This is a genomic window from Huintestinicola sp. (assembly GCF_051882455.1).
Lineage (GTDB): Bacteria > Bacillota > Clostridia > Oscillospirales > Ruminococcaceae > Huintestinicola.
The window spans coordinates 1-56,460 of sequence record NZ_JBJERV010000016.1 but is presented as its reverse complement, the minus strand read 5'-3'; the positions used below and the strand labels follow the sequence as shown (position 1 = coordinate 56,460).

At 47.7% G+C, this 56,460-nt stretch carries 46 protein-coding genes, 1 tRNA gene and 1 other annotated feature; of the genes, 22 read left to right on the top strand and 25 right to left on the bottom strand.

Features of this window, described 5'->3' with window-relative positions; translation table 11 throughout:
* Positions 1-138: 138 nt before the first annotated feature.
* The 3 genes from ACI4J0_RS02790 to ACI4J0_RS02780 form a co-directional block, all read right to left on the bottom strand.
* Positions 139-999: a carbohydrate ABC transporter permease gene (locus ACI4J0_RS02790; RefSeq protein ID WP_439764293.1), complete on the bottom strand. Its 861-nt coding sequence runs from the start codon at positions 997-999 to the stop codon at positions 139-141.
* Between the two features lies 1 nt (position 1,000).
* Positions 1,001-1,927 carry a carbohydrate ABC transporter permease gene (locus tag ACI4J0_RS02785; protein ID WP_439764292.1) on the bottom strand — a complete coding sequence of 309 codons (927 nt, stop codon included), beginning with the start codon at positions 1,925-1,927 and terminating at the stop codon, positions 1,001-1,003.
* Between the two features lie 157 nt (positions 1,928-2,084).
* On the bottom strand, positions 2,085-3,512 hold the full coding sequence (locus ACI4J0_RS02780) for an ABC transporter substrate-binding protein (RefSeq protein ID WP_439764291.1): 1,428 nt from the start codon (positions 3,510-3,512) through the stop codon (positions 2,085-2,087).
* Positions 3,513-4,025: 513 nt separating this feature from the next.
* On the opposite strand from ACI4J0_RS02780, the gene ACI4J0_RS02775 reads away from it, so the two are divergent.
* On the top strand, positions 4,026-5,036 hold the full coding sequence (locus tag ACI4J0_RS02775) for a LacI family DNA-binding transcriptional regulator (protein WP_439764290.1): 1,011 nt from the start codon (positions 4,026-4,028) through the stop codon (positions 5,034-5,036).
* Positions 5,037-5,092: 56 nt separating this feature from the next.
* Here the strand turns inward: ACI4J0_RS02775 and ACI4J0_RS02770 are convergent, their stop codons facing one another.
* The 12 genes from ACI4J0_RS02770 to ACI4J0_RS02715 form a co-directional block, all read right to left on the bottom strand.
* Positions 5,093-6,322, bottom strand: coding sequence for an NAD(P)/FAD-dependent oxidoreductase (locus ACI4J0_RS02770; protein ID WP_439764289.1), 1,230 nt, complete (start codon positions 6,320-6,322; stop codon positions 5,093-5,095).
* Positions 6,323-6,345: 23 nt separating this feature from the next.
* Positions 6,346-6,876: a hypothetical protein gene (locus ACI4J0_RS02765; protein ID WP_439764288.1), complete on the bottom strand. Its 531-nt coding sequence runs from the start codon at positions 6,874-6,876 to the stop codon at positions 6,346-6,348.
* Positions 6,877-6,891: 15 nt separating this feature from the next.
* On the bottom strand, positions 6,892-7,770 hold the full coding sequence (locus ACI4J0_RS02760) for a MurR/RpiR family transcriptional regulator (RefSeq protein ID WP_439764287.1): 879 nt from the start codon (positions 7,768-7,770) through the stop codon (positions 6,892-6,894).
* Positions 7,771-7,804: 34 nt separating this feature from the next.
* A complete protein-coding gene (locus tag ACI4J0_RS02755) occupies positions 7,805-8,011 on the bottom strand; it encodes a DUF3006 domain-containing protein (protein ID WP_439764286.1) in 207 nt (68 codons plus the stop codon).
* On the bottom strand, positions 8,011-9,009 hold the full coding sequence (locus tag ACI4J0_RS02750; protein ID WP_439764285.1) for a ComEC/Rec2 family competence protein: 999 nt from the start codon (positions 9,007-9,009) through the stop codon (positions 8,011-8,013). The genes ACI4J0_RS02755 and ACI4J0_RS02750 overlap by 1 nt, the downstream gene beginning before the upstream one ends.
* Complete coding sequence (locus ACI4J0_RS02745) at positions 8,976-10,886, bottom strand: YgiQ family radical SAM protein (RefSeq protein ID WP_439764284.1); 1,911 nt, start codon at positions 10,884-10,886, stop codon at positions 8,976-8,978. The genes ACI4J0_RS02750 and ACI4J0_RS02745 overlap by 34 nt, the downstream gene beginning before the upstream one ends.
* 18 nt (positions 10,887-10,904) lie before the next feature.
* Complete coding sequence (locus tag ACI4J0_RS02740) at positions 10,905-11,216, bottom strand: hypothetical protein (protein ID WP_439764283.1); 312 nt, start codon at positions 11,214-11,216, stop codon at positions 10,905-10,907.
* Positions 11,217-11,233: 17 nt separating this feature from the next.
* The gene (locus tag ACI4J0_RS02735; protein ID WP_439764282.1) at positions 11,234-12,106 is read right to left on the bottom strand and encodes a hypothetical protein; all 873 of its coding nucleotides are present in this window, start codon (positions 12,104-12,106) and stop codon (positions 11,234-11,236) included.
* A 30-nt stretch (positions 12,107-12,136) separates the two neighbouring features.
* Positions 12,137-12,892 (bottom strand): Fic family protein, encoded by a 756-nt coding sequence (locus ACI4J0_RS02730; protein WP_439764281.1) that lies wholly within the window; start codon positions 12,890-12,892, stop codon positions 12,137-12,139.
* Positions 12,893-12,900: 8 nt separating this feature from the next.
* Positions 12,901-15,696, bottom strand: a complete 2,796-nt coding sequence (locus ACI4J0_RS02725) for a DNA translocase FtsK 4TM domain-containing protein (protein WP_439764280.1) — start codon at positions 15,694-15,696, stop codon at positions 12,901-12,903.
* 124 nt (positions 15,697-15,820) lie between these two features.
* Positions 15,821-16,702 (bottom strand): undecaprenyl-diphosphate phosphatase, encoded by an 882-nt coding sequence (locus ACI4J0_RS02720; RefSeq protein WP_439764279.1) that lies wholly within the window; start codon positions 16,700-16,702, stop codon positions 15,821-15,823.
* 152 nt (positions 16,703-16,854) lie between these two features.
* Positions 16,855-17,535 (bottom strand): ClpP family protease, encoded by a 681-nt coding sequence (locus ACI4J0_RS02715; protein ID WP_439764295.1) that lies wholly within the window; start codon positions 17,533-17,535, stop codon positions 16,855-16,857.
* A gap of 735 nt (positions 17,536-18,270) precedes the next feature.
* Between ACI4J0_RS02715 and spo0A the strand changes: the two genes are divergently transcribed.
* From spo0A to ACI4J0_RS02690, 5 genes are all read left to right on the top strand, one after another.
* Entirely contained in the window at positions 18,271-19,047 is a 777-nt protein-coding gene (spo0A, locus tag ACI4J0_RS02710) for a sporulation transcription factor Spo0A (protein WP_439764278.1), read from the top strand.
* Positions 19,048-19,389: 342 nt separating this feature from the next.
* The gene (locus tag ACI4J0_RS02705; RefSeq protein ID WP_439764277.1) at positions 19,390-20,262 is read left to right on the top strand and encodes a LysR family transcriptional regulator; all 873 of its coding nucleotides are present in this window, start codon (positions 19,390-19,392) and stop codon (positions 20,260-20,262) included.
* 10 nt (positions 20,263-20,272) lie between these two features.
* Positions 20,273-22,237: an excinuclease ABC subunit UvrB gene (uvrB, locus tag ACI4J0_RS02700; RefSeq protein WP_439764276.1), complete on the top strand. Its 1,965-nt coding sequence runs from the start codon at positions 20,273-20,275 to the stop codon at positions 22,235-22,237.
* Between the two features lie 30 nt (positions 22,238-22,267).
* A complete protein-coding gene (gene cls / locus ACI4J0_RS02695; protein ID WP_439764275.1) occupies positions 22,268-23,827 on the top strand; it encodes a cardiolipin synthase in 1,560 nt (519 codons plus the stop codon).
* Positions 23,828-23,845: 18 nt separating this feature from the next.
* The gene (locus tag ACI4J0_RS02690; protein ID WP_439764274.1) at positions 23,846-25,126 is read left to right on the top strand and encodes an AI-2E family transporter; all 1,281 of its coding nucleotides are present in this window, start codon (positions 23,846-23,848) and stop codon (positions 25,124-25,126) included.
* 90 nt (positions 25,127-25,216) lie between these two features.
* Here ACI4J0_RS02690 and carB read toward each other — a convergent pair whose 3' ends face one another.
* Both carB and ACI4J0_RS02680 read right to left on the bottom strand, forming a co-directional pair.
* Positions 25,217-28,435, bottom strand: a complete 3,219-nt coding sequence (carB, locus tag ACI4J0_RS02685; protein ID WP_439764273.1) for a carbamoyl-phosphate synthase large subunit — start codon at positions 28,433-28,435, stop codon at positions 25,217-25,219.
* 136 nt (positions 28,436-28,571) lie between these two features.
* Positions 28,572-29,132, bottom strand: coding sequence for an ECF transporter S component (locus ACI4J0_RS02680; RefSeq protein ID WP_439764272.1), 561 nt, complete (start codon positions 29,130-29,132; stop codon positions 28,572-28,574).
* 193 nt (positions 29,133-29,325) lie between these two features.
* Here ACI4J0_RS02680 and ACI4J0_RS02675 point away from each other — a divergent pair, with 193 nt between their 5' ends.
* Entirely contained in the window at positions 29,326-29,979 is a 654-nt protein-coding gene (locus tag ACI4J0_RS02675) for a hypothetical protein (RefSeq protein WP_439764271.1), read from the top strand.
* A gap of 136 nt (positions 29,980-30,115) precedes the next feature.
* Complete coding sequence (locus ACI4J0_RS02670; protein ID WP_439764270.1) at positions 30,116-30,406, top strand: hypothetical protein; 291 nt, start codon at positions 30,116-30,118, stop codon at positions 30,404-30,406.
* A 113-nt stretch (positions 30,407-30,519) separates the two neighbouring features.
* Here the strand turns inward: ACI4J0_RS02670 and malQ are convergent, their stop codons facing one another.
* Positions 30,520-32,013: a 4-alpha-glucanotransferase gene (malQ, locus tag ACI4J0_RS02665; protein WP_439764269.1), complete on the bottom strand. Its 1,494-nt coding sequence runs from the start codon at positions 32,011-32,013 to the stop codon at positions 30,520-30,522.
* Between the two features lie 363 nt (positions 32,014-32,376).
* On the opposite strand from malQ, the gene ACI4J0_RS02660 reads away from it, so the two are divergent.
* The 4 genes from ACI4J0_RS02660 (at position 32,377) to ACI4J0_RS02645 (ending at position 36,491) form a co-directional block, all read left to right on the top strand.
* On the top strand, positions 32,377-33,894 hold the full coding sequence (locus tag ACI4J0_RS02660; protein ID WP_439764268.1) for an ABC transporter permease: 1,518 nt from the start codon (positions 32,377-32,379) through the stop codon (positions 33,892-33,894).
* 15 nt (positions 33,895-33,909) lie between these two features.
* A complete protein-coding gene (locus ACI4J0_RS02655; RefSeq protein WP_439764267.1) occupies positions 33,910-34,869 on the top strand; it encodes a carbohydrate ABC transporter permease in 960 nt (319 codons plus the stop codon).
* A gap of 138 nt (positions 34,870-35,007) precedes the next feature.
* Entirely contained in the window at positions 35,008-35,781 is a 774-nt protein-coding gene (locus ACI4J0_RS02650; protein WP_439764266.1) for a Fic family protein, read from the top strand.
* 56 nt (positions 35,782-35,837) lie between these two features.
* A complete protein-coding gene (locus ACI4J0_RS02645; RefSeq protein WP_439764265.1) occupies positions 35,838-36,491 on the top strand; it encodes a YesL family protein in 654 nt (217 codons plus the stop codon).
* 67 nt (positions 36,492-36,558) lie between these two features.
* Here ACI4J0_RS02645 and ACI4J0_RS02640 read toward each other — a convergent pair whose 3' ends face one another.
* Complete coding sequence (locus ACI4J0_RS02640) at positions 36,559-37,128, bottom strand: hypothetical protein (protein WP_439764264.1); 570 nt, start codon at positions 37,126-37,128, stop codon at positions 36,559-36,561.
* Positions 37,129-37,302: 174 nt separating this feature from the next.
* Complete coding sequence (locus tag ACI4J0_RS02635; protein WP_439764263.1) at positions 37,303-38,190, bottom strand: SPL family radical SAM protein; 888 nt, start codon at positions 38,188-38,190, stop codon at positions 37,303-37,305.
* 190 nt (positions 38,191-38,380) lie between these two features.
* On the opposite strand from ACI4J0_RS02635, the gene ACI4J0_RS02630 reads away from it, so the two are divergent.
* From ACI4J0_RS02630 to ACI4J0_RS02620, 3 genes are all read left to right on the top strand, one after another.
* The gene (locus ACI4J0_RS02630; protein ID WP_439764262.1) at positions 38,381-39,733 is read left to right on the top strand and encodes an MATE family efflux transporter; all 1,353 of its coding nucleotides are present in this window, start codon (positions 38,381-38,383) and stop codon (positions 39,731-39,733) included.
* A gap of 263 nt (positions 39,734-39,996) precedes the next feature.
* On the top strand, positions 39,997-40,842 hold the full coding sequence (locus tag ACI4J0_RS02625; protein ID WP_439764261.1) for a hypothetical protein: 846 nt from the start codon (positions 39,997-39,999) through the stop codon (positions 40,840-40,842).
* A gap of 26 nt (positions 40,843-40,868) precedes the next feature.
* On the top strand, positions 40,869-41,672 hold the full coding sequence (locus ACI4J0_RS02620; RefSeq protein ID WP_439764260.1) for a hypothetical protein: 804 nt from the start codon (positions 40,869-40,871) through the stop codon (positions 41,670-41,672).
* Positions 41,673-41,681: 9 nt separating this feature from the next.
* On the opposite strand, the gene ACI4J0_RS02615 is transcribed toward ACI4J0_RS02620, so the two are convergent.
* Positions 41,682-42,239 (bottom strand): manganese efflux pump MntP, encoded by a 558-nt coding sequence (locus ACI4J0_RS02615; RefSeq protein ID WP_439764259.1) that lies wholly within the window; start codon positions 42,237-42,239, stop codon positions 41,682-41,684.
* A gap of 300 nt (positions 42,240-42,539) precedes the next feature.
* Positions 42,540-42,752, top strand: a binding site (T-box leader).
* 57 nt (positions 42,753-42,809) lie between these two features.
* On the opposite strand from ACI4J0_RS02615, the gene ACI4J0_RS02610 reads away from it, so the two are divergent.
* The 3 genes from ACI4J0_RS02610 (at position 42,810) to tyrS (ending at position 46,156) form a co-directional block, all read left to right on the top strand.
* The gene (locus ACI4J0_RS02610) at positions 42,810-43,370 is read left to right on the top strand and encodes a hypothetical protein (RefSeq protein ID WP_439764258.1); all 561 of its coding nucleotides are present in this window, start codon (positions 42,810-42,812) and stop codon (positions 43,368-43,370) included.
* A 6-nt stretch (positions 43,371-43,376) separates the two neighbouring features.
* On the top strand, positions 43,377-44,168 hold the full coding sequence (locus tag ACI4J0_RS02605; protein WP_439764294.1) for a class I SAM-dependent methyltransferase: 792 nt from the start codon (positions 43,377-43,379) through the stop codon (positions 44,166-44,168).
* Positions 44,169-44,941: 773 nt separating this feature from the next.
* Positions 44,942-46,156, top strand: coding sequence for a tyrosine--tRNA ligase (gene tyrS, locus ACI4J0_RS02600; protein ID WP_439764257.1), 1,215 nt, complete (start codon positions 44,942-44,944; stop codon positions 46,154-46,156).
* A 506-nt stretch (positions 46,157-46,662) separates the two neighbouring features.
* Here the strand turns inward: tyrS and ACI4J0_RS02595 are convergent.
* Entirely contained in the window at positions 46,663-49,659 is a 2,997-nt protein-coding gene (locus ACI4J0_RS02595) for an ABC transporter ATP-binding protein/permease (protein ID WP_439764256.1), read from the bottom strand.
* A 305-nt stretch (positions 49,660-49,964) separates the two neighbouring features.
* Between ACI4J0_RS02595 and ACI4J0_RS02590 the strand changes: the two genes are divergently transcribed.
* The 3 genes from ACI4J0_RS02590 to ACI4J0_RS02580 all read left to right on the top strand — a co-directional run bounded on the left by ACI4J0_RS02590 (position 49,965) and on the right by ACI4J0_RS02580 (position 52,481).
* Positions 49,965-50,642 (top strand): response regulator transcription factor, encoded by a 678-nt coding sequence (locus tag ACI4J0_RS02590; protein ID WP_439764255.1) that lies wholly within the window; start codon positions 49,965-49,967, stop codon positions 50,640-50,642.
* Positions 50,635-51,669: a HAMP domain-containing sensor histidine kinase gene (locus ACI4J0_RS02585; RefSeq protein ID WP_439764254.1), complete on the top strand. Its 1,035-nt coding sequence runs from the start codon at positions 50,635-50,637 to the stop codon at positions 51,667-51,669. The genes ACI4J0_RS02590 and ACI4J0_RS02585 overlap by 8 nt, the downstream gene beginning before the upstream one ends.
* A 68-nt stretch (positions 51,670-51,737) precedes the next feature.
* Entirely contained in the window at positions 51,738-52,481 is a 744-nt protein-coding gene (locus ACI4J0_RS02580) for an EFR1 family ferrodoxin (protein WP_439764253.1), read from the top strand.
* 343 nt (positions 52,482-52,824) lie between these two features.
* Here the strand turns inward: ACI4J0_RS02580 and ACI4J0_RS02575 are convergent, their stop codons facing one another.
* From ACI4J0_RS02575 to ACI4J0_RS02565, 3 genes are read right to left on the bottom strand one after another with little or no spacing between them, the layout of a single operon-like run.
* Positions 52,825-54,138: an ATP-binding protein gene (locus ACI4J0_RS02575; protein ID WP_439764252.1), complete on the bottom strand. Its 1,314-nt coding sequence runs from the start codon at positions 54,136-54,138 to the stop codon at positions 52,825-52,827.
* Entirely contained in the window at positions 54,135-54,821 is a 687-nt protein-coding gene (locus tag ACI4J0_RS02570) for a response regulator transcription factor (protein WP_439764251.1), read from the bottom strand. Before ACI4J0_RS02570 ends, ACI4J0_RS02575 begins: the two co-directional genes overlap by 4 nt.
* A gap of 58 nt (positions 54,822-54,879) precedes the next feature.
* Entirely contained in the window at positions 54,880-56,019 is a 1,140-nt protein-coding gene (locus tag ACI4J0_RS02565) for a fibronectin type III domain-containing protein (protein WP_439764250.1), read from the bottom strand.
* Positions 56,020-56,326: 307 nt separating this feature from the next.
* Between ACI4J0_RS02565 and ACI4J0_RS02560 the strand changes: the two genes are divergently transcribed.
* A tRNA-Val gene (locus tag ACI4J0_RS02560) sits at positions 56,327-56,402 on the top strand.
* Positions 56,403-56,460 lie beyond the last annotated feature (58 nt).

The following is a 56,460-nucleotide window of genomic DNA, read 5'->3' as shown; positions in this document are numbered from 1 at the left end:
TTGTCGTATTCTATCCACCGTCTTTATCCATAGAACAATTGGTTATTAGTATAATCATGCTTCTGTATGAGATACAAATAATACAAAATTCCCGTCAGACCCATTTGAGCCTGACGGGATAGTTCTTTGTTATTGAAGTTATTCCTTTACAGAGCCGTTTACAAGACCTGCATATATCTGCTTCTGGAGTGTGAGGAAGATGATGAGCGCAGGAATGATACAGATAACGATACCTGCAAAGATTATCTCCCATTTAGCTCCGTAGGGACCCATGAAGCGGTAGAGCGATGTGGAGACCACCGACAGCTCTTCGCTGGGCATATAAAGCTGAGGAGTATAGAAGTCGTTGTAAATGCTGATGACCTTGATGATAAGAACTGTTGCGATCGCGGGACGAAGCAGGGGAAGGATTATCTTGAAAAATACCGTAAAGTAGTTTGCTCCGTCGATAATGGCGCTCTCGTCGAGAGAATAGGAGATGTTATCCAGAAACTGCATAAAGATGTAAATGGAAACAATATCCGTTCCTATGTAGAGGATAATGGGAGCAGCCATGGTGCCCACAAGGTGGAAGCTGTTCATAATGCGGTAAACCGTTACCTGCATTGAGATAGAGGGGAAAAGGGTGGCAAGCAGGAACGCTGCTTTGAGGACCTTTCCCAGAACGGTCTTGAAGCGCTGAAGAACATAGGCTGTCATTGTACCGATAATTATTGTTCCCGTACAGGAGATAACGATGATGATCGCTGTGTTTTTCAGACCTAAAAGGACCTTGCCGTCAATGAACGCGGTCTTGTAGTTTGACCATTCGAACTTTGTAGGAAGCGCAAAAACGTTGGAAGAAAGGAACTCCGTATTGTTTTTAAAAGAACCTAAGAACACTACTACAAGAGGAATGAAGACCACAAGGCAGGCAATGACGAGAATTGTGTATTTCAGGAAGGTAAAAAGCTTGGGTACAAAATTATTGCTGCCCGTTTTGATCGCTGCTTCAGCCATTTTACTTTTCCTCCTTGAGAACCAGTTTTTGTATCACCGTGACGATGACGATTATCAGGAACAGCACCACAGCCATCGCCGAGGCAAGCCCGACCTTCTGGAACTTGAACGCCGTTTCCGTTGTCTGGATAACGAATGTGCTTGAACCGAAGCGTCCGCCTGTGATGATAAAGGGAATTTCGTAAACACTGATGGCACCCTTGACTGCAAGTATCATCTGAAGAAGGATAATGGGTCTGATACCGGGAGCGATTATGTACCTGAATACCTGGAAGCGGTTTGCACCGTCAAGATCTGCGGCTTCGTAAATATCGGGGGAGATAGACTGTATCGCGCCTATGAACATTACGATATCAAAGCCGATATATCTCCATATGGAAACGAACACGAGGCAGATGTTGACAAGCCCCTCGGTGGAGAGGAATTTTACCGGGTCTCCTCCGAACAGAGCAATGATGGAATTGAGAGTTCCGTCGGTATTGGTTATGCCGTCGCCCTTTTGGAAAAATCTGCGGAATATAAGAGCGACCGCAACGGTATTGATCATATAAGGGAAGAAAACGACTCCCTTAAAGAAATTTGCAAATCTGATTTTGGAGCAGAGGATAGTGGCAATAAAAAGAGCGAGTGCAAGCTGGGTAAATGAACCTACAAGGTAGTAAATACTGTTTTTGAAAGCAGCGAAATACTCAGGCGTCGAAAAAACTGTCTTGTAATTCTCAAGACCCACAAACTTGACGTTTACACCGAACTGGTCTCTTTCCTCAAAGCTGAACTTTACCATTTCAGCAGCGGGAATATAGGTGAATACGACAAGCAGAAGTGTGGGAATAAGCAGGAAAAGACAAACTGTGACCATCTTTTCAACATAAGATTTGGAAAGCTTGGGTCTTGTCAGCTGCTCCATTTTCATGGTTTTATTAGTCAAAGCATATCCCTCGTTTTCGGGTTATTTTCGTGTTTAAGCGTACAGCATACCCTCGGGTATGAATATACCGTATCATTCTGCGGTGTGAAGATGCACCGCAGAAGAATACAGTATCGGAGAGAAAGAAAAATTTAAAGAAGGAAGCGTGGATTATAAATTAGCCGAGAATTTCATCTCTGGAAGCAGCCCAGGCAGCGTTAACGTCAGCAGCGATCTTGTCATATTCCTCTCTGCCCTTGCCGTCGAATGCAGCCTCAGCCATTCTGAACTTGTAGTTTGTGGAAGCGTCGCCCCAAGGATCAACCTCAGAAGCCTTAGCTATCTCGTCCCACTTGCCGATGAGGTCAGCGGGAGTGGGGTTCTCAACGAAGAGCTGTACGCCAAGCTCGTCGAAGGAGGAAAGGGTCTCAGGCATTGCAGCTCCCTTGAGACCGGAGATCTCGCCCTCGTTCTGAGCGAAGCCGGAATCTGTGCAGAACCATCTTGCGTAAGCCATAGCAGCGTCAAGGTTAGCGGAGTTCTTGTTAACGCTCATCATGTAGTCGTTGGAGGAAACGGAATAGATCTTGCCGTCAATGCTGTTGGGGAAAGGCATATATCCAACGTCAGCAGGATCTGCGCCTACCTGAACAGCAGCCTCCTGGAACTGGCTGATAGCCCAGGAACCGAGAACCATTGTAGCGATCTTGCCCTGTGCAAATGCGGGCTTGCAGCCTTCCCAGTCGGTTGTCATGGGATCTTCCTCGTGGAGTGTTGGATCTGCGTAGATGTCAAAGAGTGTGCCGTAAACAGCGTCATAGGGGCTGCCTGCGGAGAAGAGGTCTGTTCTGTCGGTAAGGAGCTTGGTGTTGTAATCGGGATCACCGGAAGCGCCTACTACGAGAGACTGCCACTGAGTGATGCACCAGCTTGCATTGTAGTTGGTGTAGTAGGGGATAGCGTCGGTGTTCTGCTCGATCTGCTTGAGGCAGGTGAGGAATTCCTCAGTAGTTGTGGGAAGAGCTGTGATACCTGCGTCAGCCCATACCTTCTTGTTGTAGAGGATACCGGAAGCTGTACCGCCTGTAGGAAGCGCATAAACCTGTCCGTCAACGCTGTAGTTTTCCAGCCAGTAGTACTTCTGAGAAAGCTCGTCATAGGAACCGAAGGGAGCGAAGAAGTTAGGAAGATCAGCCTGCTTGAGAGCCTGAGGGGTCATAACAACGTCGCCGTAGTTGTCGGACTGCATCATTGTAGCGATATCGTCAGCATAGTTGGTGAAGGACTGATACTCTACCTTAACATTGGGATAAAGAGCGTTGAAGCCCTCGGTGAGCTTAGCCATTGTGCCGTCCTGGTCTCTGTCGGTACGGTGGTGAAGAACCTTGATGGTGCCGCTCAGCTCGGAAGAAGACTCGCCTGCGGGAGCAGCTTCGCCGTTATCGGCAGCAGCTGTATCTCCTGCTGCAGCAGCGGTTGTCTCGCCTGCAGGAGCGTCGGTGGATGCAGAGCCGCCCTCGGAAGAACCTCCGCAAGCGGTAAGAACTGTACCTGCCATTACAAGTGCGGCGCACATAGCCGCAGTTCTCTTAAACTTTGTGTTCATTTTAATGACCTCCATTAAAAATTTAGCATTGTGTGTTATTCATTGCCTGTGGTTTTCTGCGATAGTTTCATTATAGTTGTTTTCGCTCATAAGTCAAGCAAAAAACTAAATAGCGGCATTTCACACAGTAGGATTTTGTTAGCTTTGTAAATTTTTCACAAATTTCAGAATACTATCACAAATCTTTGTTGACGTTGACAAATTTGATACGTATCATTTGTTCGTTATGCTCAAATTGATTAACATATTTTTGCAAAACGCAAATTTCTGACATAATAAGAAAACGATTGCACGTGATAAATATATATTTACGAAATACAATGCTCATATAATATTAAGAAATGCAAACTAAATTAGCTTTGATAATAAGCTAACAAGACATAAAATACAGCACTTTTTAGCCTGAAATGCGTTTACTAAATTAAGCTAAAAATATAGCTTGAAAAGTTCGGGGAAATGTGCTAAAATTAGTCTGTAAATTTACTTTCAGACAGCGCACGGGAGGTGAAAAACTTGGCAAAAAGCGTTACTATGCGTGATATAGCGGCAAAGCTCGGGATAAGCGTCGTATCGGTATCGAAGGCGTTTTCGGGACAAAGCGGCGTAAGCGGCGAGCTGAGGCAGAAAATACTCAGGACCGCCGAGATAATGGGCTATAAATACGGCACTGAAGCAAAGAAGAAAAAGACCCTCAGCGGAAATATCGGTATCATCGTAGCCGAGCGGTATATGTCGGAAAACTCCTTTTACTTCAAATTTATGCGGGGCATTTCCACCGCTCTCCAGCAGAAGAAGCATTACGCATTTTTCCACACTCTCACCTCGGGCAATGAGGAAAAAGCGCTGCTCCCCGATATTTTCTTCCATCAGAGGGTGGACGGGATCATTATCCTGGGACAGATATCCGACAAATATATAAACGCCGTTATGAACACCAAGATACCGGTAGTTTTCCTTGATTTCTACAATCAGCTCACCGCCGAGAGCTGCGTGGTGGGGGACAGCTTCTATGCGGCATACGAGCTGACCAATTACCTTATCGACAACGGCCACCGCGAGATAGCCTTTGTGGGCAATATCCACGCCACCAGCAGTATCCAGGACAGATATTTAGGCTATGCCAAATCCCTTATCGAGCATAATATCCGCCTTTCGGACTACTATCTCATAAGCGACAGAAATACCGAAACAGGCGAATTTATCCCCCTTGAGCTGCCTATCGTAATGCCCACCGCCTTTGTCTGCAACTGCGACGAGACTGCAAGCAGACTGATGTCCCTGCTATCGGAAAAGGGATATCGTGTCCCCGATGATATTTCCGTAACGGGCTTTGACAATTCCGTGTACAGCAGCATCACCGTTCCGAACATCACCACCTTCGAGGTAAATACGGAAAAGATGTCCGCCATTGCCGTAGACGCCCTGCTTTCAAAGATAAAGACCCCCTCCGAGCAGATAGGAATGATACAGGTCAAGGGAAAGATAATCTTCAAGGACTCCGTAGCGTCACTGAATTTCAAATAAATAAAACTCCGCCGAAATACAGCCTTTGAAGCCGTATTTCGGCGGAGTTTTTTGATTTACATATTTATTCCTGCTGCATAGCCCGTAGAGAAGGCTATCTGTAAATTAAATCCACCCGTATAAGCGTCAACATCAATGACCTCACCCGCAAAATAAAGCCCCGGGATCAGCTTTGACTCCATAGTTTTTGGATTTATCTCGCTGACATTCACACCGCCCCCCGTAACGATAGCCTCGTCAATGGAGCGAAAGTCCTTTATAGTCACCGTCAGATTTTTCAGCAGATGAAGAAGCTCCGTCCGCTCTTTTTTTGATATCTGATTTACCTTTTTTTCTGAAGGAATTCCCGAAAGCTTTACAATAACGGGAATGAGCTTTGCGGGAAGAAGCTTTCCCAGACTGTTTATAAAATCCCTGTTTGCATTTTCGGAAAAATCCCTCTGAAGCCTGCTGTCAAGCGTTTTCTCGTCCAGAGCAGGCTTTAAGTCGATGATAAGCCTGTACCTGCCCCGCTCCATTTTCCGAATATGCCCCGAAGCGGATAATACCAGGGGACCCGACACGCCGAAATGGGTAAACAGCATTTCCCCCATTTCCGAGAAAAGCTTTTTTCCGTCAGAGCCGTCAACGAGAGTGAGAGTAACATTTTTAAGGGAAAGCCCCATAGCCTCCCTGCACCACTCCTCCTCGCTCACCATAGGAACAAGGGAAGGACGAAGGGGAATGACCTTGTGCCCCAGCTCCTTTGCAAATCTGTAACCGTCCCCGTCCGAGCCTGTTTTCGGATAGGAGCGTCCTCCCGAAGCGATAAGCACCGAAGGCGCATGATAAGCTGCACCATCGGCTGCAACTCCCGTAACAGCGCCGTTTTCCGTAAGTATCCTCGTCACCTTTGCATTTTTGACAGTTATCCTGTCCGAGCGTTCCTTTATGGCTCTCTCAAAAGCGATAACTATGTCCTCCGCCCTGTCGCTTACGGGAAATACCCTGTTTCCCCGTTCGGTTTTAAGAGGAACTCCCAGATCTTCAAAAAAGCTCATAGTGTCCGAGCAGTCAAAAGCAGCATAGGAGGAATAAAGGAAACGCCCGTTGCAGGGGATATTAGCAAAAAAATCCTCTTTAATGCAGTTGTTTGTAACGTTGCAGCGACCCTTTCCCGTAATAAGCAGCTTTTTGCCCACACGGGGATTTTTCTCAAAAAGTATAACGGATTTTCCGAAGTCCGCTGCCGTCACCGCCGCCATGAGCCCCGCAGCGCCGCCGCCGATAATAATGCAGTCTGCCATAAATAATACTGCCTTTCAAGTTTTTATTTTGCAGCTTCCGATCTTTCCGTCAGAGGAGCCCTGCAGTAGCTGCATCTTTTTCCCTCAGCGCTGCCCGATATCCTGTTAGAGCCTCCGCAGCTTTGACAGGTCACGAACCGATATCCGTTAATGAGCTTCAGTCCGCCCTTTTCCTCGGATAATATCTTTACCCTGCCCTCGGCTCTGTCGATGTAGATGTTGTTGAGATAATCCTTGTCAATAAGCTCCTCAAGCTCTCTTACAGCCTGCTCAAGGGGAATGTTCATAGTCCTTGCTATTTCGGAAAGCTCTGATTCGGGCTTGTCCGCCAGGCACATAGCATATACCTCCGCGCGGTTTCTGAGCCTTCTCTTGTGCTTAGCCCAAAGTATCATAGCAATGCCTATACCCAGACAGGCAAAGACGAAGGGAATATTATCCCTGTGTTCCTCATTTGCGGCGCTGGCAAATATTCCAAGCACGCAGAAAGCCGACCACAGCACACCAACCGTGAAAAGAGCCTTTTCAAAAAATAACCCGATAAGCTTTTTCATCTCACCACTCCCGTCTTATAAGCTGAAATCCTTGTCGTCGGTCTTTTCGTAAACCTCATATTTCTCCCAAATCTCCTCAAGGCGCTCGAAGTTCTTGGAAACATACTCCTGCTTTCTCATTCCCACCGCCGAGATAAGGGCATTTATAAGGCTCATGGGAGCAACTAAAGAATCCGCAAAGGAAGCCATATCGCTGTGAGCCAGCAGCAGATGATCCGCATACTGAGCCAGAGGAGAAGCCTTGCTGTCGGTAATGGCAATGACCCTTGCGCCGTTCTCGTGAGCGTATCTGAACGCCTTGACAGTGTGCTTTGAGTATCTGGGGAAGCTAACGCCTATCATAATGTCCCCCTCGCCGATACCGAGGATCTGCTCGAACATTTCGCTTGTACTTGTGGTGTGGATTATCTTAACGTTGTCAAACATAATGTTGAAGTAGAAAACGATAAAACGAGCCAGCACCGAAGCCGACCGCGCACCGATAACGTAAATGTTCTTGGCTGCAACAAGAGCGTCAACAGTGGTGTAAAAGCTATCCTTGTCAATTTCCTCAAGGGTCTTTCTTATCTGCTCAATGTCGAAATTCAGAACTCTGTTCAGAACGTCCTCGCCTGCCAGCTGGTCGTTCATCACATTCATACGCTGAACGGTAGTGAGCTTGTTGCTGGTAAATTCCTTCAAAGCCTTCTGCATTTCGGGATAACCCTCAAAGCCCAGCTCCGTAGCGAAGCGGACAACGGTGGACTCGCTGACGCCGACGATATTTCCCAGCTTTGAAGCGGTCATAAATGCCGCCTTGTCGTAGTGACCGAGAATGTATTCGGCAATTTTCTTGTGACCCTTAGATAATTTCGGAAGTCTTTCCGTAAGCATAGCAGGCAGATTGTTCTGCATATTAAGCCCCTCTTTCAAAAAATTTGATCATCTATCATTCATCCCAAAGGGAATTTTGAAGCGAAATAATATCCTTGCGCCGTTTTTCTGTAGCAATGGTATCCGTGATATAAGCGTCACCCGAGAGAATAATAACATCACCCTCCCTGCAGCCCCTGACCATATGAGCGGAAACGGAAAATTCCCCGCTGTCGCCCGAAATGACCGCCGTATCGCCCCGAAGCCTTTCAAGAATAAGCATTATGAGCCGCCTCCCTGTTTTGAAACATAAAGCTTTTCGCCGTCGGAATAAACGGAAACTGTACCGCAAAGGTCTGTTCGGTAAATGCTGCCCGTGTACTTTTCCAGCCTGCCCACAGCCTCCTTATGAGGGTGCCCGTAGGAATTTCCCTCGCCGCAGGAGATAACGCAAAGTCTCGGCGTGACCTTCTCAAGAAGCTCCTCCGAAGATGAAGAAGAGCTGCCGTGATGCCCCACCTTGTACGCCGTAACATCAATATCCTGTCCGCTTTTAATAAGCGCCCTTTCACCCTCCTCGGAGAGGTCACCCGTAAAAAGCCAGGAAATGCGGTTGAAGTCGATTCTCACGCAGACCGACCGGTCATTCAGGTCGTCAAACTCTGCCCCCTCACCGGGCGCAAGTACGGTCATAGTCACAGGCAGACCGTCAATTTCCCCGATATCGTAAACCTTTCCTGCCTTGGCAGCCGTAAGCTTCATACCGCCGTCCTTCACCGATTTCAGAAATTTCTCATAGACCTTAGTGGTGGGGACCATATCATCGGGGAGCTTCGGCACGATTATCTTCTCAGCCCCGATCTCCGAGACCACCTCCGCCATACCGCCTATGTGATCTGAGTGAGGGTGAGTCGCTATCAGATAATCAAGCTTCGTAATGCCCTTATCTTTGAGGAATGAAACGACTTTTCCGCCGTATTCCTTTTCACCCGCGTCAATAAGAACGCTTTTTCCGCCTGCCATAATGAGGATACTGTCACCCTGCCCCACATCAATGACGTGAACCGCAAAATCCCTCGCCGCTTCGGGAACATTTCCCCCCTCGGGCATATCGGGAACAGTAAATCCGATCGCCTGCTGAACATCACCCAGCGATACCCACCCTGTCTCAATGAGAACGCCGAGACAAATGCCCACGCACATCACCATAATGAGCAGAGCGGTGGGAAGTATTTTAAGAAGTCTGCTTACCGACCCCGTCTGCCTTTTTCCTTTTGCCATCTGTCATTCCTGCCTTTTGAACGGGTATTGTTTCTGCCCGAAGGTTTTGCCTTCGCAGCCTTTTCTCTGAGATAAGCATTGTACTGCTCGTCGGGACGAACAAGACATTCCTTTCCGTTTCCGATAAGATCGGTGCGGTGAGCCTTGATAAGCGCCTCAATGCATTTCCTCTGATTTTGTGGACGAAAATACTGCAAGAGTGCCCTCTGCATACCCTTTTCCTCCGCCGTTCTCGGCACATACACCTTTTTCATGGTGTAAGGGTCAAGCCCCGTGTAAAACATACAGGTGGAAATAGTTCCGGGAGTGGGATAAAAATCCTGCACCTGCTCGGGGCGCATTTTAAGGCTCTTGAGGAAAAGCGCCAGCTCCACCGCCTCGTTCAGCGTGCTGCCGGGGTGAGAGGACATAAGGTAGGGCACAAGATACTGCTCCTTGCCGATTTTTCCCGTCATTTTGTAAAACTTGTCCTGAAATTTCTTGTACGCCTCAATGTGGGGCTTGCCCATCATATCAAGCACCGCCGCCGAACAATGCTCGGGAGCCACTTTAAGCTGACCGCTCACGTGATGCAGGATAAGCTCCCGCATAAATTCCTCGTTCCTGTCCTCGATAAGATAATCATATCGGATACCGCTTCTGATAAAAACCTTTTTAACGCCCTTTATCTTCCGAATTTCTCTCAGGATATCCAGATACTCGGTGTGATCTACCTCAAGATTTTTACAAGGCTCCGGGGCAAGGCATTTCCTGCCCTTGCAAAGCCCGTGAGTCAGCTGATGAGTGCAGGAGGGAGCACGAAAATTCGCAGTAGGACCTCCCACATCGTGTATATACCCCTTGAAATTAGGCAGCTTTGTCAAAAGCTCTGCTTCTCTCAGAATACTCTCCTTGCTCCGAACGGAAATTCTCCGCCCCTGGTGGAGCGCAATGGAGCAGAAATTGCAGTTTCCGAAGCACCCTCTGTTGTGGGTAATGGAAAACTCCACCTCCTGTATCCCGGGAACGCCGCCTTCCTTCTCGTAGATCGGGTGATAGGTCCGCATATAAGGCAGCTCGTAAACGTGGTCAAGCTCGGGGGTGGTAAGAGAATAAGCAGGGGGCAGCTGAACCAGCATTTTGCTTGTCTGCCTTTGAATAATGGTCTTGCCGTATATCTCGTCCTGCCAGTCATACTGAATTTTGCACGCCTTTGCATACTCTTCCTTGTGCTCCCTGACCTGCATAAGGGAAGGACATTCCGCCGCCCCGTAAGGCGTTTCCCTCGGGTCACAGAGATACGCCGTGCCTCTTATATCCCGAAGCTCGGAAATTTTCTCGCCCTTAGCAAGCCTCGTGCAGATCTCCACTATCTGATGCTCGCTCATACCGTACATAAGCAGGTCAGCGCCGCTGTCCTCGAGAATAGACGGCCGCACAGCGTCGTCCCAGTAATCATAGTGAGCAAACCGCCGAAGAGATGCTTCCAAGCCGCCTATAGCAACAGGCATATCCTTGCCGAAAATACGCTTTACCGCCTGAGAATAAACGATAGTCGCCCTGTCGGGACGCTTTCCCGCCTTGCCGCCCGCAGTGTAGGCGTCGTCGGAGCGCTTTTTCTTTGCACTGGTGTAATGCGCCACCATAGAGTCAATATTTCCCCCCGTAATGAGGAAAGCGAATTTGGGCGCACCCAGCTTTTTAAGATCCCTGTCGCTTTTGGGGTCGGGCTGAGCGATAATTCCCACGGTAAAGCCCGAGTCTTCTATCATTCGTGAAATTATTGCAATGCCGAAGGAGGGGTGGTCCACATAGCTGTCACCCGTAATGCAGATAAAGTCAAGCTGCTCTATCCCTCTTTCCTTCATATCCTCTTTTGAAATTGGTAAAAATGGCATATTATCACCCGAAAAAATTTATTTTAAAAATACAAACAGTACATAGCTTATAAGCCATACCGCAGCAGTTACTATCCAGAACACCATAAATCCCTTGCCTCTAAGCCTTTGCGGTAATGCATTGTCCATATCCTCTTTTTTTACATAAAGATTTGTGATGATGTTCACGCTGTTTATAAGCATAGCTGCGGCAAAGCACAGATAAGGGATATCCTCATTTGCAGAAATTCCGCATAAAAACAGCACCGTCAGCACCGCCGACAATAAAAATAAAAAGGGGAGTGCAATAAGCGAGATAACTCTCAGCTTAATAAGAACATTGCGGTTCATATTATTGACCGTTCCTTTCAGTTATACTTTGTCAGCAGCTTGTAAATACGCGGAATAACCCTGCTGCTGTCTTTAGGCACATCTATGGCGTGGTCATACATTATCGTGCTGTCCGAACTGCCGTCCTTGTACTCAAGCAAATATTTCCTGTAACCGCCCCGTGAGATGCCGTAATACTGAACCTGAAAGCTCTGCGCCTCGTCAAGACCTTCATAAATTTCCCTCTCGGGCATATAAACGTCGTTCCACTCGGTGATAAGCACCTCGTCGCAGAACTCTGTAAATTCAGCCGCCTTTTCCTCGGAAAAAACATTGCTTATCGTCTCGGATACAACATATTCTCCGCCTTCGCCCTGCTTGTACTTGTATGAATATGTCTCCTTTGCCGCCGTCCTGTTTTCCATATCCACCGTGTAAACGTAATAGTGCGAAGCATTGCTGCCTGTGCAAGCCACAACGCTCAATTTTGAGATATCCGCCGCCGAATAGCTTCCGGACAGCTTTGTCCCCGAGGGCTCCTCGGGTATTGCCTGAGGCATGGAAAACGCCATTGCCGCAGTAAGCATGACCACCGCCTCAAAAACGGTTATCACCACAGAAACAAACCGTTCAGCGAAAGCATATCTGCCCTCTTCCCCTGCACGGAATTTGCAGAATTGCCCCACCGCAAACGGAGCAAGAAGAATAAATGCAGCGGCACGGGGCAGCCCTGTGTTTTCACTTCCCGCAAGAAAAATATACAGAATGAGATACAGCAGATATCCCCAGTCTATCGCCGTCTGAACTATCCTCCCCACGGGGAAAGAAGCCTTTTGGGACACTTGAATTTCCAAGGGTCTGTTATCAACAGCAATGATACCCGCAGACGGCTTAAGGACCTTGTGTTTCATATACTTGCTCGCCCCCTTATGGTTTTATTCCTATAATTTTTGTCTTTCCAAAGTCATTTGCCAGGTCTTTTCCGTCTCATATTTCAGAAACTCATACAAAGGCATAAGCTCCTCTTCCACGTCATATTTTTCGAGAGCCTCGTAATAGAGCCGCTTGTCCTCGTCATAAATAATAACAGGCGGGTGACCGTTTATCATCAGAAAGTAGTTGAGAACAGTCCGCCCCACACGACCGTTTCCGTCCGCAAAGGGGTGAATGTACTCAAATCTTGCGTGAAGATACGCCCCAAGCTTTAAAATATCCTTTCCCTCATTTTCGGAAAGCTCGGAAATAAGCTCGGAAAGCTCCGTTTCCACGTCTTCGGGAGCGGCACCTACTTCATTTCTGCCGGTAACTTGATCGTGCTTTTTAAACTCGCCTGCCCGCTCTCCGTTTTTCAGAAAGCGTCCCTCGTCATAAGTACCGGAAACGAGAATAAGGTGTATTTCCTTTATAAGCGGTATCGAAAGCGGCTCTCTCGAGATAATTTTCTCCTTGAGAAATTCATAGCAAAGCTTCTGATTTTGCTGCTCGAAAATAGCACGTACATCTCCCGTATAACCCGAAACTCTTCCGTTTTCAAATATCTCTCTCGTGTCATGATATGAGATATCCTCATTTTCGATACGCCCCGAGTTGTACGCAAATAAAATGCGAAAGCTGTCAAGACAGCGGTCAATATCAGAGGGCGTTTTTATATCGAATGAACGCCATAATGAAAGAACTTTATCATAAATGCTTTCCATCTTACATATCACTCCTCAAAAGGCACATCTTCCTCCGAAACCTCCGCAGGAGCAGCAGCCCCGCCGTTACCGCTGAGCTTCCTCTGCAAGAACATCTCCCTCGTCATAAGCACCTGTCTGGGCTTAGCTCCCTCAAAGGGACCAACGACTCCCAGTTCCTCAAGCTCGTCCATGATACGTGCAGCCCTGGCATAACCAAGCTTTAATTTTCTCTGAAAATAGGAAACGGAAACGCCCGCGCCGCCGGCGTCCACCGCACATTCAATAGCCCTGTCAATAACGTCCTCGTCCGAGCCTTCATAGCTCTTGCCGTTGTCCGCAGGCTTTTCCTTTTCACCCTTAGGCTGGGGAATGTTCTGCTCAATTTCCTTCATAATGTCGTCGCTGTAGGTAACATCACCCGCACCGTTCTTGATGAAGTTCACCACTGCCGTTACTTCCTTGTCGGAAGTGAAGCAGTTCTGAACTCTCACAGGCTTTGCATAGCCCGTAGGGAAATATAAAAGGTCGCCGTTTCCAAGCAGCTTCTCCGCGCCGATCTCATTGATGATGGAGCGTGAATCAATACCCGAAGCCACCTTGAGGGCAATACGCGAAGGAATGTTTGCCTTGATAAGACCCGTGATAACATCGACCGTAGGTCTCTGCGTAGCAATGATAAGGTGCATACCCGCCGCACGTGCCATCTGCGCAAGGCGGCAAATGCTGTCCTCGACTTCTCCCGCCGCCGCCATCATCAGGTCGGCAAGCTCGTCAATAACAATAACGATACGTGGCAGGGGCTCCACACCCTCGGTCTCCGCCGCCATCTCGTTGTAACCCTTCAGGTCACGAACGTTGTTGTCCGCAAAAAGCTTGTATCTCTTGAGCATTTCCTGCACCGCCCACGCCAGCGCACCCGCCGCCTTTCGTGGGTCGGTAACAACGGGAATGAGCAGATGAGGAATGCCGTCATATATCTTAAACTCAACAACCTTCGGGTCAATAAGCACCAGCCTTACCTCGTCGGGAGTGGCGTTGTAAAGAATGCTCATAATAATTCCGTTTGTGCATACGGATTTACCCGAACCCGTAGTACCTGCAATAATAACGTGAGGGAGCTTTGCAATATCGCCCAGAATTATCTCGCCGTCAATATTCTTTCCCACCGCAAAGGTAAGCTTGCTCTCAGCGTTTCTGAATTCCTCGGTGTCAAGCACATCACGTAGAGTAACGATGTCCTTTATCTTGTTTGGCACCTCAATGCCCACCGCCGCCTTGCCGGGAATGGGAGCCTGTATACGAACGCCCGCCGCCGCAAGATTAAGGGCAATGTCGTCAGCCAGACCCGTAATTTTGGATATCTTAACGCCCGCATTTGGCTGCAGCTCGTAACGTGTTACCGTAGGACCTCTGTGAATGTCAACGATCCTCGTCATAACGCCGAAGCTCTTGAGAGTCTCCACAAGAGTGTCAGCATTCTGCTTCATCTCAGCCTCAGCCTCCTCGGCATTAAGCTCGTTGGAGGACTTTTTCAGAAGCTCCATGGGGGGAATGACATATTCCGCAGGAGCAGTAACATTCTCGGCAATTTCGTTCTGAATGTCCTGCGCCGTAGTCTCGGGCATATCAAGGTCCTCGTCATCGCCTATCTTGTTTGAAGCAAGAGTGGAGCCCTTCACCTTGTCATTCTTCTTAAACAGAGGAATGCCGCCCGAAGCTTTGGCAGGCTCATTCGCACCGCTTGAAACAGAAGCATCGCCGCCGTTTGCAGCAGGCTTATTGACCGCCTTTCTGATAATGGAAGCCAGATCGTCCTGCTTTTCTGACTTGCCTTCACTTTCATTTGCAGAAGACCTTGCCTCAGCCGCAGCAGCCTTGGCAGCCTGTCTCTGAGCATTGTTCTCCTCAATGGAACGAGCAATGGCATCTGCCTCCAGCTCCACAGCGCTCTTTGGCTTTTCAGGCTCGGGAGCAGTCTCGACAGGCTTTTCTTCCGCCGTTGCCGCCTCCGTCACAGCCTTTTTCTTACCGAAGGGCAGAGGAATGTCAATGTTGAAATCCTTCCGCTTTTCCTCGGCAGCCGCTTCGGGAACGTCCGCATTGGGAACGCTCTTCGGCGTCGGCTGAGTATTTGCGGGAACAGCCTTCTTAGGCTGTTTCTTAGCCCCCGGAGGAGGAACGAACTCCTCGACCTCTTCATACTCGGGACGGGCAGCGTCCGCCGCCGCAAAAATATTTTTTACAGCCCTGAAAACGTCCACAATAGTCTTGTTTGCAAGGAGCATGGCGAAAACAAAAGCAAGGATAATAACGATAATAGCCGCACCCGTCTTGCCGAAAAGCTTCAGCAATGGAAGAGCAATGACCGCGCTGAAAAGACCGCCGCCGTGCATAGCCTTTCCGTCCTCGAAAAGGTCAGTAAGGAGCTTGCCCAGGGTAATGTCGGGGTCAATAGGCTCCGAGAAGAAGATCTGAATCACCGCACAGCAAAGCAGCACCAGCAGCAAGCCCTGAGCCGCCTTTCCCGAAACGGTCTCACGCTCGGTGTCCTTTGATATCATAACCGAAGCATAAATGAGAATGGGGGGCACCAGCACCGCACCCACGCCGAAAAGACCTAATATTATGTTATGTATGGCAAGCCACGCCGACTCGCCCTCGAAGAGCAGAAACGCCAGAATGAGAATGCCTGCGGCGAAAATGACCGTAGACCACAGCACCCTGTCATTGGCGCGCTTTGCCTCCTGCTGTGCCTTGGTTGTCCTGCCCTTGGAGGCGGGAGCCTTTTTACCCGATGATGAAGCTTTTTTGGGAGCAGCCACTTTTCTAACTTCCTTTCTTAATTTTCCGTCCGAGAATATATAAACATTATAGCACAATCGTTCCTAAAAGTCAATTGACATTTCATACGAATTTATCCCGAAAAATCAGGAACATTCGTACTTATCAGCCGAGGATAATAGGGCTGCCCGTAACCAGCTCGAAAATTCCCGCGCCGATGACCAGAATGCCGAGAATGAAGGTGTACACCGCAAAAATGCCGAATTTGTCCGACTTCATCAGCCACTTGATGAGCCTGATGGCAAAGTAGCCCGACACCGCCGCCACAGCCATACCGATAAGCAGGGGAACAGGCTCAAAGCTCATATCGCCGCCGCCCATATCCATAAGCTCGGACAAAGCGCCCGCCAGAATTACGGGAATGCCTAAAATGAAGCTGTACTCCACAGCGTCCTCCCTTTTAAGCCCCGACATCAGCCCCGCGGAAATGGTGGAACCCGACCTTGACACACCGGGAAGCAGCGCCACGCCCTGGAAAAATCCGATAACAAGAGCGTCTGTGACCGTAGTCTCGCCGCCTGTTTTGCCGTCGCCCTTTTGGGCTGTCTTGCGCGCAGCTCTGTCGCCCATAGTGAGGATAGCCGCCGTGTAAAGGAAGCAGATACCCTCCGCAATGATGTCGCTGTCCGAGGACACCGCCGTAAAGAAGTCCTTGAAGATGTAAAAAGCGAACAGAGGCAGTATGGACACGATTATCATAAGTATCATTCGCCTGTTTCCGTCCCCCACCCTGAAGGTGAACTTCCCCGTAAAAATATCCTTGAGCATAGAAAGGGCTTCAAGAATGAGCGCCCATATCTTCTCACGGAAGGCAATAAAAACAGCGATAAGCGTGCCGATGTGGAGGGCAATGGTGGTAAAGACCGCCTCATCTCCCGTGACCCCCGTGAAATGCTGGAAAAGGGAGAGATGACCCGAGCTTGAAACGGGCAGAAACTCCGTAGCTCCCTGGATAATTCCCTGAATGATAGCTTCGATAATTGTCATTATGTAAAATCCTTTCAAAAAATTTATGCTTTATTAACTATGAATTATTCTTTGCACATTAAAATAATGATAAGAGAAAAATGACCGCGATGCGGCTTGCATTTCTCCGTTCCGGAAAACGGAGAAATGCAAAAAATTATATAAACTGAAAATTACTTTTCTTTTTTCTCATCGGGATATCTGGGCTCACCCGTCTCAATAAGCTCATACAGCGCCTCGATGGCGTCCGAAAGACCGCCCGGTCTGTCGATAAGCCCCTCCTTGACCGCCGTTTCCCCGTCAATGACCGTGCCCATATCAAGCACCAGCTCACCCGTGTTCATCATCAGCTCAGAAAATCTCTCGGGAGAAATGCGGCTGTTGCGGCAGACGAAATCGGTTATCCGCTTCTGCATAGCCTCGAAATAGGAAAGGGTCTGAGGAACGCCCAGCACAAGCCCGTTCATGCGCACGGGGTGAATGGTCATAGTGGCGCTGGGAACGATAAACGAAAGCTTAGCCGATACCGCCAGGGGCACGCCGATGGAGTGACCTCCCCCCAGCACCACCGAAACGGTGGGTGTCTTCATGCCCGATATAAGCTCCGCAATGGCAAGCCCTGCCTCCACATCGCCCCCCACAGTATTGAGGATAATGAGCAGCCCCTCAATGGAGCGGTCCTGCTCGATAGCCACCAGCGCAGGCATTATATGCTCGTACTTTGTGGTCTTAGTCCCCGGGGGAGCGGCGTAATGCCCCTCTATCTGCCCGATTATGGTAAGGCAGTGGATAAGGTGCTTGGAATTTTCCGAGACCGCCTGTCCTGCCCGTTCGATAAGCTCCGCCTTGTCAATAAGCTCCGAAGCGGCTGAGTTTTCATCGTCCTCATTGCTCCGGCTGAATTTTTTATCCGACACCGAAAAAACCTCCCGCAAAAAAGTCTGTTTAGGAATTATTTTATTTCACCCAAAGGTAAAAGTTTCGTCCACCTTTTCAAAGGTGGCGGGTTTCCAAAGGGCGGCGCCCTTTGGTCGCCCTCCGCAGAGGGCGAAATCCCCTTATCCTTGCAAGAGCTCCGCAAAGGGGTTAACACAATGCGCCTGTGGCGCATTGCTGTGCGGTGTGCTTTATTGGGTGTTAAAACTTATTATATATTTTTAATGCGGAAATATTCCCGGGTCATACATTTAAATTATACATCACAATTCCGCCAATGTCAATGAATTTTTGCAGGATTGCAAGTTATACGCTGCAAAAAATTGCATTTTCGCCCAAAAAGCACTGCCATCTGACGGCAAACTGCGCAAAGCCGCAATAAAAAACGGCGGATGTCAGCCATAGCCACAGTCCGTCCGAAGTCGCCAAACCACGTAAAGAAGCCGTTAAGCCCATTTTGGCGAATGGTTTTCGGTTTGTGTCACGTAATGTGAAAAAAATTAAAATTTTATTTTATTATCCGAAAAACACGGGATTTGTTCTACCCCAAAATAACGCAAAAACTATTGCAAAATTTAAAAATACGTGATAATATTATGTCAACGGGTGAATAAATCACAAGTAAAAAACACAAAAAGAAAGGAAGAACAGCAATGAATGAAAAAATCAAGGTGATAATAGGAGACGAAAGCAAGGAGTTTGGCTGTATGCTTGCAAATTCCCTGAGAGGAAGAGGCTTTTTTGCGGTAACGAGGGACAGCGACGGACTTGCGCTCCTTGAAGCTATCCGCAGCGAGGAGCCCGATGTGGTCATAGTTGACAGCATAATCCCGGGAATAGACGCAGCTGAGCTTATCAAGCGCTGCAGCAGCTTTGTACATAAGCCCTTTTTCATTGTCACCTCCGCCTACAGGAATATGTTTGCCGAGCGGCAGATAATGTCAATGGAGAATGCATATTTTATGCTCAAGCCCTTTGACTGCGATATGCTGGTGAACGTTATCCGCAGCGCCGCACAGATGGAGCTGCCCCCCGACGACCCCAGACTCAAGGAGGATATGAAAATGGTGGTAACGGAAATAATCCACCAGATAGGCATACCCGCCCACATCAAGGGCTATCATTACCTGAGAGAAGCGATCCTTCTGAGCCTTGAGGACGAGGAAATGCTTGAGAGCGTAACAAAGCTTCTTTATCCCACAGTGGCAAAGCGCTTCAACACCACCGCCTCACGTGTGGAAAGAGCTATCCGCCACGCCATCGAGACCGCCTGGGACAGGGGAGACCTTGACACCATTCAGAATCTTTTCGGCTACACCGTCAGCGTAGGCAAGGGCAAGCCCACAAACAGCGAGTTCATCGCCCTCATAACCGACAATCTCAGGCTCAAGTACAAAAAGAACGAAAAATCCCGTATTGCCGTAAAGTAAAATGAAATATATAGCAAGACACAGAAATAGACTGACAAAAGGAGGCGAGTGCAAAGCTTGAAGAGTTAGGAACGAACCCGCAGGCAGGCTTGCCGCCTGTCAAGGGTGAGTGACGACACTATTCAAGCTTTGAACCGCCGAACTTGGCAGGATATTTTTGTGGATCGCTATAGATCTCTCCTCCTATGGTATACTATCATAGGAGGGATTTTTTTGTCATAGGATATCCCGTCACGCAGAAAAATAAAACCTTTGTGAAAAATATAGACAAATCCATATAAAGGTAGTATAATATAATATATACTTTTTTATATGGCGCTATGGGGGAAGTGAATAACCAAATTGAATTTACAGCATCTTAAATATATGACCGAGGTGGAGCGCACAGGCTCTGTGACAAAGGCGGCGGCGAACCTTTTTATGGGACAGCCCAACCTAAGCAAGGCGATAAAGGAAGTGGAAAACGAGATAGGCATAACCGTTTTCCGCCGAAGCGCAAAGGGGGTCTATCCCACACCCGAGGGAGAGCGTTTCCTTGCCCGTGCAAAGGCGGTGCTTGAGGAGATGGGAAAGCTTGAAGCACTGTACAAGCAGGATAATTCTCCCGGGCTTTTCACCTTCTGCGTGCCCGCAGCAGGATATGTGCCCGAGCTTCTTGCACAGCTTGCCCGTACACTTTCCGTAAATACCGAATGTATCACCGCCCCCTTTTATCTGGCGGCGGAGAATGTGAGCGAGGGGATATGCAAAATTGCCGCAGTCCGCTGCGGCGATGAATGCAGGGACTTTTTCATCGCTCTCATAAACGAAAAAAATCTCCGCTCGGAGCAGATATTTTCGGGAAAATACAGGCTCACAGCGTCTCTTCAAAGCCCCATCCCGAAGATAAAAGACCCGACCCCCGAAGCCCTTTCGGGATATATATGCATCACCTCGGGAGAGGATAATAAAAGCAGAGAAGAAACCGAAAAAAGGATAGCCCTGCGAAACGGCTCCGACCCCTTGGAGCTGCTTTCAAATCTTCCCGAAGCTTATATGCTTGCCGAACCTATCCCTGAAGGCAGGCTCAGGAAATACGGGCTTGCCCAGCGGGAAATACAGTGGGGCGGCGGATTTACCGACTTTCTCATAACCCCCTCGGGATATAAGCCCGACGAATACTCCGCCGCATTTGCCCTTTGTCTGAAAAACGTGATAAACAAACAGGAAATATAAGGAGACCGCCATGGATAAATTTGAACTTGTTTCCCCCTACAAACCCTCGGGAGATCAGCCCCGGGCTATAGACAAGCTTGTGGAGGGACTTGAAAAGGGATATCGTGACCAGACCCTGCTTGGCGTAACAGGCTCGGGCAAGACCTTCACAATGGCGAATGTGATAGCCCGAATGAACCGTCCCACCATCGTACTCGCCCATAACAAGATACTTGCGGCGCAGCTCTGCTCCGAGTTCAGGGAGTTCTTTCCCCATAACGCCGTGGAATATTTCGTTTCCTACTATGATTACTACCAGCCCGAGGCGTATATCCCTTCCACCGACTCCTACATCGAGAAGGACAGCTCCATAAACGATGAGATAGACAAGCTCCGCCACAGCGCCACACTTGCCCTGGCAGAGCGCAGGGACGTTATCATCGTGGCGTCCGTTTCCTGCATATATTCTCTCGGCGCACCCGAGGAATACCGCAGCAACGTCATCTCCCTCCGAAAGGGAATGGAAATGTCCCGCGAGGAGCTTCTGAGGCGGCTTGTGGAGATACAGTACGAGCGAAACGACATAAATTTCGTCCGAAACAAATTCCGCGTCAGGGGAGACGTGGTGGAAATATTCCCCGCAGGCTCCACCGAAAATGCCATACGTGTGGAATTTTTCGGCGACGAGATAGACCGCATTTCAGAAATTCACGTGCTTACGGGAAATGTGATATCCACCCTCGCCCACACAGCCATATACCCCGCCTCCCACTATGTAGTCTCACGGGACCATATCCACGAAGCTGTTATGGAAATAGAAAGAGAGCTTGGAGAGCGTGTGGAGTGGTTTGAGAAGCAGGGGAAGCTTGTGGAGGCGCAGAGACTGAAGCAGCGCACCCTTTACGATATCGAAATGCTTGAGGAAATTGGCTTCTGCAAGGGCATCGAGAACTATTCCCGCATACTTGCGGGCAGAGAGCCCGGAAGCACACCCTACACCCTTCTTGACCACTTCCCGAAGGATTATCTTCTTTTCGTGGACGAGAGCCATGTGTCTCTCCCCCAGGTAAGGGGAATGAGCGCAGGAGACAGGGGCAGAAAGACCGTGCTTATCGACTACGGCTTCCGTCTCCCATCGGCATACGATAACCGTCCCCTTAATTTTGACGAGTTTGACTCGAAAATAAATCAGGCGATATACGTCTCCGCCACCCCCGGACCTATCGAAAGGGAGAAGTCCGCTCAGATAGTTGAGCAGGTGATCCGTCCCACAGGCCTTGTGGACCCGGAGATCATCGTAAAGCCCGTAGAGGGACAGATAGAGGACCTTCTCAGCCAGATAAATATCCGCGCGGAGAAGAACGAGCGAGTGCTTGTAACCACCCTTACAAAGAAAATGGCTGAGGACTTAACAGCGTTCCTCACAAATGCAGGAGTAAGAGTAAGATATCTTCATCACGATATCGACACCATCGAGCGTATGGAAATAATCCGCGACCTGAGACTGGGCGAATTTGACGTGCTTGTGGGAATAAATCTGCTCCGAGAGGGACTTGATATCCCCGAGGTGTCCCTTGTGGCAATTCTCGATGCCGACAAGGAGGGCTTCCTGCGCTCCGAGTCCTCACTTATCCAGACCATCGGACGAGCAGCCCGAAACAGCGACGGCAAGGTAATAATGTATGCAGACAGCGTAACAGGCTCAATGGAGCGTGCTATTGCCGAGACCAACCGCCGCAGGGAGCTGCAGCTGAAATTCAACGAGGAGCACGGTATCGTTCCGAAAACCATCATCAAGGACGTCCGCGACGTTATCGAAATATCCACCAAGGAAGAGGTAAACGGCAAAACTTCCGAAAAGAAGCTTTCCAAAAAGGAGCGTGACGAGCTTATCGCCAAGCTCACCGCCCAGATGAAGGAAGCCGCAAAGCTGCTTGAATTTGAGCACGCCGCCTATCTGAGAGACAAGATAAACGAACTGAAGGAACAAAAATAATGCCCCCACTCTCTGAAAGGATGATAAAAAATGAGCAGTTCAGAGCTGAAGATCAAATTCCGCAGGCTTATAGTTAACAGGATATTCATAACCGCAGTGTTTCTTATCCTGCAGATCGCATGGTTCGCGCTTTGCGTAGCCAAGCTTTCCGCCTTTTCGGGGTGGATAAGCGCAGCGCTGCAGGTACTGAGCCTGCTTATCGTGCTGTACATCATCTGCAAGGACGATAATCCCTCATACAAAATAGTCTGGATAATCCTGATAATGGTGCTGCCCATCTTCGGAGGACTGCTCTACCTTTTCGCAGGCAACAAAAAGCCCTCCAAGCATATGCACCGCAGGATACAGGCAACAAAGGAAAAATATCTTCCCATGCTTAAAAGCTTCGGTGAGAAGGGAAAGACCCTTGAGGACACCGACCCCAGAGCATATGCCGTCTGCCGCTATATAAACAGCCTCAGCGGCTATCCCGTCTATGCCAATACCCAGGCGAAATATTACCCCGTAGGCGAGCTGATGTTCAAGGATATGCTTGCCGAGATACGCAAAGCGGAGCATTTCATCTTCCTGGAATACTTCATAATCGGCATAGGAAAAATGTGGGACGAGATGCTTGAGGCGCTGGTGGACAGAGCGGAGCACGGCGTTGAGATACGGATAATTTACGATGATATGGGCTGTGTGGCACTGCTGCCGCCAAAATATTTCAAGGTGCTGGAAAAGATACACCCCAACATAAAATGCCTTGCCTTCAATCCCGTAGTGCCCGTTCTTTCCCTTGTGATGAACAACCGCGACCATAGGAAAATACTGGTAATAGACGGACATACAGGCTTCAACGGCGGCATAAACATCTCCGACGAATACATTAACGAGACCGCTCCCTTCGGTCATTGGAAGGACACAGGCGTAATGCTTCGGGGAGATGCGGTAATGAACCTTACTGAAATGTTCCTGGAGCTGTGGCACAGCTTCAAGGATACGGAGGTCAAGGCGGATATCGTGAAATACGCCCCCGAGGTCTACGGCGAGAAATACCTCTCGGACGGCTATATCCAGCCCTTTTATGACACCCCTCTGGACACCGAGCCCCTGAGCGAGAACGTCTATATCGAGATACTCAGCCGTGCGGAGAAATATGTATACATCTACACTCCCTACCTTATCCTTGACGACATAATGAAAAACGCCCTCTGCCTTGCGGCGAAAAGGGGAGTGGACGTCCGTCTCGTCACCCCGGGAATACCCGACAAGAAGATAATCTTCCGCATGACAAGGGCAAACTATACGCCGCTCCTTAAAGCAGGGGTGCGGATATTCGAGTACACCCCGGGCTTTATCCATGCAAAGAGCTTTGTGAGCGATGATAAGATAGGCGTTGTGGGCACCATCAACCTTGACTACCGAAGCCTGTTCCTGCATTTTGAGTGCGGCACGCTTATGTACGGAAACAAGGCTGTCTCCGACCTTAAAAAGGACTGCCTTGAGACCTTTGAAAAAAGCAGGGAGATAACCCTCCAAAATATAAAGCAGTATTACCGCGGAACGATGTTTGACGCGCTTCTCCGTCTTATCGCTCCACTGCTGTAAAGAAAGGACATATCAAAGATGAACAGTCGTGATAAAAACAGATTAAAGCGGTTCATACCGTTTCTGATACTCACAGCGGCGGCGGTGCTTGCGGTGATATATTTCGGCACAGTTGTCTCTGCGGTGAAAGCAGTGCTGGGCATATTCAGCCCCCTGCTCATCGGCTGTGTGCTGGCGTATATACTTAACATCATAATGAGGAAATTCGAGAAGATATATTTTCCCCGTTCCGGGAAGCAATGGGTGGCTGCAACACGCCGCCCCGTCTGCCTGATACTGTCCCTGCTGGCGGTAATTCTCGCCCTGACGCTCATAATGGTGATAATCGTTCCCGAGATAGGAAATATTTTCCGAGTGCTGGGCGACTCCTTCCCCGTTTACGTATCGACTGTTCAGCAGTGGCTTGCGGAAGCTCAGAAGAATTTTCCTGCGGCAGCTGAACTTGTAATGGAAAATATCGATCTCAAGAGCTTTGACTGGAAAACAATATCTGCGGCAGTCATTGATTTTGCAAAGAACGGCATGGGCGGAGCGCTGACATCGGCTCTCACCGTCATCTCCTCATTTTTCGGAGGAATAGTAAATTTCGCTGTGGGAATTATCTTTGCAGTATATATCCTGCTCAGCAAGGAGAAGCTTGCGGAGCAGACGGGCAGGCTTATGAAAAGCTATATGAAGCCCGAAAACGAGAGACGGTTCCGCTATTTCTGCGCTACAGCGGATAAATGCTTCTCAAGCTTTATTGTGGGACAGTGCACCGAAGCGGTCATCTTAGGACTGCTCTGCGCTCTGGGAATGACTATTCTCCGCATACCATACGCCTCCACCATCGGCACCCTTATCGGCGCCACCGCCCTTATCCCCATTGTGGGAGCATATCTGGGAGCGGCAATAGGCGCGCTGATGATAGTGGTCGTTGACCCCATAAAAGCCCTTTGGTTCCTTATTTTCCTGGTGATACTCCAGCAGGTGGAGGGAAATATCATATACCCGAAGGTTGTAGGCTCCTCTATCGGACTCCCGGGAATGTGGGTGCTGGCGGCTGTCACCGTAGGCGGCGGACTGGGCGGCATCGGCGGAATGCTTCTGGGCGTGCCCATGGCGGCAACGGTCTACAAGCTGCTGGAAAATGACGTTCACCGCAGGCTTGACGGGGAAAATGCTCCCGAAGCGACGGGAGAAACGCCGTCTGAGGATAATGCCCCTCCGACCTCTCCCGATTCTCCCGATAATGATACTTCCGTTCAGACCGAAGCAGCTGAAGATCCCGAAGAGAGCGGCGGCTCGGATAATAGCTGATAATTTTAAGGGATAATGAATAAGCTGTAAATTATAATAAACGCAAAGCCACCCCCGACAAATCGGAGGTGGCTTTAAAAATTGCCTGTATTACTTTATCTCAGCGTGATAGGACTGAAGGGACTTCACACCGATGTGGGTGTTGTTCTTCACAGCCCTGATGCCGTCGGCGCTTGCCTTGGCAGCCGCCATAGTGGTGATGTAGGGAACACGGTGTCTGATAGCTTCCTTGCGGATATAGCTGTCATCGTATGCGCTGGTCTTGCCTGCGGGGGTGTTGATGATAAGCTGTATCTCGCCGTTTGCTATCTCGTCCGCAATGTTGGGACGACCCTCGTAGATCTTAAATATACGCTTTGCGGGGATCCCTGCGTCGATTATCATCTCGTAGCTCTTGCCCGTTGCAAGTATCTTGAAGCCCAGCTCATAGAAATCCCTTGCGATCTGAACAAGCTCGGGCTTGTCTCTGTCGCAGACGCTGAGAAGAACGGTGCCCTCCTCGGGAAGTCTTGTCTGAGTAGCCTCCTCAGCCTTGTAATATGCCTCGCCGAAGGAGGAGGAAAGTCCGAGAACTTCTCCTGTGGAGCGCATTTCGGGACCGAGAACGGGGTCTACCTCCTGGAACATATTGAAGGGGAACACAGCTTCCTTAACGCCGTAGTGTGTTATCTCCCTGTCACGCAGCTCGGGAACGGGTGACTTTTTGCCCGTAAGCGACGCGGTCATTATCTCGGTAGCGATTTTCACCATATTTATGCTGCAGACCTTTGAAACCAGGGGAACTGTACGTGAAGCTCTGGGGTTTGCCTCAAGAACGTAAACGGTGTCTCCCTCGATGGCGTACTGCATATTCATAAGACCGCATACATTCATCTCAACAGCGATCTTTTTAGTGTAATCCTTGATAGTCTCTATCTGCTTGTCGGTGAGATTTTTAGCGGGGAGAATGCAAGCGGAGTCGCCCGAATGAACGCCTGCCAGCTCGATATGCTCCATTACCGCGGGAACGAAGCAGTGCTCGCCGTCGGAAATAGCGTCCGCCTCGCACTCGGTAGCATGATTTAAGAACCTGTCAATAAGAATGGGTCTGTCGGGGGTAACGCCTACAGCCGCAGACATATACACCCTCATCATCTCATCATCGTGAACTATCTCCATGCCTCTGCCGCCCAGAACGTAGGAGGGACGAACCATAACGGGATAGCCTATCCTGTTTGCTATCTCAAGAGCCTCGTCCACATTCACAGCCATACCCGACTCGGGCATAGGTATGCCCAGACGCTCCATCATAGCGCGGAAGTGGTCTCTGTCCTCTGCCAGGTCGATGGTCTCGGGAGATGTTCCCAGAATGTTCACGCCGTTCTTTTTCAGGTCAGCCGCAAGATTAAGGGGTGTCTGACCGCCGAACTGCGCAATAACGCCCACAGGCTTTTCCTTTTCGTGAATGCTCAGCACGTCCTCAAGGGTAAGAGGCTCGAAATAAAGCTTGTCGGAGGTGTCATAGTCGGTGGAAACGGTCTCGGGGTTGCAGTTTACGATAATGGACTCAAAGCCCAGCTTTTTAAGGGCAAGTGCAGCGTGAACGCAGCAGTAGTCGAACTCGATGCCCTGACCTATTCTGTTGGGACCGCCGCCAAGTATCATGATTTTCTTCTTGTCGGAAGCGGGGCTCTTGTCCTCGGGAAGATGATAGGTGGAGTAGTAATATGCGGCGTCCTGAGTTCCGCTTACGTGAACGCCTTCCCATGCTTCGCGGATATTATACTTGTATCTTGCGTTCCTGATATCCTCCTCGGGAACGTCAAGTATCCGGCTGAGATATCTGTCGCTGAAGCCGTCCTGCTTTGCCTGACGAAGAGTTTTTTCATCGGGAACAGCACCCTTGTTCTTCATAAGCTCCTCTTCCTCATTTACAAGCTGAAGAGACTGCTCGATGAACCAGTGCTTTATCTTTGTAAGCTCGTATATCTCGTCAACGGTTGCGCCCTTGCGGAGAGCCTCGTAGATGATGAACTGTCTTTCGCTGGAGGGGTATCTGAGCTTTTCAAGAAGCTCTTCCTTGGAAAGCTTGTTGAAGTCCTTTGCAAAGCCAAGACCGTATCTGCCTGTCTCAAGGCTGCGGATAGCCTTCTGGAAAGCCTCCTTGTAGGTCTTGCCTATGCTCATTACCTCGCCTACCGCTCTCATCTGAGTGCCAAGCTTGTCCTCAGCGCCCTTGAACTTCTCAAATGCCCAGCGTGCGAATTTGATAACAACATAGTCTCCGTCGGGAACGTATTTGTCAAGGGTTCCATACTTTCCGCAGGGGATCTCTTTAAGTGTAAGACCGCAGGCAAGCATAGCCGAAACCAGGGCAATGGGGAAGCCCGTAGCCTTTGAAGCAAGCGCGGAGGAGCGTGATGTACGGGGATTTATCTCAATAACAACTATTCTGCCCGAAACGGGGTCATGAGCGAACTGACAGTTGCAGCCGCCGATAACGTCGATAGCCTCAACTATCTTGTAGGACTGCTCCTGCATCTTCTTCTGAACGTCCTCGGAAATGGTGAGCATGGGAGCGGAGCAGAAGGAATCGCCCGTATGAACGCCGATGGGGTCGATGTTCTCGATAAAGCAAACGGTGATGATGTTGTTCTCGGCGTCTCTGACGACCTCAAGCTCAAGCTCTTCCCAGCCGCTGATACATTCCTCAACAAGCACCTGACCCACAAGGCTCGCCTGCAGACCTCTCTCGCAGACAACTTTAAGCTCGTCCACATTATATACCATACCGCCGCCTGCGCCGCCCATGGTGTACGCGGGACGGAGCACAACGGGATATTTAAGCTCCTCGGCAATTTTTACAGCCTCGTCAACGGAATAAGCCACCTGGCTGCGCGCCATTTCTATGCCCAGCTTGTTCATGGTGTTCTTGAACTCGATACGGTCCTCGCCGCGCTGGATAGCGTCCACCTGAACGCCGATGACCTTAACGCCGTACTTTTCCAGCACACCTGCCTCGGAAAGCTCCGAGCAGAGGTTAAGACCGGACTGACCGCCCAGATTAGGCAGCAGCGCGTCGGGGCGCTCCTTTTCGATTATCTGAGTGAGCCTGTTCAGATTGAGGGGCTCAACATAGGTGATATCCGCAACATCGGGGTCTGTCATAATGGTCGCGGGGTTGGAGTTTACAAGCACTATCTCGTAGCCCAGGTTACGAAGCGCCTTGCACGCCTGTGTACCCGAATAGTCGAACTCGCACGCCTGACCGATGATAATAGGACCCGAGCCGATTATCATGATTTTGTTAATGTCCTGTCTTTTTGGCATAAATCAAATCTCCCTGTTCCGCAGTATCAGCGGATGTTTATTTGCCTTTAACGGCATTTCCCTATTATAATAATACCATAATTATAATATAATTGCAAGCAGATTATCAAAAAAAATAGTTTTTATGGGGTAAATCTCATTCTCTGTTTCCGTTCTCGGCTCTGAAAACCATAAGGGGGATAAGTACCCACTGAAGGGCAAGACCGAAAATTCCCGAAGCAATGCTTGTCCATATCACAGATATCTTTATGCTGTCATTTCCCAGAGCATAGACCGCAAAAAGGATAGCTGCGGCTCTTACGGCACGTCCGCTCACCTGAGCTATAAGCACCTTGCCGATAACGGGGAGCTTTATGTTCCTGAGCAGCCCCGAAGCAAGACCGTAAACGCAGAGCTCGATCATCATAAAGGGGAGCATTGCCGCCGAGGGCATACCCGAAAGGGCAAAGCTTATGAGCGGGCTTAAAAAGCCTGCTATGGCGCCTGCATAGGGACCTGCAAGAAGACCTGCGATGATAATGGGCAGGTGCATGGGGAGAAAGGTCTCTCCGAGCTTTGTGCCAAGTCCCGATACAGCTCCCATAAGGTGGAAAAGCTGGGGGAGAGCCACCGCTCCCACCACAGCGCCTATTGTCCAGAGGGTCTGCGCCTTTACGGAAAGACGGGGCTTATCAAGTGTTTTTACTGCTGACGACATATCCAAAAACTCCTTTGTAATTTTATATGTACATATCATACCATAATGCAATGGAAAAATCAATAAAATTTGGTTAAGGTTTTCTGCCCGAACATTTACGAGTCAAAATTTCTGTTGACAAACCCGTATTAAAATGCTATATTTATATTTGTCGGATAATATCCGCTTAAAAATAAAAAGGAATGATAGCAAAATGAAAAAAATAGTTGCCGCCCTGATGTGTGCGGCATTTCTTACAGCCTGCACGGGCGGTTCTCCCGAGGAAACGGAAGCCCCCACATTGGGAGACTCCTTCACCGGGACCTCTCCCGCAGCATCGGAGGAGACCACCACCGTCACGACCACCGAGACCACCACTGTTACGACCACCGAAACAACCACGGAGACCACCACAGAATTTACTCAAAGAGAGATACCCTTTGAGGACACCGTCCAGAACGCCTATGAACGCCTCCTCGCCTCCTTTGAAACGGAAAACGGCGTTGTATATCCCGATGATTACGGCGGAGTTTACAGCTATGCGGGCACCCTTTTTGTAAACATCACCGAGGACGTTCCCCCCGAAAGCTACACCGAGGTGTTGGGGGATTACACCTGCGTTCGCTATGAGAAGGTGAAGCGCTCCTTCAACAGGCTCACCGAGATATGCTATGAGGCAAAGGAGCTTCTTGACGAGCGGTTCGGGGTGGAGGATTTCTTTGTGGACGTTCCCGAAAATACCGCCGCCGTCACCATAAGAAACGAGGACCCCAAAAAGGCGCAGATATTCCTGAAATCCGTTGCGGACAAGAGCTTTTCCTTAGACGAGCTGTCTATAAGTATGGCAGAGCCTGCGGAGGAAAATTAAAACGGGATTAGATTTTAGTTTGAAAATGACAAAAAAACTCGTTTGGCTCTTGTAATTTAAAAACCTTTGTGGTATAATAAAATTACATTCAGGGAAGCATATTCTCTCGGAATTATAAAATTTAAGGAGTGACTTTATGAAAGGTTTAGGTATTGCAGTTCTCACAATGCTCGCTGCCGCTGCAGGCGCTGCTGCCGCAGTTTATGCCGTTAAGAAGCGCGAGGAGCTTGAGCAGTATGATTACAGCTTCGACGATGACGATGAGATCTATTTCGGCGACGATGACGAATGCTGCGATTGCTGCGGCTGCTCCGACAAGGACGAGTCCGCAAGCGATGTAGAGGAGCTTGAGGCTCTCGACGGCGCAGACGACGCTGACGTTGAGGCAGCTTCTTCCGATGACAAGGACGAGGAAGCGGATTTCTGATAATTTTCGGAATAATTTTCGGCGGAGGACCTGTGATGGGTCTTCCGTCGTTTTTTTGTTGATATAGTATAAAAAAAGTTTCTCCCCGCGCAGACGGAGAGAAACCGAAAAAATTATCTGTAATAGGTCTTAGCCAGCTTTTTGAGATTCTTTGCAAGCCCGGGAGTACATTCTCCGCCTTTCATTCGCCACGCCCAGTTTCCGCCGCCGATGGTTGAGGGAATGTTCATTCGTGCAGAGTTATCCAGGCATAAAAGGTCCTGCATCTGTATCACGCAGCCCTCGGAAACGCTTGAGTAAGCCGTTCTGATAAGCCCCCATACGATCTCACCGTCGGTGGAGTCCTTTTTAAGACCGAGATATTTCCTTACACGCTTCTTACCCGTTTTGTCAAGCCCCTTGTACCAGCCCAGAGCAGTCTCATTGTCGTGGGTGCCGATATAGACCACGCTGTTTTTAACGTAGTTATGGGGGAGATAGCCGCTGTCATCGCCGCCGAAGCCGAACTCCAGCACGTTCATGCCCGGGTAGCCTGCCTCTCTGAGCATTTCCTTAACGTCATCGGTAAGAAAGCCTAAGTCCTCGGCAACAAGGGGAACATTGCCAAGTGCTGCTTTTATTGCCCTGAAAAGCTTCATTGAGGGACCCTTCAGCCATTCCCCGTGCTCGGCGGTATCGTCGCCTGCGGGGATAGCATAGAAGCTCTCAAAGCCTCTGAAATGGTCTATTCTTGTAAGGTCAAAGAGCTTTGCGCTGTACTGTACACGGGATATCCACCATTTATAGCCGTCCTTGTCCATATAGTCCCAGTCATAGAGGGGATTTCCCCAGAGCTGACCTGTGGGAGAAAAATCATCGGGAGGACAGCCTGCCACCTTGACGGGTCTCCTGTCGCTGTCGAGCATGAACATCTCGGGGGAAGCCCAGATGTCGCTGCTGTCCATGGAAACGTAGATGGGCATATCGCCGTATATCTTTATTCCGCGCTTGTTTGCGTACTTTTTCAGAGCCCTGTACTGTCTGATGAATTTGTACTGCATGAATTTCCAGACCTCGATATCGTCCGAATGCTTTTCGGAATATTCCTCAAGGGTCTTTTTGTCTCTCAGGCGGTATTCATCGTCCCACAGGGTCCACATTTTCTGCTTGAAGAAGTATTTTAAGGACATAAACAGGGCATAATCGTCCAGCCACCATGCATTCTTGCGGCAGAAGCGGTTAAAATCAGCTGTCTGAGCGGGGTCTGCCTTTTCCTTGAATGCCGCGCACGCCTTTGCGAGAATGAGCCGCTTGAAGGAGAAAAGCTGACCGAAGTCCGCAAAGCTCTCCTTTCTGCGCAGAAGCTCCATATCCTTGTCATCGGGGGAGATGAGCCCCTCCTCCGCAAGCATATCAAGGTCTATGAGCAGGGGATTGCCCGCAAATGCGCTGTAGCTCTGATAGGGCGAGTCGCCGAAGCCTGTGGGGCCTACGGGAAGTATCTGCCAGTAGGTCTGTCCCGCTTTCTTTAAAAAATCCACGAACCTGTAAGCCTCTTTTCCCAGAGTGCCCGTTCCGCAGGGGGAGGGGAGGCTTGTAATGTGCATAAGCACGCCGCAGCTTCTCATATGTTCAAAGTTCCTTTCCGAGATGAATTTTCTTTATTATACATTATTTCCGCTCATATTTCAATATCCTGCAGGGGCAAAATATTTTTTATTGTAATTTTTCCCAAAAACGCACTGCATTTTTGTAAACGATTAACAAAAGATTTACTTGTTATCATAGACAAAATTTACGCTTAGTGTAAAAAAACTCTTGACATTTATCACAAAAACTGCTATAATGATTTTAAACAAATTCGGAGGGGGAGCTGTCGGTGAAGATCTGACCGGTTCCCTTTGAGTGCCGTATGAAAACGATTAAGTGCCGTATCTGTGCGGCAGAGCGCAAGTAAGCGGCAGGAAAAATTTATTCGGAGGTGCTGCAAGATGTCGGATAGTGTAACAACGGCATTGTCGGAAAGAAGTCCCGACGACATCGGAAGGTCAAGGAAAAGGGTCGTCCCGAAAACTCCTGCGGAAAAAACCGCGGATATCCTGCTGTGGGGCGTAAGGATCCTGCTCATAGCGGAGATAGTCCTGCTGTTCTTCCCTTCCTTCAACCCTGCAAGGATATGTGAAAAGATCAACAAGAATATGTCCCTTTTTACCTGCGGTATCGCTTATGATACGCTGGTATCAAATCTGGGACGAGCATTTACAAAGGGCTGGGTAGAGGAGTCTGCCTTCAAGCTTCTTTTCGGTTCGAGCATGCTTTCGATAGTTGCGGCTCTTTTCTATGCTGTAGGCGGCTGTATGTCCCTGGGCAGCAATAAGATGAAAAAGATCGCTGCTGCTGTGACAGGCGCAGGAACTCTCTTTATGATGGGCTGCCTTTTCGGAATTAAAAATGCTTTTGAGCAGGTGTCCCTGACCGAGCGCCCCGAGAAGATAGGCCCTGCGGCAAGCATTCCCTATTTCGGACTGTTCCTCGTTATTACGATAGCTCTTTTGGCGCTCTGTATCGCTGTATTCTTCCTCCTTCCCTCCTTCCGGAATGCGGGGGAGATGTATATGGAGGACAAGTACAAGCTTTTCCTTATGATGCTCCCCATTATCGTTCTCTCCTTCCTCTTTGCATATCTGCCCCTCTTCGGCTGGCGCTATGCGTTCTATGATTACAAGGCAGGAGATACCCTTTCTCCCGATAAATTCGTGGGCTTTAAATGGTTCACTCAGCTCTTCCAGAATGCGGCTACCAAGAAGGATATCCTCAGAGTTATCAAGAACACTCTTGCAATGAGCGGTCTCGGTATCCTTACAAGCTGGGTGCCTATGATTTTCGCCATCTTCCTTTCGGAGATAAAGAACAACACCTTCAGAAGATTTGTGCAGACCTTTACAACTATCCCCAATTTCATAAGCTGGGTCCTTGTATATGCCATCGCACTTGCTATCTTCTCCACCGACGGCTTTATCAACACTTTCCTCAAGAGCATCGGCAATCCCGTTACCACCAACTACCTTATGGACAGCTCCCATATGTGGCTGAAAATGCTTGCATGGGGAATGTGGAAGGGTCTCGGCTGGAGCGCCATCATCTACATAGCCTCAATTTCGGGTATCGACCAGTCCCTGTTTGAGGCGGCAACGGTGGACGGCGCAGGACGCTTCCAGAAGATGTGGTATGTCACCATTCCTTCTCTTATCCCCACCTATATGGTGCTCCTCCTTATGTCCGTCGCAAATATCCTTACCAACGGAATGGATCAGTACCTGGTATTCTCAAACGCAAAGAATGCGGCAAGCATCGAAGTTCTCGACCTGTATGTGTATAACCTGGGTATCGGCAGCGGACTTATCCCTCTGTCAACGGTTATCGGTATGGTCAAGTCCCTCATAAGCGTAATTCTTCTCTTCTCCGCAAACGGCATTTCCAAGGCTGTCCGCGGCGAGAGCATTGTATAAGAAAGGGGTGCAGTTATGTCTCTTGCAGAACTTAAAGAAAAAAGAGCGGAAGAAAAACGCTTCAAGGAGCATACCACTCACATAAAGCTCTCCTGGCAGGACGTTGTGTTCAATATCTTCAACTACCTGTTCTTCGGACTTTTCACCCTCAGCTGTATCTTCCCCTTTTACTACATATTCATCAACACTATTTCCGCGGGCGACCTTGTTGTAAAGGGTGCCATTACCTTCCTGCCCAAAAATATCACTCTTCAGAACTACATTGCCATGGGCAACGTTAACGACCTCTGGAACTCCTTTGCTGTTACCATTATCAGAACTGTTGTAGGAACTGCTCTTATGGTTTTCGCATCGGGTCTTGCAGGCTACCTTATGACAAAGCAGGAAATGTGGCACAGAAAATTCTGGTACCGCTTCCTCGTTGTCACAATGTACTTCAATGCAGGTCTTATCCCCGCGTACTTAAACCTCTCAATGCTGGGCTTGACCAATACATTCTGGGTATATATCATTCCCGGTATCGTATCGCCCTATAACATTATCCTCGTAAAGACCTACGTGGAGTCAATTCCCCACGAGATCGAGGAGAGCGCATTCATGGACGGCGCAGGCTACTGGACTATTTTCCAGAAGATCATCTGGCCGCTGAGCAAGCCTATCCTTGCGACCATCACCATATTCGGTGCAGTAGGACACTGGAACTCCTTCCAGGACTCCCTTATCTACAACGCAAACTCTCCCGAGCTGTACACTCTCCAGCACAGACTTTACGTTTATCTGAACTCATCCTCTAACCTGGGCGCTCTGATGAACGGCGGCTCCGCAGGAGACAGCGTTGCCGTTGCGGGAATGCTCAACACCAAGGTTATCCAGTACACCATCTCAATGGTGACCATCATACCCATTCTTCTCGTATATCCCTTTATGCAGAAATATTTTGAAAAGGGTATTATGCTGGGCGCAGTCAAGGGCTGATCTGTTAATGACAATATAATTACAGGGTACGGGGCGTTATTCCCGTACCCTGTTTTTTTAGGACGGCTTGATTTTTGCGGGCGGATGTGATATACTGAATATCGGATGTAAAAAATTTAAGGAGATAAAAACACGTCTATGACCGAAAACAGGATCCTTTCAGATACGCTGCTGTTTGAAAAGAAAAATAAAATAAGCGGCGGGATATATAATAAAATGCAGGTGGATTTTGCCTATAATTCAAATCATATTGAAGGCAGCCGACTTTCGCATGAGCAAACACGATACATCTTTGAGACCCACAGCATTGAGGGCGCTGCCTTTGTAAATGATGTGTTTGAAGCTGCCAATCATTTCAAGTGCTTCGACTTTGTGCTGGATACTGTTAGTGAGCCGATAACAGAGGAATATATAAAAAAGCTGCACTATACTTTGAAAAACGGGCTGATAACAGATAACGATCCCGAAGCTGTTATCGGCGATCATAAAAAATATGCAAATGCAGTCGGTGAGATAGAAACGGCGAAACCCAAAGATGTACATCAGTCAATTATGACGCTGCTGAAAAAATATCAGGCTCCAAAGCGTCTTGACCTTTACGATATTGCACAGTTTCATACGGAATTTGAAAAAATTCACCCTTTCTATGACGGCAATGGAAGAGTCGGGAGACTTATCATTTTGAAAATGTGTCTTGAAAATGATATTGTACCCTTTTATATCAACGCAGAAAATAAGCTGTTCTATTATAAGGGACTAAAAGAGTGGCAGCTTCACGATAAACCGAACAGACTTTTAGATGTGTTTTTATCAATGCAGGACGATATGAAGAGCGTACTCGATTACTTTGAGATCAAATATAATAATTCCGAAATAACATCTCGTGAACTTATTGCAAAGCATTGCAGATAGATTTTCAGACCTCGGGCAGGCAAGCCCGCCAGTCAACTAAAAAAGGAGAAACAAGTGTGAAATTTTTCAGTATCGACAGCCCCCTTTACAAATTTATGCAGCGCCTTACGGACGTGCTGATCTTAAATATCCTGTGGCTGCTGTTCAGCCTGCCCATAGTGACTATCGGCTGCAGCACTGCCGCCGCATTTTCGGTGGCGATGAAATTCGTGGACGAGTCCGAGGGACATATATGGAACGATTTTATAACCGGCTTCAAGGCTAACTGGAAGCAGGGGCTTCCTCTGGGGCTGATTTCCATTGTGGCTGTCATAGCGGTATACCTTGATTTTACCATTGCAGATCAGGTGGAGAACAGCCTGCCCTTTATGATAGTGGGCTTCCTTACGGCGTTTTTCCTGCTGTTTTGCCTGCTGTATGTGTTCCCACTTATCGTGCGGTATGAAAATACCATTCCCAAGAGCCTCAAAAACTCCTTCCGCCTGGGAATGAAGCATATCGGCAGGACCTTCCTGCTTTTGATAGTTGTGGCGCTTGAGCTCCTGCTCATATTCTGGAACGAGATAACTCTGTTTGTGGGACTGCTTATCGGTCCTGCCTGCATAATTTACACCATCAGCGGCACCGCTATGCACATTTTCAGAGAGACGGAAAAGGACCCCGGGGCGGTATCAAACCCCGAGAAGCTCCACGAGCATGACGGACAGTAAAAAATATTCGGAAACTATAAGACAAATAGAAATACCCTGATCATGACCACCATAATCAGGGTATTTCTTATTTATGCCTGTTCAAATCGGTTTTAAAGCATTTCTCGTTTCTTTCGTAATAATCACGAAGGACTTTTGCTTCATGCATTACATTTTCACCTGCAATATCTGAATTATCAAGAAAAAAATTATATCCGCAAAGGAAATAAATTGCTTCGATCACTGCTACACCTGCAAGGGTCTGCGTTTCGTGATCCATATCATCGCCAAGCATTGCGTCAATTATTTCAAGAAGCTGCCCGCGCTCGTTAATATCATCTGTTTCTATAATAACATCAGCAACAATGTCTTCCATAAATGCGTACGGCAGATCAATGTACCATTCTTTATCAGCCGAATATTCTTCATTAACTCTTTTGCTGCAGGAACAGCATTTCTGTAAAATATCCTTGTAAATCTCGGTTTCACAATATCTGCTGTCCTTTATAAATCTGTCACGTTCCTGTATTTCTATGTCATCGCCTTTAAGATAAAGGGTATATGCTCTCATTGCAGGGTCAGCTTCTTCTGAATTTTGACCTCTGAAATTGATGCCCACAATATCAAAATAAACCGGTCTTCCCTTTTTGTACAGCACAAGCCTTTCACCGACTTTCAGAGGTTTGAGCACGGTGCCGATAACCTGAGCAATATCACCGTTTCTTTTATACAGGCATTGCCTTTTGATAGCCATTTCTGCTCGGCAGCTTCGAAGGCTATATTACTGCCCAGCACAGTTTTTATCTGCGGCACATTCATCCCTCCCTTTTTATCAGAAAAAACTCAGTTGCTCCTGTTCGTAATCCCGCTTTGAAGCGGAAATTATGTCCTGCATTTTGTAAAGCAGACCCAGCCGCTCACATTCGGCGGTAAAGCATTTCCACAGCCTGTCCACATTGGGCGAGGTGCATTCATATGAATATCCGAAGGCTTCAAAGTACCTTTGCGACAGCCCCTCCCCGGGGAAAAGCTCGTCTGCTTTTCTGAGAAAATATTCACGCTGAATGCCCCTTAATGTCACCCCGAATGCGGGATAGATAAAATTCACTCCTGCCTCGGCACCCCGTCTGACGATTTTAAGGATATTGTCCTCGCTGTCCTCGATAAAGGGCAGAACGGGCATAAGGGTTATCCCTGTGAATATCCCTGCCTCGGACAGCTCCGCAAGGGCATTAAAGCGCTCCGAGGACGGGCTCACATTGGGCTCGATAATGCGGCTGAGACTGTCCTCGGCGGCGGTTATGGTAAGCTTGCACATCATGGGGGAGTGCTCCTTTATGGCAAGAAAAACGTCCTTGTCACGGGTCATAAGGCTGCTTTTTGAGAGGATAACGCAGCCGAAGCCATAGTCATTTATAAGCTCAAGAGCGTGACGGGTGAGGAGAGCTTTTTCCTCAAAGGGATTGTATGGGTCGCTCATGGAGCCTGTGCCGATAACTCCCGTATGGGATTTGTGCCTTAGCTCATACCTGAGCAGCTCAAGGGAATTTGCCTTGCACCGTACCTTGTCAAAATCCTCAATGCCGTAGCAGTCACTTCTGCTGTCGCAGTATATGCAGCCGTGACAGCAGCCGCGGTACAGGTTCATATTGTAGTCCGTGCCGAACCAGCCTGTTGATTTGTTTTTATGAAGTATAGCCCTTGCCCCAACGCTTTCCATGGTACGCCCCCTTTGGTCAGAAGGATATTTCTCTTTTTATTATATCAGCTTTTCAAAGCTTACGTCAACAGCCACGTGATTTTTACAGAAAAAATATTTAACAAAATTTCCTCTGTTTTTTTGTTGACAAATACTCCCGAATAGGATAATCTATCATAGTATAAATTTTTTTGAAATCGAGGAAATTAAAGTGCGAGAGCTTACTTCGGGAAATCCCGCTAAAATGATATTTGCCTTTGCCGTGCCCATTGCGCTGGGCAGCCTTTTTCAGCAGCTTTACAGTATGATAGATACGGTCATCGTGGGCAGGACCGTAGGCGTTGAAGCCATTGCCGCCCTGGGCTCCACAAGCTACATATCAAATCTAATGATCGGCTTTATGTCGGGTCTGACAAACGGCTTTGCCATCATCACCGCCCGCCATTTCGGGGCGGGGGACTATGTAAAAATGCGCCGCTCTGTGGCAGGCACCGTTATTCTGGGACTTGCGGTATCGGCGGTATTTACCGTTCTGAGCCTTGTTTTTCTCCGCCCGTTTCTCCGTATACTCAACACCCCCGAGGAGATATTCGAGACCGCATACAGCTACATTTCCGTTATCCTCCTCTTTATGACCGCAGCAATGCTTTACAATATGTCCGCAGGCGTGCTGAGAGCGGTGGGGGACAGCATTACGCCCCTTGTTTTTCTGATAATATCCTCATTTATAAACATCGGGCTTGATATAGTGTTTATCGCAAAGCTGGGCTTCGGCGTAAGGGGAGCTGCCTATGCCACTGTAATATCCCAGGGCTTTTCCTTTGTGATGTGCTGTGTCTACATATGCATAAGATTTCCTTATCTTATCCCCGGAAAGGACGAGCTCAAGGTCACGCTCAATGAGCTGTCCGAGCTTATGGCAATGGGACTGTCCCTTGCGCTGATGTTCTCCATAGTGGAGATAGGCTCGCTCATTCTCCAGAGGGCAATAAACAATTTCGGCACCGACACCATTGCCGCTCACACCGCCGCAAGAAAGATATCCAGTATCCTTATGCTTCCGTTCAGCGCATTCGGCTCGGCTTGTGCCACCTATTGCAGTCAGAATTTAGGCGCGGGCAGACCCGAGAGAGTGGGAAAGGGAATAAAGAGCGCCATACTTATGTGCTGGGTATGGTCGGGTGCGGCTGTGGCGGTAGGATATCTGTTCGCTCCTGCCATTATCGGCTGGATAGCCGGCACGGAAGAGGTATTTATCGTGGAGCTTGCTTCAAGGTATATGAGAGTTAACACGCCCTTTTACTTTATCCTTGCCGTCCTTGTGGTAATGCGAAGCTCACTTCAGGGTCTGGGAAGAAAGACAGTACCCGTTGCCAGCAGCGTTATCGAGATGATAGGCAAGGCGGTGGTGGCATTTGCCGCGGCGCCTGTGCTGGGCTATTTCGGGGTAATGATATCCGAGCCTATCGTTTGGTTTTTTATGACCGTTCTCCTTGTGTGGGGATACGCAAGGGACAGGGAGCTTGTGAAGGCGACCTTTGTTAAGGAAAAAAAGGTATCATAGATACATATTGCCGCAGTAATGTCAATTGGCAGGACTGCGGTGCTTTTTTGCCTGCGTTCAGCTGTCAGCTGTAGAAATTTTTTGTCTGATACTGTAAAATAAAATTATAGGGTTAAAAATATATTTTTGGGTGTTGTAACGAAATATCTCTGATCGGATTGACAATTATCTGATAAGATGCTAAACTGATTGTGTATTTACACTTGATGGTGTAATGTTTTTCCTCAGAGCAGGAAGAAAATTTTTCTAAAAGGGGAATATTTATGAATATTGCAAAAAAATTAACAATGTGTATCTGCTTATCTATGATCTTCTGCGGCTGTGACAGCCTGATGTCGGATTCGTACAGCAGCGGAAATAACAGCAGCACCAAGAGTGAGGAGAATGAGATAGTATCAAGTATTGCAAATGATATTGTATCGGGTATAGGAAACAAGATCGATGAGATAGGCGAAAATGCATCGCTTACTTATTGGGGAAGCAGCGGGGCACTTAGGGTATACTCGGAAGCCCTTAAATCGGACGATATAAGCAGCGAAATGAAAAACAGCAGGTTTTTTAAGGTAATATCATCTATTATAAGGAATGATTGCATATGTATGGAAAGGGGCAGTTCCTTTGTGGATCAGGATGCTTCAATTATTTCATTTAATTATGTATCAACTTATTATAATATAAAATCGGAAACCCAGGAATATCATGATATCATTACTGCACATGATGAAGGTGCATATCACTTTCACATCAATCACCTTGATGACGACCTCAAAGAGTATTTTATTGAAGAAGTTAGCACAAACGATATTGAAAGAATGACCGGAATAAATGATATTCTTGAATTGTATAAGAGTTATGCAGAAGATGGTGAAATAACAGGTTCCGGAAAGGAAACGGTTTTTGGCAAGGAAATGGAATATGAAGATATCGACTTTAAGGGTGAAACGACAAGATTTTATTATGATGGTCAATATACTTTGTATACGATAGATGCCGAATCGGGGGCATATTATAAGCTGACAAATAATACCAATGCTAAGTTCAGAGTACCGCTTGGATATAAAGAGGTATCTCGTGATTTGTTTATTTATGATGTGAAGAATAAGGATTAAATCAACAGAAAAGGACTGAAACAAATATGAAAAAGGTTTTATCATCAATTATTCTGATAATGACTGCAATGCTGCTGTGCTGCGGCTGTGATTATTCGTCTTCGGGCAGCACATCCGTTACAACCCAGACAGAAGCGCCAAAAGAGGTTCTCTGTCAGATAACGGTGAATTATGATGAAAGTTTAGGTGAATATCTTTTCGGCAATTCGGAGGTGTTCTATATCTCGCTTGACGGAGAGGACATAGGCTCGGTTTCTTCCTCATCAAACTCAAAGCCGATAGTCAAGGAACTGTATCTGACCGAAGGATACCATACGGTCACAGCAAAAAGCTCAAAGGACAAGCTGTTTGATTTCAATACAGTTTCATTTAAGGTCAAGGCAACTGAGGGGCTTTACACAGCCGAATTTGAAATGGATAAGGGAAATCTTGAACTGGTTCAGACCCATATCTATGAGGAACCGAAAAACAATATGCCGCAGGAAGGCGAGGAAACAGTTTCCATAAATGAGGAGGATTATGTTTATCTAAATCTGTATGTGTGCTTCGGCTTATCTACGATACCCGATTTATTCACTGATGAATATCAGTCCTTTACCGTTTATCTTGACGGAGAAGAATTAAAGACCCTTGAGCGTGATGACTCGCTCATAGACCGGGATATGTATTTTGAAAAAGGCATTCATAAGTTATCTATCCGCAAAAATAATACAGATGATTTTGATTATGATTCATTGACGTTTACCGTAAAGGATACAACAACAAGACTGAGCTTTTTTATCTCACATAACCAACTGCTTGATACATATAAGCTTGAGGTAAGGGAATGATCCGGATTTTTACCCCATAAGATGCTCAATAAGAATTTTTATTCCCAGCAGCAGGAGAATAATTCCTCCCGCAAGCTCCGCTTTGGACTTGTACTTTGTCCCGAAAACCGAGCCTATCTTGACTCCTGCGGCGGATATCACAAAGGTGCATACCCCGATAAAAAGCACGGCGGCAATGATGTTCACTTCTAAGAATGCAAAGGTCACGCCCACCGCCAGAGCGTCAATTGCGGTGGCTATGGCAAGCACAAGCATTGTTTTCGGAGCAAAGGAGGGGTCTGGGTTCTCCTCATCGGCGGACAGCGCCTCCTTTACCATATTAAAGCCGATTATCGCCAGAAGAATGAATGCTATCCAGTGGTCAAAGGCGGTGATATAGCCCTTGAAATTCACCCCGAGCAGATAACCTATTGCGGGCATAAGCGCCTGAAAGCCCCCGAACCATGCCCCGCAGATAAGGGAATATCTGAATTTGTAGGAGGGGGTGGCAAGTCCCTTGCAGACGGAGACCGCAAATGCGTCCATCGAAAGCCCCACGGCGATGAGAAATAAGGTGAGCATATCCATAGCTTGAAAGTCCTTTCACGTTTATTTGGTTTATATATGTTTATGTCCGCAGAAAAATAAAAAGACTCGCATACAGACAAAGCCGACAGCTCGGCTGTATCTGTATGTGAGTCTTATCAATTAAGGCAAACCGGACCTTTCGGTCGGTATGTCGATTTGCCGCTTTATGCTGTGCATAAAGCAGATTACTCCCCCACGGAAATATTGTAAGGATATTCTAACATATTTTTCCCTTTGTGTCAAGACCTTTTGGAAAAAATCCTTGACAACCGGCGTTTTTTATGTTATAATCACCTTAATGCAAATGCTATGACGGAAAAAAAGCAGGGCATAACCGCTTTCAGAGAGCCTTCACGTGGTGGGAGAGGGCAGCGGCGCTTTGAAGATACATTCCCGAGCAGATACGGTGAAATTTAAGTAGCCCTATCCGTACCGAGACACGTTACAGTCTCCCCAAGGTCATACGAATGTATGGCGAACTGAGGTGGTACCGCGGTTTTTATCGCCCTCTTGAAGTGTGCTTCTTTTGAAGCAATGCTTCGGGAGGGCGTTTTTGTTTGAGGTGACATTATGAAAAAGCTTTCACTTGCGCTTGTTCCCGTTATTCTTTCGCTCCTGCTTTGTTCCTGCAAGGCTGAGATCATTCCGCTTTCCGAAGCAGTAATGCTTGATAACGATAAGCTTTCACGAAAGCTTGAAGGGCGTTCTATCGGCGAAATTTGCGATGCCTGGGGAGAGTCTGCTGTAGGCTATGGTGGTATTTATTCCTATGGTGATGCGGCTGCAGTAGTGTTTTTTGACCCGAAAGAACGTGCGGAAAATGCCATCGTCTGCGGCTGGCTTGAGGGCAGATATCTTCGGGATAAAAACGGCGGAGATATGGTTTTTATTGAGCAGGACGGATATATTGCACCTACTTCCGTAAGAACATATGACGGGACTTCAGGATCAGGCTATGACTTTGCCGAATTTGAAAACGGGGACAGGATAAAAATTCTCGTTGAAATGATAGCAGAAACATATCCCGGACAAGCAACTGTTTATGCTATAGAACTCATTGAAAAAGGCAGCTATGACGACCTTGACGGCGATGTACTTAATCAGCTCAGAGAAATGGGCTGGGCAGAATGAGGTAAGATTATGATATCAAACGATAATATCGACAACGGAAAGCCCTTTGACTGGGGCAGAGCCTCCTCCGATTACGCAAAATACCGTGACATTTATCCCCGGGAATTTTACGAGAAGATCCACTCCCTGGGCATAGGCATTTCGGGGCAGAAGGTGCTTGATATCGGTACGGGAACTGGCGTTATCCCGCGGAATATGTATAGCTTCGGCGCACGCTTTACGGGTACGGACATCTCGGAAAATCAAATTGAGCAGGCAAAGCGCCTTGCGGAAAAAGAGGGTATGGACATAGGCTTTTTCTGCCGCTCCACCGAGGAGCTTGACTTCCCCGAGGAAAGCTTTGACGCCATAACCGCCTGCCAGTGCTTTTTCTACTTTGACCATGACATTGCCGCTCCCAAGCTGTCAGGGCTTCTCTGCAAAGGCGGAAAGCTGGCGGTACTCTATATGGGCTGGCTGCCCTATGAGGACAAGGTGGCAGGGTCGAGCGAGGAGCTTATACTCAGATATAATCCCAAATGGACGGGCAAGGGCGATATGCGGCACGAAATATTTATTCCCGAGGTTTACGGAAATTACTTTAAAAAGCTTCACAGCGAGATATTCGATGTCAAGGTGCATTTCACCCGCGAAAGCTGGAACGGGCGCATCAAAGCCTGTCGGGGAATAGGCGCTTCACTGACCGGTAATGAAATTGCTGCTTTCGAGAGGGAGCATATGGCACTCCTTGAGAAGATAGCTCCCCGGGAATTTGATGTGCTTCATTACTGCGCTGTGACGGTCCTTGAAAAGGTGTGAGAAGATGAAATGTGAGTTTTATTCCACGGGAAAATTATACTTGTGCGAAAAAATCACTTTTTTTCTGAACATTTTTCTTATATTTTTACTCGTATTTATTATAGGAGATAGGTTGATATACATTTATGCGCCGGTCGTGATTTTATTTACATCATTGGCTGAACTGATTGCTTTTTCTATATTTGAAAGCGGACAAATTCTTGCTTGTAAAGATCAGCTCATTATATATCATAAGGTTTTTAATAAAAAAGCTTTTGTATCACATATCGAATATAAAAACATCTCCTGTGCAGAATACTGCATCAGAAAAAGCTATGCCAGAGGAGGCTTCGCATGTCACCTTTTTGTCCTGACTGTTAAATGCAGCGATGGAAAAAAGCAGGTGTTTATTTCCGAAATGATAGATCCTCCCAAAGACCCCGACAGCTTCAAGGAATACATAAACAGTCAGCCGATGATGAAGCTTTGCGGATATATCAATGAAAAATCAAGATAAATATAAGAACCTGTCTTCACAAGCATATACGCACGTCTTTTCGGCAAATTCTGCCTAAGACTGCGTTAAAAATCCTTGCCGGGCGGCAAGCCCGCCTGCGGATTTTTGCCTTGTCTTAGACATAATTATGCTCGAAAATCCGCACACATTTCTTGTGAAGACAGGTTCTAACACTTGAAAGGCGGTGGTATCCGTGAGATCAGTTTCTGATTTCATCTCATATAAATAATATCCAAGTCAGTTTAAAATTTTTAATATAAAACGGAGGAATTTAAAAATGACTTTATACGAAGAGCTTACCAGACGAGGACTTATCGCTCAGGTCACTGATGAAAAAGAAATAAGCGAGATGATAAACAACGGCAAAGCCACCTTTTACATCGGCTTTGACCCCACTGCGGACAGTCTCCACGTTGGTCACTTTATGGCTCTCTGCCTTATGAAAAGACTTCAGATGGCAGGCAACAAGCCTATCGTCCTTATCGGCGGCGGAACAGCAATGATAGGCGACCCCTCGGGCAAGACCGATATGAGAAAGATGATGACAAAGGAGACCATTCAGCACAATGTTGACTGCTTCAAGAAGCAGATGAGCCGTTTCATCGACTTTTCCGATGACAAGGCGATACTTGTTAACAATGCGGACTGGCTTTTAAACCTCAACTATGTTGACGTTCTCAGAGAAGTGGGTGCCTGCTTCTCGGTAAACAAAATGCTCACCTTCGAGTGCTACAAGCAGAGAATGGAGAGGGGACTTACCTTCCTTGAGTTCAACTACATGATAATGCAGTCCTACGATTTCTATATGCTGTTCCGGAAGTACGGCTGCAATATGCAGTTCGGCGGCGACGACCAGTGGGCAAATATGCTGGGCGGCACCGAGCTTATCAGAAAGAAGCTTGCAAAGGATGCCCACGCAATGACCATCACCCTCCTTACCAATTCCGAGGGAAAGAAGATGGGCAAGACCGAAAAGGGCGCCGTATGGCTCGACCCCGAAAAGACCTCTCCCTACGACTTTTTCCAGTACTGGAGAAACGTGGGCGACGGCGATGTTATCAAGTGCTTAAAGCTCCTTACCTTCCTGCCCATTGAGCAGATAGAGGAAATGGAGCGCACCATGACAGGCGCAGAACTTAACAAGGCAAAGGAGATCCTTGCATATGAGCTTACCGCTCTTATCCACGGCAAGGAAGAGGCTGACAAGTGCCTTGAGGCTGCAAAGAAGCTTTTCGGCGGCTCGGGAAATGCCGAGGATATGCCTACTACCGAGATACCCGCAGCAGAGCTTGAGGGCGGCATCAACATTCTTGGCCTGCTTGTAAAAACTGCTCTCTGCCCCTCCAAGAGCGAGGCAAGGAGACTTGTGACTCAGGGCGGCGTAAGCGTTGACGATGTTAAGATAACAGACCCGAGTGGCGTTATCGAGATCGCAGACAGCGTTATCATCAAAAAGGGCAAGAAGGTTTACCACAAGGTTACAAGAGCATAAAAATAAGGTGCGATAAAGAAGCTGTCGCAATTACGTTAATTATATACAGCGGCTCAATTATCAAGCTGCCACAGGAAATCGCCCGAAGCGATACTGTGGCAGCTTTTTGTATAGCAGGCTATAATCTTCAATCAATCTATAGACAAATCCTCGGCTGAGATGATCCCATTCATCATCCGGTTGCCTTATAAGGCAACGCTCCCTTGCAAGGCGGCAAGCCTTGCTGCGGTCACTTTCCTTGACCGGAATTATTTCATCTGTCGGCTTTGTCTATAGAACGATTAAAGATTAGTATAAAGCGTACAAATGTCAATACCTTTTTTTTAAAAAATTATAAGAATGCCGCTGTTAACAAAATCGAAAATAACAAAGCCGACAGAATAAAAACAACAAGCTCTTTTTTAGGTATTTTCCGATATTTGCGCAGATATATGAAAATCAAGAGCGTTAGTATTACTGCAAAAATACCGCCCCACAGTATGATCTGTTTTGCTCCCATTGTATTCTCACTCGCTTCTGAGCGCGATAACGGGGTCCTTGTTTGCGGCAACTCTTGACGGGATAAGTCCTGCTATCAAGGTAAGTATCACGCTTATCACAACAAGGATAATGCCTGCATTAAACGGAAGGACAGCCAATCTGCCAATACCTGTCAGATTTTCGGCAATAATGCTTATGGGTATGTTAAGCAGGACTGTCATTCCTATCCCGATAAGACCGGCGGTAAATCCGACAATAGCAGTTTCCGCATTGAATACACGGGAAATATCTCTCTTGGAAGCGCCCATACTTCTCAGTATACCTATCTCCTTTGTCCGCTCCAGAACGGAAATATATGTGATTATGCCTATCATAATAGAAGAAACGATAAGTGATATTGAAACAAATCCGATAAGTCCGTATGAAACGGCGTCTATCATAGCCGTTACGCCCGACATAAGCAAAGCAACATAATCGGTGTAGGATATTTTATCATCTTCCGAAGCGGAATTATTGTACTCCTCTATCAGTTCGTCAATATATTCCTTATTTTCAAAGGACTCTGCGTAAATATTCACAGCAGAAGGAGTTTCAAGGTCTGCCGCACCGATAGCCGTCAAGGTTTCTTTCAGCGTCGAGCCTGATACGGTTGCGGGCATATATTGGTCGTAATACTTTGCAAGGACGCTTTCATCTGTTATCGCACCTGTCAATTTGTCAAATTCGGCTGCGACAGCTGCATATCCTGCCGTTCCGAAAAGGTCGTTGGGAGCAGAAACGGAAGCCATAAGCTGTGAGATCTGCATTTTTGCCTGTTCCGCATATTTTTCCCTCACAAGCTTTTCAAGCTGTGTCCTCAGCAGACCGTTCAGTTCTTCATCGGTATGATCTTCAAAATAAGCCTCAGCGGCAGACTTTTCAAAGCCGTAGGAATTTGCGGCAAATTCTATTATGGAATCCCTTGTGGGGAAATTCTGCATATACGTATTTACCGTACTGTCCAGATGATCTGCCGGCGGCTCGGACATAATGGAAGTGTATATCTCGGTTTTTCGTACAGGGGTAAGCGTTGCGAAATACTCGGTTATCTTTTCTGCCTTGTATGTGTCGTCGGGGTCAATTTCTTCCGTAATTGTAAACGGAAGTCCGGTTAAAACGTCATAGTTTTCATTTTCAGGAAGAAGCTGTTCCTTTACTATTTCGCTGTCGGAATTTTTCTGTATAACATACTCTGTCAGTGCCGAGGTATAACCTATCGTGCCGAACATAGAATTGACGTTTGAGGCAGAAGCAGCATCGGGGTTTGGACGAAGTATGCCCACAAGTTTCAGATCATATCCGCTCTCTATCAGAAGCTCTGTTGAAGCCTCGTCCTCACGCATATCCTGCCATTTGCCGTCCGTTCCTTTGGAATAAAAATCGGAATTTACAAGCAGCTTGAACTGCGTGCCGAGAATATCCTCATATGCAATTCTCCGGGAAGATGACTCTATTTCCTCCTGCTTTGCAACAGCTGTGAAAATGTCGCTTACTTCATCATCGGACATCATTCCAAGTGCATACACCGCCACATCGCTTACCTCGTTATTGCTGTCGAGGATAAGCACGACCTCATTTGCCGCCTCGGGCCATTTTCCGCTTACAAGCTCATACTGCTCATAAACCATATCCGAGATAAGTCCGCCCGAGGTATCGGGAATAAGCTCCGACCAAAGCTCCACCGTTTCAAGACGTGTGCTGAGCATTGATGTAAGCGTACTGCCGCCCGAGCTTCCGCCTATGGAGGGCAGGACCTCCATTATATCGGTGCTGTGATATTCGCCGTTTTCGCCGATTACATAGGTGTTGAGCTCCGCTGCGTATTGATACTGTATATCCGAAACGTAATTATACAGTCCCGTGGTGCTTGTATCGGGATCCATCTCACGGTCTGCCCACGCCTTGAAGGCAGTAAGGTTATTCTGAATATCCTCCCCCGTAAATGCAGCGTTGAACATATCATACATACGGTCATTTGAATATACTGCGTCAAGCTCGTGACGGCTGTCGTCGTTCATTATCTCCTTCCTGCTTGAAAGCAGCGTCGTAATGCCGGACTCCTTTTCCTGTATTGAGATAGGATATGATGACAATGTATCCCTCTGAATACTGTCCACATAGTTCTGAATACCTGTGGAAATTGAAAGTATGAGCGCAATGCCGATAATTCCTATTGACCCTGCAAATGAGGTAAGCAGCGTCCGTCCTTTTTTTGTGCGGAGATTGTTAAAGCTGAGAGAAAGCGCCGTTGTGAAGGACATTGATATTTTTTTGCTTTTTTGCGGACCGACAGGCTCCTCTGCGGCATCGTAGGGGTCGGTGTCGCCGATGATATTGCCGTCACGGAGCCTTACTATCCTTGTTGAATACTGCTCTGCAAGCTCGGGATTGTGCGTTACCATAATAACCAGCTTGTCCTTGGCGATCTCCTTTAAAAGCTCCATTATCTGAATACTCGTTTCCGAATCAAGCGCACCCGTAGGCTCGTCGGCAAGGAGAATATCGGGATCGTTTATCAGGGCACGGGCAATAGCAACACGCTGCATCTGTCCGCCCGACATCTGATTTGGCTTCTTGTGGATATGATCGCCCAGACCTACCTTTTTCAGCACCTCAACAGCTTTCCTGCGGCGTTCCTTTTTTGATACGCCCGCCAATGTCAGCGCAAGCTCAACATTGGAAAGCACGCTTTGGTGAGGGATAAGATTATAGCTCTGGAACACAAATCCGATGGAATTATTTCGGTAATGATCCCAGTCGGCGTCCTTGTATTTCTTGGTGGATACGCCGTTGATCATCAGATCGCCGTCGGTATAACGGTCAAGTCCTCCGATAATATTAAGCATAGTGGTCTTACCCGAGCCGCTTTGTCCGAGTATGGATACAAATTCGTTTTCACGAAAGCTTATGCTGATGCCCTTTAAAGCGTCCTGCTTCAGATCTCCCGTGACATAGGTTTTAACAATATTTTTTAATTGCAGCATTTTATGCGATGCCTCCTTTTCTTCGGCATTATAGCACATCAAAATAAACTTACGGACAACTCGGAATAAACCGAGGATAAATTTAATACTAATAACCAATTAACCTATGGACAAAATACGGCGGCTATAATACGCCAACTCTGCGTCAAACTCCCTTGCCGGGCGACAGCCCGCCTGCGGTCGTTTTCCTTGATTTGTCGTATTCTATCCACCGTCTTTATCCATAGAACAATTGGTTATTAGTATAAGTTTATCTTGACGTATATTTGTGTGATATACTATAATGTAAAAAAGGAGGCGTTTATATGTTTAACATTCTTGTTGCCGAAGATGATGAAGATATGCGTGAGCTGTTCTGTACCGTGCTTTCCGACAGCGGTTATAACACCATTCCCGCTGCCGACGGGGCGGAGGCTCTCGATATTATGGATAAGGAATATATTGACCTTATCGTTGCCGATATAATGATGCCGAATATGGACGGCTATGAGCTGACAAGGTCACTCCGTGATGCAAAATATGATCTGCCAATACTTATGGTCACGGCAAAGGATCAGTTTGACGATATGCAGAGGGGCTTTCGGATGGGCACCGATGATTATATGATAAAGCCCATCAACGTTAAAGAGCTTGTTCTGCGTGTTGAGGCACTTCTGCGCCGTGCAAAAATATCAAGCGAGAAGAAGATAACCGTGGGGAAAACCACTCTTGATTACGACGCACTGACGGTCACTATCCACGGAAAAGAAACCATACTGCCGCAAAAGGAATTTTATCTGCTGTACAAGCTGCTGTCCTACCCCAACAAAATATTCACACGTCAGCAGCTTATGGACGAAATATGGGGAATGTTCTCCGAAACGGACGAGCGCACCGTCAATACACATATAAACCGTCTGCGTGATAAATTTCAGGGCTGCGATGATTTTGAAATTGTGACGGTAAGAGGACTTGGCTACAAGGCGGTGAAAAAGGTTGAATAAAAAGCGGCATTCAAAGCTGTGGCTGTATTTTTCGGGCGTAGTTTTTATAACGGGATTTATTGTATTCACGATCACCGCATTGATATGGCTTTTGCTTTTTGAACTGGATATAATACAGATCGACCCCCATACAAAAAAGGTTCCCATAGTATTGTTTTTGTTTGGAAGTATGCTGCTGGGAACCACCATTGCATTATTTGTGGGAAAGCGCATCATTCGTCCGATACAAAATATATGCAATGCTTTTGACGAGCTTTCAAGAGGAAATTTTGAAGTCAAAGTACCGGAAAATGAGCCTATTGAAGAAATAAGGGAAATGGCACAGCATTTTAACTCCATGACCTATGACCTTTCCCATATCGAAACGCTGCGGACGGATTTTGTGGCAAATGTATCTCACGAATTTAAAACACCTATCGCATCTATCGAGGGATATGCCGCTCTTTTGCAGGACAGCAGACTCACACCCGAAAAGCACAGCCGTTATGTTGAAAAGATACTTGACAATTCACGCAGGCTGTCAAGCCTGTGCAGCAGTATTCTTATGCTCTCAAAGCTTGAAAATCAGGAGATGATACTTGATAAAAAAGAGTACCGCATTGACGAACAGATCAGAAAATCAATTTTAATGCTTGAAAGCAAATGGTCTGCAAAAAACATTGAATTTGAGCTTGACCTGCCAAAGCAGCTATATTTCGGCAGCGAGCAGCTTATCGGTCAGATATGGAGCAATATTATCGACAACGCCATAAAGCATTCGCCCGAAAACGGCGTTATTGAAATAAATATGCACACGGAAAATGATATGCTGAAAATATCCATAACCGACCACGGCGGCGGCATGACGGAGGAAGTACAGAAGCATATTTTCGAGAAATTCTATCAGGCGGATACCTCCAGAAGCTCCGAGGGCAGCGGACTCGGTCTTGCACTTGTGAAAAGGATACTTGACCTCTGCGGCGGCACCGTTGCGGTCAAAAGCACTCAGGGTGCGGGAGCGACCTTTGTTATTTTTCTTCCGCTGTAAAGTTTACCGTAAGTTTTAATTGGTATGTTATACTTGGTAATATCAAAATAATTTTCGGAGGTATTACTATGGTATTATTTTTCAGCGGAACGGGAAACAGCAGATATGCCGCAAAAAGAATTGCTGAAATATCGGGTGACGAGCTGATTTCCATAAATGATAAGATCAAAAATAAGGATTACAGCGATGTAAGATCGGATAAAGCGCTTGTTTTCGTCGGTCCCGTTTACGGCGGAAGATTTCCCCGTATTATGGACGACTACATAAAAAGGGTACGGTTTATCGGCTCAAAAAACGTTTATTTTATAGCTACCTGCGCTGCAACGCCCTGGCTTACTGTAAGCTATGCCAAAAAGCTTTGTGAAGAGAAAAAATTTTCACTTCGTGGATTTAACTCTGTTGTAATGCCTCAGGGATATATTGCAGGCGGAGGCACCCAGCCAAAAGAAGTGAATGACAAGGTCCTCGCCGAAGCCGATCCTAAGATAACGGCAATAGCCGACAAAATCCGGGATAACAAGTCACTTGCCGAGGAAAAGCCGGGCAGCGGATTTATGTCAAAGATCCTTAATCCTATTATGTACTCTGTGATGATAACTGCAAAGCCATTTGCTGTCACGGATAAATGTTCAGGCTGCGGAAAATGTGCAGAGCGCTGTCCGCTCAATAATATAAATATCTCAAACGGCAGACCTTTCTGGGGAAAGGACTGCACTCATTGTATGGCTTGTATCGCAGGCTGTCCTTGTGAAGCTATTGAGTACGGAAAGAAAACACAGGGCAAACCGAGATATTATCTTGGTGATGAGTGATTTGAATAAATCAACATAATTTTCCCAACGATCGTGGTTGTCCTTTACGGACAACCCGATTTTTCTATTGAACCTACGCTGATGAAATTTGATCTTACCGAATAAAAACAGATAATATTGTTTTTAACGATATGATCATATCCCGAAATTCATAATATTGCGAAAGCTCCTAATATCAGCATTGGATAAAGCTTTTTATTTCAAAGATTACAGCCAAATTCCGAACAGCAGGGATTTTGACAAAAAATAAGACAGCACAGTCGGCTTGACAGTGCTGTCTTATGAAATAAGGGGAATACTTCTTTATGCGGTGCTGCCTTTTCTGCGGAAGCCCGTTTTGCTTTTATGAAAGGAGGTTAAGCGTTACCGTAAAAGCAGTTCTGTCCTCGTCAGACTCAGCGGCAATGCTGCCGCCGTGCTTTTCGGCAATTGTCTTTGCAATGGCAAGTCCCAGCCCGAAGCCGCCTGTGGAGCCGCTCCGTGATGCGTCGGTGCGGTAATAGCGGTCGAATATCCTGTCAAGCTCCTCGGGTGGTATGGGTGTGCCCTTGTTTGACACCGTAAGCTTAACTTTATTTTTTCGGCTCTTTTTCAAGGATACGCTGATCTCGGAATGCTCCGAGGAATGGCTTACGGCGTTGTCGATAAGGATATTTATCATACGCAGAAGGGCTTCCTTGTCGCCCTTTACCGTAATGCCGCTGTCGATATCGGAGCTTATTTCCTTGCCCCGTTCAAAGGCAAGTGCTTCCATGGCGAGACACGCCCCCTCTGCCGCTTCGGACAGATCAAGCTCTGACATAACAGGGGGATTGTCCGTGCGCTCCTCTCTTGAAAGATAGAGCATCTCATTTATGAGGCGGGACATTTTCTCTGCCTCGCAGCGGATATATCCGAACCATTTTCCCTGACCCGCAACGGTGTCATCGGGGTTTGAGGTAATAACATCAAGATTTGCGTTTATTACCGTAAGGGGAGTTTTAAGCTCGTGGGAGGCGTTGGAGAAGAAAACTCTCTGTCTGTTCCATGCGTCCTCGATGGGTATCACCGCCCATTTTGACAGCAGGATAGACAGCAGGAATATTACTCCCAGTGCCAGCACGAATATTCCCAGAAGGATAAACATCAGCCGTCTGAGCGTGGATATCTCATCGGTGCGGTCCAGGAGAACTATCATTTTTCCGCTTTCCGTATCACGAAGCTTGTAGCGGTAGGAGGTGCCCCCTGCGGATATGGTGCCGTTATCCTTGTCGGTGCGGCTGATTATCTCCTGCGCCGCGGCAGTTACATAGGAGCTTTGTACGTCCATCTCATGGGAGCTTGAAAAGAAACGTTCCCTGCTGTAAAAAATGCTCTGTATCTCGTTTTCGCTGTCCAGCTTGACCGTTATCCAGCCCGAGGACATCTGGATCCTGTTTTTGCCGTCGGGACGTTCGGAAATTTCCTTTGGAGGGGTATCTGTATCCTCCCCCGGCGGCGGGGGATTTTCCCATCTGCCGCTGTAGTCGATATTTATTGCAAAGTCGATTATCCTCTGGGCATTATGCTCCTCGGAGCGGTACATGGATATGAATATGGAGGCAAGCACACCCAGCATTACAAGGGCAAGAAGCCCTGTGAGAACAAAGGTAAATCTTGCTCTGAGCTTCTTTATCATCTGCCGCTTTCCTCCTCAAGAGTGTAGCCCACGCCGCGGACGGTCTTTATGGTTGCTCTTGACTTTATAAAGCCCAGCTTCTTGCGGAGAAAGGAGATATAAACCTCCACATTGTTATACTCCGCGTCTGAGTCATAGCCCCATATTTTGGTGATAAGCGTTTCCTTGCTCAGCACTCTTCCGCTGTTTTTCATAAGAAGCTCCATTACGGAAAATTCCTTGAGACCCAGCTTTAAGGAGTTCTGACCGCAGGAAAGCTCGTAAGCGGCTGTATCGAGAGTGATATCTCCGCAGGTGATGATATCCGAGTTTATTATGGCGGCGCTGCTTCTCCTGCCCAGCGCCCTTACGCGGGCAAGCAGCTCGTCGGTGGCAAAGGGCTTTGTGAGATAGTCGTCTGCGCCGCTGTCCAGCCCCTTCACCTTGTCGGATATCTCGTCCTTGGCGGTGAACATGAGCACGGGGGTGCTTATGCCCTCGGCTCTTATCCGTCTCAGCACCTCGATACCGTCCATTACGGGCATCATAATGTCGAGTATGATAACATCGTATATCCCCGTAAGGGCGTTATCCAGAGCGTCCGAGCCGTTTCCGAAGGCGTCGGCGGTTATCTTGTTCCTTGCAAATATCTGCACAAGGGCGTCGGCTAATTTTTCCTCGTCCTCGGCTATCATTACACGCATTTTCTCAGCCCCTTTCAGACCTTTGGGGATATGATATCATACGGGGCTTAAACCAATCTTAAACCTGACCCTTTTTGCTGCCGACCGTTGAAGGGTTTTTGGGAGTTCCCGATACTGCCCTGGAAGCCTTTCCGGGGGTGTATTTTCCTGTTTTGGAGTCATAGCGCAGGGCAACGATCTTGAATTTGTAGGTCTTGCCGTTTGTGAGACTCTTGACGGTGTATTTTGTGCTCTTGACGGTCTTGTATTTCTTGTACTTCTTTGTCTTTGCGTCATACATATATATCCTGTATGCATATGCCTCGTCAACGCTGCTCCAGGAAAGGGTAAGCTTGCCGTTGCCGGGCTTTACGTTTATGCTGAGGGGAGCGGGGAGGGTGTATTCAGAGCCCTTTTTGGGAGGAGTTTCCGAGCTGCTCTGTCCTGCGGAGGTGGAAACAACATCTGAAACGAATTTACATTCGGTGACGGTCATTGCGGAGAAGGATTTGTTATATATCTTTACCTTATAGGTCTCGCCGTCCTTCAGACCCTTGACCTCAGCCTTGCAGGAGGTGCCTGTCTGGCTGAAAACAGTTTTGCCCAGCCTGTCCTCGACGCTTACGGAGAAGATGTCCTTGTCCCCGGTGAAGTCATTGGGATTTTTCCAGCAGATAAGGAGCTTGCCGTTATTGGTCATAAATGTGATATTCTGCGCTGCGCCGTAATCGGGATATTCGCTCATATCCGATTTTATCGTGAATTTGCTTGCGGAGGGGGCATAGAAGGTCTTGAGGTCATTATCGTACTCGCCCTTCTTTAATGCGATAACGCAGGCGTAAAAGTCCTTTTTGGAATTATAGTCAACTCCGAAAACCGTTTCGGGAACAAGCACGGCTGTGTATTTTTTGTCAACATAGTATGTTTTTACAATAGTGCCGTCGGTATTGCATATCTTTACAGCGTATTTGTCGGCGGAGGGCACCTGAGTCCAGGTGAACTTCACGCAGCCGTTGAAAAATTCGGGCACAGCATTCTGGACAACTGCGGAAGTGGTGGCAGGCGCAGAGGGGGTCAGAGTGCCTGAGGTGTTTGACGAGCCTGAACTGCCGCCGTCTTCAACGGTAAAATCCACTGCGCCTGCGGCAGCGGTCCCGAGGATGGAGAATGACATTGCTGCCGCCATAAGGGATGCGGTGATCTTCATAGTGTATTTCATATTCATCAGCCTTTCTTTGTTATATTTGATATTTATATTGTATCATATACCGCTGCCTTTTTCAAGCAAAAAAGAGATATTTCTTAAAATAGTCTTAAAAAAGCAGAGAAAATTTTTCTTTAGCGGCATAGGGGAGGAAAATACCGCATATAATATAAATACATCGGACGGAAAAACGGCTTCAATACGTTATTTGCTCTGCTCCCAAAACTTTTTTGAAAAAATTTCAAAAAACCCTTGACAAACGCTTTGCATTAGTGTATAATATAAAAGTCGGTTGACGAAAGCCACTGACAAGGACAAATGTGGGAGCATAGCTCAGCTGGGAGAGCATCTGCCTTACAAGCAGAGGGTCATAGGTTCGAGCCCTATTGTTCCCACCAAATGGCCTGGTAGTTCAGCTGGTTAGAACGCCGCCCTGTCACGGCGGAGGTCGTGGGT

What these genes read in the sequence shown, in the direction of transcription:
- ACI4J0_RS02790 (WP_439764293.1), bottom strand. Translation starts at nt 999, where the DNA reads ATGGCTGAAGCAGCGATCAAAACGGGCAGCAATAATTTTGTACCCAAG.
- ACI4J0_RS02780 (WP_439764291.1), bottom strand. Translation starts at nt 3,512, where the DNA reads ATGAACACAAAGTTTAAGAGAACTGCGGCTATGTGCGCCGCACTTGTA.
- ACI4J0_RS02770 (WP_439764289.1), bottom strand. Translation starts at nt 6,322, where the DNA reads ATGGCAGACTGCATTATTATCGGCGGCGGCGCTGCGGGGCTCATGGCG.
- ACI4J0_RS02765 (WP_439764288.1), bottom strand. Translation starts at nt 6,876, where the DNA reads ATGAAAAAGCTTATCGGGTTATTTTTTGAAAAGGCTCTTTTCACGGTT.
- ACI4J0_RS02760 (WP_439764287.1), bottom strand. Translation starts at nt 7,770, where the DNA reads ATGCAGAACAATCTGCCTGCTATGCTTACGGAAAGACTTCCGAAATTA.
- ACI4J0_RS02755 (WP_439764286.1), bottom strand. Translation starts at nt 8,011, where the DNA reads ATGCTTATTCTTGAAAGGCTTCGGGGCGATACGGCGGTCATTTCGGGC.
- ACI4J0_RS02750 (WP_439764285.1), bottom strand. Translation starts at nt 9,009, where the DNA reads ATGGCAAAAGGAAAAAGGCAGACGGGGTCGGTAAGCAGACTTCTTAAA.
- ACI4J0_RS02745 (WP_439764284.1), bottom strand. Translation starts at nt 10,886, where the DNA reads ATGCCATTTTTACCAATTTCAAAAGAGGATATGAAGGAAAGAGGGATA.
- ACI4J0_RS02740 (WP_439764283.1), bottom strand. Translation starts at nt 11,216, where the DNA reads ATGAACCGCAATGTTCTTATTAAGCTGAGAGTTATCTCGCTTATTGCA.
- ACI4J0_RS02735 (WP_439764282.1), bottom strand. Translation starts at nt 12,106, where the DNA reads ATGAAACACAAGGTCCTTAAGCCGTCTGCGGGTATCATTGCTGTTGAT.
- ACI4J0_RS02730 (WP_439764281.1), bottom strand. Translation starts at nt 12,892, where the DNA reads ATGGAAAGCATTTATGATAAAGTTCTTTCATTATGGCGTTCATTCGAT.
- ACI4J0_RS02720 (WP_439764279.1), bottom strand. Translation starts at nt 16,702, where the DNA reads ATGACAATTATCGAAGCTATCATTCAGGGAATTATCCAGGGAGCTACG.
- spo0A (WP_439764278.1), top strand. Translation starts at nt 18,271, where the DNA reads ATGAATGAAAAAATCAAGGTGATAATAGGAGACGAAAGCAAGGAGTTT.
- uvrB (WP_439764276.1), top strand. Translation starts at nt 20,273, where the DNA reads ATGGATAAATTTGAACTTGTTTCCCCCTACAAACCCTCGGGAGATCAG.
- cls (WP_439764275.1), top strand. Translation starts at nt 22,268, where the DNA reads ATGAGCAGTTCAGAGCTGAAGATCAAATTCCGCAGGCTTATAGTTAAC.
- ACI4J0_RS02690 (WP_439764274.1), top strand. Translation starts at nt 23,846, where the DNA reads ATGAACAGTCGTGATAAAAACAGATTAAAGCGGTTCATACCGTTTCTG.
- carB (WP_439764273.1), bottom strand. Translation starts at nt 28,435, where the DNA reads ATGCCAAAAAGACAGGACATTAACAAAATCATGATAATCGGCTCGGGT.
- ACI4J0_RS02680 (WP_439764272.1), bottom strand. Translation starts at nt 29,132, where the DNA reads ATGTCGTCAGCAGTAAAAACACTTGATAAGCCCCGTCTTTCCGTAAAG.
- ACI4J0_RS02675 (WP_439764271.1), top strand. Translation starts at nt 29,326, where the DNA reads ATGAAAAAAATAGTTGCCGCCCTGATGTGTGCGGCATTTCTTACAGCC.
- ACI4J0_RS02670 (WP_439764270.1), top strand. Translation starts at nt 30,116, where the DNA reads ATGAAAGGTTTAGGTATTGCAGTTCTCACAATGCTCGCTGCCGCTGCA.
- malQ (WP_439764269.1), bottom strand. Translation starts at nt 32,013, where the DNA reads ATGAGAAGCTGCGGCGTGCTTATGCACATTACAAGCCTCCCCTCCCCC.
- ACI4J0_RS02660 (WP_439764268.1), top strand. Translation starts at nt 32,377, where the DNA reads ATGTCGGATAGTGTAACAACGGCATTGTCGGAAAGAAGTCCCGACGAC.
- ACI4J0_RS02655 (WP_439764267.1), top strand. Translation starts at nt 33,910, where the DNA reads ATGTCTCTTGCAGAACTTAAAGAAAAAAGAGCGGAAGAAAAACGCTTC.
- ACI4J0_RS02650 (WP_439764266.1), top strand. Translation starts at nt 35,008, where the DNA reads ATGACCGAAAACAGGATCCTTTCAGATACGCTGCTGTTTGAAAAGAAA.
- ACI4J0_RS02635 (WP_439764263.1), bottom strand. Translation starts at nt 38,190, where the DNA reads ATGGAAAGCGTTGGGGCAAGGGCTATACTTCATAAAAACAAATCAACA.
- ACI4J0_RS02625 (WP_439764261.1), top strand. Translation starts at nt 39,997, where the DNA reads ATGAATATTGCAAAAAAATTAACAATGTGTATCTGCTTATCTATGATC.
- ACI4J0_RS02620 (WP_439764260.1), top strand. Translation starts at nt 40,869, where the DNA reads ATGAAAAAGGTTTTATCATCAATTATTCTGATAATGACTGCAATGCTG.
- ACI4J0_RS02615 (WP_439764259.1), bottom strand. Translation starts at nt 42,239, where the DNA reads ATGGATATGCTCACCTTATTTCTCATCGCCGTGGGGCTTTCGATGGAC.
- ACI4J0_RS02610 (WP_439764258.1), top strand. Translation starts at nt 42,810, where the DNA reads ATGAAAAAGCTTTCACTTGCGCTTGTTCCCGTTATTCTTTCGCTCCTG.
- tyrS (WP_439764257.1), top strand. Translation starts at nt 44,942, where the DNA reads ATGACTTTATACGAAGAGCTTACCAGACGAGGACTTATCGCTCAGGTC.
- ACI4J0_RS02595 (WP_439764256.1), bottom strand. Translation starts at nt 49,659, where the DNA reads ATGCTGCAATTAAAAAATATTGTTAAAACCTATGTCACGGGAGATCTG.
- ACI4J0_RS02590 (WP_439764255.1), top strand. Translation starts at nt 49,965, where the DNA reads ATGTTTAACATTCTTGTTGCCGAAGATGATGAAGATATGCGTGAGCTG.
- ACI4J0_RS02580 (WP_439764253.1), top strand. Translation starts at nt 51,738, where the DNA reads ATGGTATTATTTTTCAGCGGAACGGGAAACAGCAGATATGCCGCAAAA.
- ACI4J0_RS02575 (WP_439764252.1), bottom strand. Translation starts at nt 54,138, where the DNA reads ATGATAAAGAAGCTCAGAGCAAGATTTACCTTTGTTCTCACAGGGCTT.
- ACI4J0_RS02570 (WP_439764251.1), bottom strand. Translation starts at nt 54,821, where the DNA reads ATGCGTGTAATGATAGCCGAGGACGAGGAAAAATTAGCCGACGCCCTT.
- ACI4J0_RS02565 (WP_439764250.1), bottom strand. Translation starts at nt 56,019, where the DNA reads ATGAAATACACTATGAAGATCACCGCATCCCTTATGGCGGCAGCAATG.